The 52,671-nt window shown below is 69.1% G+C and carries 45 protein-coding genes and 3 pseudogenes; 20 read left to right on the forward strand and 28 right to left on the reverse strand.

The annotated features are described in order from the left end of the window. On the reverse strand, positions 1 to 2,038 hold a 2,038-nt coding region (locus tag ACTWQO_RS41595), incomplete at its 3' end, for an AAA family ATPase (protein WP_443242615.1). Positions 2,039 to 2,439: 401 nt separating this feature from the next. On the opposite strand from ACTWQO_RS41595, the pseudogene ACTWQO_RS41600 reads away from it, so the two are divergent. Beyond that, positions 2,440 to 2,589 (forward strand): annotated as a pseudogene (locus ACTWQO_RS41600) (aldehyde dehydrogenase family protein); the annotation flags it as partial. A 581-nt stretch (positions 2,590 to 3,170) separates the two neighbouring features. Here the strand turns inward: ACTWQO_RS41600 and ACTWQO_RS41605 are convergent. The 8 genes from ACTWQO_RS41605 to ACTWQO_RS41640 form a co-directional block, all read right to left on the reverse strand. Continuing rightward, a complete protein-coding gene (locus ACTWQO_RS41605) occupies positions 3,171 to 3,371 on the reverse strand; it encodes a hypothetical protein (protein WP_443242571.1) in 201 nt (66 codons plus the stop codon). A 117-nt stretch (positions 3,372 to 3,488) separates the two neighbouring features. Beyond that, positions 3,489 to 4,517, reverse strand: coding sequence for an alpha/beta fold hydrolase (locus ACTWQO_RS41610; RefSeq protein ID WP_443242572.1), 1,029 nt, complete (start codon positions 4,515 to 4,517; stop codon positions 3,489 to 3,491). A 249-nt stretch (positions 4,518 to 4,766) separates the two neighbouring features. After that, positions 4,767 to 6,011, reverse strand: a complete 1,245-nt coding sequence (locus tag ACTWQO_RS41615; protein WP_443242573.1) for an epoxide hydrolase family protein — start codon at positions 6,009 to 6,011, stop codon at positions 4,767 to 4,769. A gap of 68 nt (positions 6,012 to 6,079) precedes the next feature. Further along, positions 6,080 to 6,538 (reverse strand): nuclear transport factor 2 family protein, encoded by a 459-nt coding sequence (locus ACTWQO_RS41620; protein WP_443242574.1) that lies wholly within the window; start codon positions 6,536 to 6,538, stop codon positions 6,080 to 6,082. 155 nt (positions 6,539 to 6,693) lie between these two features. Next, positions 6,694 to 7,923 carry an epoxide hydrolase family protein gene (locus ACTWQO_RS41625; RefSeq protein WP_443242575.1) on the reverse strand — a complete coding sequence of 410 codons (1,230 nt, stop codon included), beginning with the start codon at positions 7,921 to 7,923 and terminating at the stop codon, positions 6,694 to 6,696. A gap of 48 nt (positions 7,924 to 7,971) precedes the next feature. Then, complete coding sequence (locus ACTWQO_RS41630) at positions 7,972 to 8,415, reverse strand: nuclear transport factor 2 family protein (RefSeq protein ID WP_443242576.1); 444 nt, start codon at positions 8,413 to 8,415, stop codon at positions 7,972 to 7,974. A gap of 62 nt (positions 8,416 to 8,477) precedes the next feature. Further along, positions 8,478 to 9,107, reverse strand: coding sequence for an MFS transporter (locus ACTWQO_RS41635; protein ID WP_443242577.1), 630 nt, complete (start codon positions 9,105 to 9,107; stop codon positions 8,478 to 8,480). A 55-nt stretch (positions 9,108 to 9,162) separates the two neighbouring features. Then, positions 9,163 to 9,759, reverse strand: a complete 597-nt coding sequence (locus ACTWQO_RS41640; RefSeq protein ID WP_443242578.1) for a TetR/AcrR family transcriptional regulator — start codon at positions 9,757 to 9,759, stop codon at positions 9,163 to 9,165. A gap of 181 nt (positions 9,760 to 9,940) precedes the next feature. Between ACTWQO_RS41640 and ACTWQO_RS41645 the strand changes: the two genes are divergently transcribed. After that, positions 9,941 to 11,692, forward strand: a complete 1,752-nt coding sequence (locus tag ACTWQO_RS41645; protein ID WP_443242579.1) for a thiamine pyrophosphate-binding protein — start codon at positions 9,941 to 9,943, stop codon at positions 11,690 to 11,692. Between the two features lie 16 nt (positions 11,693 to 11,708). On the opposite strand, the gene ACTWQO_RS41650 is transcribed toward ACTWQO_RS41645, so the two are convergent. Beyond that, on the reverse strand, positions 11,709 to 12,650 hold the full coding sequence (locus tag ACTWQO_RS41650) for a 2-dehydropantoate 2-reductase (RefSeq protein WP_443242580.1): 942 nt from the start codon (positions 12,648 to 12,650) through the stop codon (positions 11,709 to 11,711). A gap of 186 nt (positions 12,651 to 12,836) precedes the next feature. Between ACTWQO_RS41650 and ACTWQO_RS41655 the strand changes: the two genes are divergently transcribed. Together ACTWQO_RS41655 and ACTWQO_RS41660 are read left to right on the forward strand one after the other, a co-directional pair. Beyond that, on the forward strand, positions 12,837 to 13,286 hold the full coding sequence (locus tag ACTWQO_RS41655) for a MarR family winged helix-turn-helix transcriptional regulator (protein ID WP_443242581.1): 450 nt from the start codon (positions 12,837 to 12,839) through the stop codon (positions 13,284 to 13,286). A 62-nt stretch (positions 13,287 to 13,348) separates the two neighbouring features. Continuing rightward, the gene (locus ACTWQO_RS41660; protein ID WP_443242582.1) at positions 13,349 to 15,070 is read left to right on the forward strand and encodes an MFS transporter; all 1,722 of its coding nucleotides are present in this window, start codon (positions 13,349 to 13,351) and stop codon (positions 15,068 to 15,070) included. A gap of 106 nt (positions 15,071 to 15,176) precedes the next feature. On the opposite strand, the gene ACTWQO_RS41665 is transcribed toward ACTWQO_RS41660, so the two are convergent. Together ACTWQO_RS41665 and ACTWQO_RS41670 are read right to left on the reverse strand one after the other, a co-directional pair. Next, positions 15,177 to 16,121 (reverse strand): NADP-dependent oxidoreductase, encoded by a 945-nt coding sequence (locus tag ACTWQO_RS41665; protein ID WP_443242583.1) that lies wholly within the window; start codon positions 16,119 to 16,121, stop codon positions 15,177 to 15,179. 188 nt (positions 16,122 to 16,309) lie between these two features. Beyond that, positions 16,310 to 17,278, reverse strand: a complete 969-nt coding sequence (locus ACTWQO_RS41670) for an alpha/beta hydrolase (RefSeq protein ID WP_443242584.1) — start codon at positions 17,276 to 17,278, stop codon at positions 16,310 to 16,312. A 241-nt stretch (positions 17,279 to 17,519) separates the two neighbouring features. Between ACTWQO_RS41670 and ACTWQO_RS41675 the strand changes: the two genes are divergently transcribed. Beyond that, positions 17,520 to 18,755 (forward strand): epoxide hydrolase family protein, encoded by a 1,236-nt coding sequence (locus ACTWQO_RS41675; RefSeq protein WP_443242585.1) that lies wholly within the window; start codon positions 17,520 to 17,522, stop codon positions 18,753 to 18,755. 341 nt (positions 18,756 to 19,096) lie between these two features. On the opposite strand, the gene ACTWQO_RS41680 is transcribed toward ACTWQO_RS41675, so the two are convergent. Next, complete coding sequence (locus ACTWQO_RS41680; RefSeq protein WP_443242586.1) at positions 19,097 to 19,708, reverse strand: TetR/AcrR family transcriptional regulator; 612 nt, start codon at positions 19,706 to 19,708, stop codon at positions 19,097 to 19,099. A 295-nt stretch (positions 19,709 to 20,003) separates the two neighbouring features. Here ACTWQO_RS41680 and ACTWQO_RS41685 point away from each other — a divergent pair, with 295 nt between their 5' ends. From ACTWQO_RS41685 to ACTWQO_RS41695, 3 genes are all read left to right on the forward strand, one after another. Beyond that, positions 20,004 to 20,774 carry an SDR family NAD(P)-dependent oxidoreductase gene (locus tag ACTWQO_RS41685; RefSeq protein WP_443242587.1) on the forward strand — a complete coding sequence of 257 codons (771 nt, stop codon included), beginning with the start codon at positions 20,004 to 20,006 and terminating at the stop codon, positions 20,772 to 20,774. A gap of 96 nt (positions 20,775 to 20,870) precedes the next feature. Further along, positions 20,871 to 21,251 carry a nuclear transport factor 2 family protein gene (locus ACTWQO_RS41690; protein WP_443242588.1) on the forward strand — a complete coding sequence of 127 codons (381 nt, stop codon included), beginning with the start codon at positions 20,871 to 20,873 and terminating at the stop codon, positions 21,249 to 21,251. A gap of 34 nt (positions 21,252 to 21,285) precedes the next feature. Further along, positions 21,286 to 22,257: a quinone oxidoreductase family protein gene (locus tag ACTWQO_RS41695; protein ID WP_443242589.1), complete on the forward strand. Its 972-nt coding sequence runs from the start codon at positions 21,286 to 21,288 to the stop codon at positions 22,255 to 22,257. Positions 22,258 to 22,315: 58 nt separating this feature from the next. Here the strand turns inward: ACTWQO_RS41695 and ACTWQO_RS41700 are convergent, their stop codons facing one another. From ACTWQO_RS41700 to ACTWQO_RS41715, 4 genes are read right to left on the reverse strand one after another with little or no spacing between them, the layout of a single operon-like run. Next, on the reverse strand, positions 22,316 to 23,536 hold the full coding sequence (locus ACTWQO_RS41700) for an ABC transporter permease (protein ID WP_443242590.1): 1,221 nt from the start codon (positions 23,534 to 23,536) through the stop codon (positions 22,316 to 22,318). Then, the gene (locus ACTWQO_RS41705) at positions 23,533 to 24,261 is read right to left on the reverse strand and encodes an ABC transporter ATP-binding protein (RefSeq protein ID WP_443242591.1); all 729 of its coding nucleotides are present in this window, start codon (positions 24,259 to 24,261) and stop codon (positions 23,533 to 23,535) included. Before ACTWQO_RS41705 ends, ACTWQO_RS41700 begins: the two co-directional genes overlap by 4 nt. Next, on the reverse strand, positions 24,258 to 25,343 hold the full coding sequence (locus ACTWQO_RS41710; RefSeq protein WP_443242592.1) for a hypothetical protein: 1,086 nt from the start codon (positions 25,341 to 25,343) through the stop codon (positions 24,258 to 24,260). Before ACTWQO_RS41710 ends, ACTWQO_RS41705 begins: the two co-directional genes overlap by 4 nt. Beyond that, positions 25,327 to 25,926, reverse strand: coding sequence for a hypothetical protein (locus ACTWQO_RS41715; RefSeq protein WP_443242593.1), 600 nt, complete (start codon positions 25,924 to 25,926; stop codon positions 25,327 to 25,329). The genes ACTWQO_RS41710 and ACTWQO_RS41715 overlap by 17 nt, the downstream gene beginning before the upstream one ends. A 200-nt stretch (positions 25,927 to 26,126) precedes the next feature. Here ACTWQO_RS41715 and ACTWQO_RS41720 point away from each other — a divergent pair, with 200 nt between their 5' ends. Beyond that, complete coding sequence (locus ACTWQO_RS41720) at positions 26,127 to 27,221, forward strand: trypsin-like serine peptidase (protein ID WP_443242594.1); 1,095 nt, start codon at positions 26,127 to 26,129, stop codon at positions 27,219 to 27,221. A 133-nt stretch (positions 27,222 to 27,354) separates the two neighbouring features. Here ACTWQO_RS41720 and ACTWQO_RS41725 read toward each other — a convergent pair. Then, positions 27,355 to 27,447, reverse strand: a pseudogene (locus tag ACTWQO_RS41725) (transcriptional regulator); the annotation flags it as partial. A 96-nt stretch (positions 27,448 to 27,543) separates the two neighbouring features. Between ACTWQO_RS41725 and ACTWQO_RS41730 the strand changes: the two are divergent. Beyond that, entirely contained in the window at positions 27,544 to 28,314 is a 771-nt protein-coding gene (locus ACTWQO_RS41730) for an SDR family NAD(P)-dependent oxidoreductase (protein WP_443242595.1), read from the forward strand. 202 nt (positions 28,315 to 28,516) lie between these two features. Here the strand turns inward: ACTWQO_RS41730 and ACTWQO_RS41735 are convergent, their stop codons facing one another. From ACTWQO_RS41735 to ACTWQO_RS41750, 4 genes and pseudogenes are all read right to left on the reverse strand, one after another. Continuing rightward, positions 28,517 to 30,316, reverse strand: coding sequence for a sensor histidine kinase (locus ACTWQO_RS41735; RefSeq protein WP_443242596.1), 1,800 nt, complete (start codon positions 30,314 to 30,316; stop codon positions 28,517 to 28,519). Further along, entirely contained in the window at positions 30,306 to 31,058 is a 753-nt protein-coding gene (locus tag ACTWQO_RS41740) for a response regulator transcription factor (protein ID WP_443242597.1), read from the reverse strand. Before ACTWQO_RS41740 ends, ACTWQO_RS41735 begins: the two co-directional genes overlap by 11 nt. Positions 31,059 to 31,310: 252 nt before the next feature. Then, a pseudogene (locus ACTWQO_RS41745) lies at positions 31,311 to 31,566 on the reverse strand (catalase); the annotation flags it as partial. Positions 31,567 to 31,785: 219 nt separating this feature from the next. Further along, positions 31,786 to 32,346, reverse strand: coding sequence for a TetR family transcriptional regulator (locus ACTWQO_RS41750; RefSeq protein WP_443242598.1), 561 nt, complete (start codon positions 32,344 to 32,346; stop codon positions 31,786 to 31,788). 174 nt (positions 32,347 to 32,520) lie between these two features. Here ACTWQO_RS41750 and ACTWQO_RS41755 point away from each other — a divergent pair, with 174 nt between their 5' ends. The 5 genes from ACTWQO_RS41755 (at position 32,521) to ACTWQO_RS41775 (ending at position 39,847) form a co-directional block, all read left to right on the forward strand. Then, the gene (locus ACTWQO_RS41755) at positions 32,521 to 35,277 is read left to right on the forward strand and encodes an AAA family ATPase (RefSeq protein ID WP_443242599.1); all 2,757 of its coding nucleotides are present in this window, start codon (positions 32,521 to 32,523) and stop codon (positions 35,275 to 35,277) included. A gap of 97 nt (positions 35,278 to 35,374) precedes the next feature. After that, complete coding sequence (locus tag ACTWQO_RS41760) at positions 35,375 to 36,868, forward strand: MFS transporter (protein WP_443242600.1); 1,494 nt, start codon at positions 35,375 to 35,377, stop codon at positions 36,866 to 36,868. A 91-nt stretch (positions 36,869 to 36,959) separates the two neighbouring features. Then, entirely contained in the window at positions 36,960 to 37,394 is a 435-nt protein-coding gene (locus tag ACTWQO_RS41765) for a nuclear transport factor 2 family protein (protein ID WP_443242601.1), read from the forward strand. Positions 37,395 to 37,750: 356 nt separating this feature from the next. Then, positions 37,751 to 39,103, forward strand: coding sequence for an epoxide hydrolase family protein (locus tag ACTWQO_RS41770; RefSeq protein WP_443242602.1), 1,353 nt, complete (start codon positions 37,751 to 37,753; stop codon positions 39,101 to 39,103). A 168-nt stretch (positions 39,104 to 39,271) separates the two neighbouring features. After that, positions 39,272 to 39,847 (forward strand): peptide deformylase, encoded by a 576-nt coding sequence (locus ACTWQO_RS41775; protein ID WP_443242603.1) that lies wholly within the window; start codon positions 39,272 to 39,274, stop codon positions 39,845 to 39,847. 42 nt (positions 39,848 to 39,889) lie between these two features. On the opposite strand, the gene ACTWQO_RS41780 is transcribed toward ACTWQO_RS41775, so the two are convergent. Both ACTWQO_RS41780 and ACTWQO_RS41785 read right to left on the reverse strand, forming a co-directional pair. Next, positions 39,890 to 40,891, reverse strand: a complete 1,002-nt coding sequence (locus ACTWQO_RS41780; protein ID WP_443242604.1) for a helix-turn-helix domain-containing protein — start codon at positions 40,889 to 40,891, stop codon at positions 39,890 to 39,892. Between the two features lie 113 nt (positions 40,892 to 41,004). Beyond that, positions 41,005 to 44,757, reverse strand: a complete 3,753-nt coding sequence (locus ACTWQO_RS41785) for a S8 family serine peptidase (protein ID WP_443242605.1) — start codon at positions 44,755 to 44,757, stop codon at positions 41,005 to 41,007. Between the two features lie 274 nt (positions 44,758 to 45,031). On the opposite strand from ACTWQO_RS41785, the gene ACTWQO_RS41790 reads away from it, so the two are divergent. The 4 genes from ACTWQO_RS41790 to ACTWQO_RS41805 all read left to right on the forward strand — a co-directional run bounded on the left by ACTWQO_RS41790 (position 45,032) and on the right by ACTWQO_RS41805 (position 48,648). After that, complete coding sequence (locus ACTWQO_RS41790) at positions 45,032 to 45,460, forward strand: organic hydroperoxide resistance protein (protein ID WP_443242606.1); 429 nt, start codon at positions 45,032 to 45,034, stop codon at positions 45,458 to 45,460. Between the two features lie 583 nt (positions 45,461 to 46,043). Next, positions 46,044 to 46,490 (forward strand): VOC family protein, encoded by a 447-nt coding sequence (locus tag ACTWQO_RS41795; RefSeq protein ID WP_443242607.1) that lies wholly within the window; start codon positions 46,044 to 46,046, stop codon positions 46,488 to 46,490. A 116-nt stretch (positions 46,491 to 46,606) separates the two neighbouring features. Then, positions 46,607 to 48,052: a dihydrolipoyl dehydrogenase family protein gene (locus ACTWQO_RS41800; RefSeq protein ID WP_443242608.1), complete on the forward strand. Its 1,446-nt coding sequence runs from the start codon at positions 46,607 to 46,609 to the stop codon at positions 48,050 to 48,052. Beyond that, positions 48,049 to 48,648, forward strand: coding sequence for a GPP34 family phosphoprotein (locus tag ACTWQO_RS41805; protein WP_443242609.1), 600 nt, complete (start codon positions 48,049 to 48,051; stop codon positions 48,646 to 48,648). The genes ACTWQO_RS41800 and ACTWQO_RS41805 overlap by 4 nt, the downstream gene beginning before the upstream one ends. Before the next feature lie 501 nt (positions 48,649 to 49,149). On the opposite strand, the gene ACTWQO_RS41810 is transcribed toward ACTWQO_RS41805, so the two are convergent. The 4 genes from ACTWQO_RS41810 to ACTWQO_RS41825 all read right to left on the reverse strand — a co-directional run bounded on the left by ACTWQO_RS41810 (position 49,150) and on the right by ACTWQO_RS41825 (position 52,058). Beyond that, positions 49,150 to 49,689, reverse strand: a complete 540-nt coding sequence (locus ACTWQO_RS41810; RefSeq protein ID WP_443242610.1) for a hypothetical protein — start codon at positions 49,687 to 49,689, stop codon at positions 49,150 to 49,152. A 300-nt stretch (positions 49,690 to 49,989) separates the two neighbouring features. Beyond that, entirely contained in the window at positions 49,990 to 50,754 is a 765-nt protein-coding gene (locus tag ACTWQO_RS41815) for an MBL fold metallo-hydrolase (RefSeq protein ID WP_443242611.1), read from the reverse strand. A 164-nt stretch (positions 50,755 to 50,918) separates the two neighbouring features. Continuing rightward, on the reverse strand, positions 50,919 to 51,419 hold the full coding sequence (locus ACTWQO_RS41820) for a cupin domain-containing protein (protein ID WP_443242612.1): 501 nt from the start codon (positions 51,417 to 51,419) through the stop codon (positions 50,919 to 50,921). 138 nt (positions 51,420 to 51,557) lie between these two features. Then, entirely contained in the window at positions 51,558 to 52,058 is a 501-nt protein-coding gene (locus ACTWQO_RS41825) for a YbaB/EbfC family nucleoid-associated protein (RefSeq protein WP_443242613.1), read from the reverse strand. A 188-nt stretch (positions 52,059 to 52,246) separates the two neighbouring features. Here ACTWQO_RS41825 and ACTWQO_RS41830 point away from each other — a divergent pair, with 188 nt between their 5' ends. Further along, the gene (locus ACTWQO_RS41830) at positions 52,247 to 52,645 is read left to right on the forward strand and encodes a 6-pyruvoyl trahydropterin synthase family protein (RefSeq protein WP_443242614.1); all 399 of its coding nucleotides are present in this window, start codon (positions 52,247 to 52,249) and stop codon (positions 52,643 to 52,645) included. Positions 52,646 to 52,671 lie beyond the last annotated feature (26 nt).

Raw genomic sequence — 52,671 nt, forward strand, 5'->3', positions numbered from 1 at the left:
CGATGGCGTCGGTGATCTGGGTGAGGAATCCGACGCCGCGGGGGCGGGCCCAGGCGTCGACGGTGGCCTGCAGTTCCCGGGCGCGGTCCACCTGGCCCCGCAACGCGGCCACCAGACCCAGATACGCCCGGGTGTGATGAGCGAGCAACAGGTATCCGTGCGTTGTCGTCAGATCGAGGCAATTCGACCCGGTGCGCTCGGCCTCGTCCCACTCACCTACCGTCATCTGGTCCAGCATGATCAGGTGCAGCGCGGTCATACTGTTGCGCACGAAGCCCGTCTCCGCCTCGTGGTCCACGGTGCGCTGCAGATGCGGCCGGTACTGGCTGAGCGTGTCCACGTGGTAGGCCGCGACGGACAGCCGGGTGACGTCCCAGGGTTCCATGTCCGCAACGCCTGCGAACTCACGCTCCACCCGCTCCCGTACACCGGCACCGTGCCGGACCACGTCGCCCCACGCGTCGCGGTAGATCAGAGAGCGCGACGGGGCCAGATCGCCCAGTGAGCCGAGCAACGCGCGGGTCTGCTCCCACTGGGCCGGGTCACCGGCGTACTGGTCGATCGCCAGCAGCAGGTTCACGAGCCGAGTGAGTACCTCGGACGGCTTGTGCGGTTCGTGGTCGCGCAGGTTCAGGATGGCTGCCGTCACCTGGCGGTGCGAGTGCCGCACGTCTCCGTCCTCGAACAGCGCCATATACGCCGACGTGACCACAGAGGCCGGAGACTCGTCCGTGCCCGATGTCCGGTCGGACCGGACGAGGTGCTGCGCCTGGTCGGAGAGTCCCGCATGTCCGGCGACAAAGGCCGCGTCGCCGAGCCTGCGGGACCGTTCCTCGCGACTCTCGCTGAGTTCCGCGGCACGGGTCAACCAGGCCACGGCGGCCACCGCGCCGCCCCGCCGGGTAGCGGACTCGGCCGCCGCCTCCAGCGCGGCCGCGACCTGCTCATCGGGGTCGACCGTCGAAGCCGCCAGGTGCGTGGCCCGCCGCTCGACGTCGTCGCGGTGCGTGTGGGCGAGGGCCGCGTGAGCCGCGCGCCGCTGGTTGGGCGTAGCCGTCTGCACCACGGTGGAACGCACCAGGGGGTGTCGGAAGACGAAGTCGCCGCTGAGCGGATCGATGTCCAGCAGACCACAGGCCACCGCCTCGTCGGCGTCGCGCATGCGGTAGCGCCCCAGACCGGGTGCGGGCGCCGTTCCGGGTGTCGCTCCGACACCGTCGAGCGCGCCGCGCAGTAGCTCCTCACGGACGTCGTCGCTGAGCGCTCTGACACGTGTGCCGTATGCGTGTTGGAGGCGCCGGGGCAGCGGCAGTGAGGCATCGTGCAGTCCGAGCACCCCGGCGGTCGCGAGTTCCGCAGGACCGACGCGGATGTGGGCGGGCAGTTCGAGCAGGGCCAGCGGGTTACCCCCAGCCTGGTCCAGCACCAGACGGCGGACAGATGCGTTCAGGTCCGGGTGGCGCCGGTCCAGAAGCTGCCGCGCGGCCCTGTCCGACAGGGCCCTGACCGGCAGCTCCGGCAGGGCGGAGGTGTCGAAGCCTGATGCGATGTCCGAGCGCAGCCCGACCACGAGCTTCACCGAGTTGCCGGCGAGCCGACGCCCCACGAACCCGATCACCGCGATGCTGGAGGCGTCCAGCCACTGACCGTCGTCGATGACCAGGAGCAATGGCTTCGCCGAGGAGGTCAGGGACAGCAGGCCAAGGACGGCGATGCCGAGCGACATCACCGACGGCGGCTTCCCGTCACTCCGACCGAAGGCGGTGGCGAACACGGTGCGGTGCACCTGGTCCAGACCCTCAACGGAGGGCAGCAGGGAGTGGAGCAACTGGTGCAGGCCGGCGAACGGGAGCCCGGACTCCGCCTCGACTCCGGCGGCCCGGATCACCGTGTGCCCTGCCTGCGCCGCCACTTGGGCGACATGGTCGAGCAGGGCGCTCTTGCCCACCCCCGTGTCCCCGTTGAGGACGAGCGCCTGCCCCTCAGCGGCCGTCACGAACGCGGACAGCCGCCCTCGTTCTCCGTCCCGGCCGATCATCGTCACGAGCGACTCCACGGCGTCCCACTCCCCTCACCACAGAACCAGCCACATGTGTGCACTCTCCGAGCCTATGTGTGCGGGGCCCCACTTTCTCGGTGAAGTCGGCTGGGGGCATAAGCTCCGCCAACTCCGGCGTCCCGGCCGCCGCTGGATCGGGGGAAGCACGGAGGCGCCGAATACCGATGGCGTGCAGATATGTTTCGATCACCAAATCGGACGCCTGCCCGGTGCTCAGGTGCGCCAGCCGAAGCGACGCCAGCTTCACGAGTCCGGGCAACAGCGGCCACGACCATCCGCGCGGCTTGTCCCGGCGGAGCAAGTCTTCGTCAGGGGTGCGGCGCAGCAAAGGCGTCGACCTTGTGGACGGAAGCGTCCCGGCGCCGTCCGATCGTGTCGTCGTCCGCATCGCCAACGACTCCGAGTACGGCCTCTCCCGCGGCGTCTGGTCCTCCGACGAGGCCCACGCCCTGGCGGTCGCCCGCCGCATCCGCACCGGCGCCACCACCGTCAACGGCGCATCCGTCGCCTTCGACGGCCCGTTCGGCGGTTCAAGGCCACCCTCTGACTCCCGGCCGGACGAGCACCCCGGTCCTCGCGCAGCACAGAACAACCGCCGACGCGGCAGGTGGCCCGACCACCTGCCGCTGGCGGCGCCATTTCGGCTGCCTACCGACGCCCCCGACCCAGGAGCTCAGAGCACCGCGTCGTCGGCAACCCCCGGAAGTCCGTGCTGAACGCGCTGGCCCCCTGCCACCTCGAACTCGGCCCGCAGCTGGTACAGCTCGACGCCGATGCGCCGCTGCCCGGCACGAGCCGGCTGGCCGACTCCAGGGTGTTGATGGCCTGATGGATCGCCTCGGCGGCGCGCTCCGGTCACCGGGGAACATCTCCGGGGTGGGGTTGCTCATCATGGCGGGCGTGCAGACCGATGGCGACCGCTTCCTGTGCTGGCCATCACCGCCGGCCTCGCCGGTCAGCAGGAAGGCCCCGCGGTGGATCACGGGGCCTTCGAGGTCTGGGACGTATGCCATGCGCCCTTGTGCCGGACGCTGAGTCCGGTCATGTAAACACGTGACTCTGCAGGATGTGCAATCATCCGCGCACAAGGATGTCCATGTGTGCCGGGTGTCTACAGTCCCAGGTCGAGAGCGAGGCACGAGTAGTACTTCCAGCCGCCCTCGGGGTCGTACGACGATGCGTTCACCCCGTCGGCCGGCGCGGCCTCGGCCTCTGTGGTCATGTCCTCGAAGCGTATGCGCTCGGGGAGACTGCCGAATCGCGCGTGTCGTACCGCCGCCTCGGCGGCTTCCGTGGTGAGCCCGTTGTTCATGGCCGTGCCCCACTTCGTCGATCGTGGATGGCGTCCTGGTTGTTGCCTTGGACGACTATCAGCATGCCGCCGCCTGCGTCACCTGTCAAGGCGGTGACGATTGCTGAGTGGGGCCGGTCATCCCATGGCGTCGACTTCCAGGACCGCGGCTGTGAAGGCGTCGGGCCGCTCCTGGGGGAGGTTGTGGCCGGCCCTCGGGACGACGTGGTGGTGCCAGGGCCCCGAGAAGTGGGCGGCGTAGCCGCTCCCGTCGGTCGGCGGGATGACGCCGTCGGCTTGTCCGTCCAGGGTGACGGCAGGAACGGTGATCTTCGGCTGCGCCAGCAACCGCTTCTCCAAGTCCGCGTAACGGGGATCGCCGGCGGCCGCGGTGAGGCGGTGCCGGTACCCGTGGATCACGACGTCGACGTAGTCCGGGTTGGTCCACAGTTCCGCCGCCTGCGCGAACTCGGCCTCGGTGAACTGCCATTCGGGCGAGTTGCGGTGCCAGACAACCCGCGCCAAGTCCTCCCGGTTGCGCTGAAGTCCCTTCCGCCCGCGCTCGGTGAGGAAGTAGAAGAAGTACCAGTAGCCCTCCTCGAGCGCGGGTGCCAGCGGCTCCTGAGCGACGGCGAGGTTCTGGATGAGGTAGCCGTTCACGGAGACCACGCCGGTGCAGCGCTCCGGCCACACTGCCGCGGCGACGTCACCGGCCCGCCCGCCCCAGTCGTATCCGGCGAAGAGGGCCCGGGGTAGACGCAGGGCGTCCATGAAGGCGATCAGGTCCGCGCCGAGCGCCGCCTGCTCGCCGGACCGGGGGGTGTCGTCACGGAGGAACCGGGTCTCTCCGTGGCCGCGCAGGTAGGGGATGTAGCAGCGATAGCCGCGCCGGGCGAGCGCGGGTGCCACCTCAGCGTAGGAGCCTACGGGGCTGAAGGGCCAGCCGTGGAGGAGGATCACCGGTGTGCCGTGGGCCGGTCCGACGTCGTGGTAGGCGATGTCGAGGACGTCGGCGCGGATGTGGCGAACCGGTCCCAGACCACGTGCAGTCCGGCCGGTCGGCGCCGTGTTCGTGCGTGCCGACGCCTGACTTGACCCGGTGAGACCGGCGGCTCCGGTCGCCGCTGCCGCCGTCATGGCCTGGGTCAGTCTCCGTCTGCTGATCATGTGATCTCCTCGTATTCGATTCGGAGTGCGTGAGACACATGTGCACACACTCTCCGCGCGTCACCGCTCTAACTGGTTACGAGGATCCTCATGTCGGGTGTCTCTGTCAAGGAACCGACGACGGAGGCGCTGTCACATGTGTCGACTCGCTGTGCTCTATGTGCTGCGATCGGACGGCACGCGCTGAAGCGGCGCTACGACGACGGGCCCCCGTTCCGGGATCGGAGCGAAGGCCCGTCGCTTGCGGGGTCAGCCGCCGATCCTGCGGAAGGTTTCAACGAGGTCGGCGACGAACGCCTCAGGGTTCTCGTAGTGGACGAAGTGGCCGCCCTTCATGTGGGCGTTGGTGTTGACCACGTTGAAAGAGCTGCGCGTGGGCCCGTTCTCGAAGGCGGCGATGCGCTCTTCGACGGTGTTGATGGCGGGCGGGTAGGCGTCACCGAGCAGGAAGGTGAAGCCGGCCGGCGGTTCGACGACGGGCTGGCGATCGTGGGAGGGCACCCACGGGTGGCGCTCCGCGTTGCGGTACATGCGGATCGAGGTGCCGATGGCCTGTGTCACCCAGAAGATGGTGGCCTGGGTGAGTATGAAGTCGCGGGGAAATGCCTCCTCGAAGTTGCCCCGCTTGTCGCTCCACTTCTTCCACCGCCGCAGCAGCCAGGCGAGCATTCCGATGGGGGAGTCGTTCAGACCATGGGTGAGAGTCGATCCGTCCAGCATGTGGACGGCGACGTGGGAGACATACGTGTTGACGAGGTTCTGCAAGCCCTCCCGCAGCTCCGGCGAGGCGTCCTCGGGGATCTTGTTGCCGTCGGTCAGATCCCAGAACCGCTCGTTGGCGAACTGGCCCGGAGGCATGTCGTGGCCGTAGTGCAGTCCGATGATGCTGTCGGCGTACTTGTGGCCGAGCGCACTCGTCACCAGAGCACCGTAGTCGGAACCCGCCGCCCCGTATCTCTCGTAGCTCAGCACTTCGGTCATGAGCTTGTGCAGGATGTCGGCGATCTTCCAGTAGTTCAGGTCGCCTCTGCCGACCGGGGTGGACCAGGCGAAGCCGGGCAGGTCCGGGATGATGACGTCGAACGAGATGGACGGGTCACCGCCATGGGCGGCCGGGTCCGTCAGCGGGCCGATGAGCGCGTAGCTGAACTCGCCGGGCCACGGCCATCCGGGACTGATGATGAGCGGGATCGGGTTGGGGCCCTTGCCGCGCTCGTACACGAAGTGCACGGGTGCGCCGTCGATTTCGACCTTGTGCTGGTTGTAGGAGTTCAGCCGCTTCTCCTGCGCACGCCAGGCGAAGCCGTCCGCCCAGTACTCCACGAGCGGTTTCAGGTATGCGGTGCTGATGCCGTAGTACTCCTCCTCGTTGTCCAGGTCGTCGAAGTAGCGGGTCTTCTTCAGGCGCTCCTTGAGGTCGTCGAGGACGTCCTGGGGGACGTCGATGTTGTACGGCTCAAGCGCGACGGGCTCGGGCTCGTTGCTGTTGCTCATGGCGATGCCTTCGTGTGTGAATGAAAGGGAGGTTGCTGCACGGAAGTCCGAAAGGGCCGCGGGAGCGGTCAGGCGGTGAAGTCCAGACGGATTCGGGTCTGCTTGAGCTCGGCGATGAGCCAGGAACCATCGACCCTGACGAAACGTGCGTGGTAATGACCGAAGCCGTGCATGCCCCTGAAGGGAATCGTTTCGGACACCCCGGCGTCCTCGGGCCGGTTGACGATGTCCTCCATCGCGAACACGCCGTGGGCGGTGGTCCCCGAGTCGACGTCGATCTCGTCGGAGAACAGGTGGTGGACCAGGGTGACACCGGGGCCGCCGCTGGAGCCGACCGTCTCGGCGATCTCGTCCCGGCCGTGCATACGCAGCCACACCGATCCGTCCGGCTTGTGCGGGGTGAAGGTTCCGTCAGGTGTGAACAGGTCCGCCAGGTCCTCCCAGCGCTGGTGATCCGCGTAACGGACGTAGCGGGCCATCAGACGGCGGAGTTCCTCGGTGATGCTGAGGCGCTCAATGGTTTCCATGATCGATCTTCCTTCTTCGAGTGACGTGTGGATCTCCGCGGCGCCGGCAGTTCCGTCTCCGACGGCATGTGTGTCCGCCGAGGGCCGGCGAGAACGTGCAGGTGATGCGAACATCGCCAAGGTGCCCCGCATCGTGCTCTTGGTCGGTGCGACCGTCAGTCGGTGCGTCCGCGGAAGGTGCGGCGCACGTCGTCGACCCAGGCATCGGGCACTTCCCAGAACACGAAGTGGCCTCCGTCCGGGTGCGCGGTGACGTTGACGTGGTTGAACCAGGGCGCCCGGGGGCTGCCCAGGAAGTCCTGGACCCGGTTCTCGGTGGTCACGCCCGGCGGGTTCTCGTAGCCGACCAAGGTGATGCCGGTGGGTGCCTGAACGGGCGGGGTGAGGTCGTGGGACGGGGTCCACGGGTAGCGGTTGGCGTTGGCGTACATCCGCATCGACGTGCTGATCGAGTTGGTTGCCCAGTAGATCGTCGCGTTGGTGAGGATGTCGTCCTTGCTGAAGACGTTCTCGACGTTGCCGTCGTTGTCGCTCCAGTTCGTCCACCGCTCGAGGATCCAGGCCAGCATGCCGGCCGGGGAATCGCTCAGCGCGTGGCCGAGGGTGCTGGAGTCCAGGACGTGCACGGCGACATGGGCGACGAAGCGTTTGTGGACGGAGAGGATCCCGGCCCGGATGTCCTCGGGCGTGCCCTCGGGAATGGTCCTGCCAGCGGTCAGATCCCAGGCCCGGTCGCCGTTGAACATGTTCAGCGGGATCGGTGAGCCGACGTGGATCGCGTACAGGGATTCGTAGTACTTGTGGCCGAGTTGGGCGGTCACCATGGAGCCGAGGTCGGAGCCGGTGGCCGCATACTTCTCATAGCCGAGGACCTCCGTCATCAGCTTGTGGAACAGGTCGGCGGCCTTCCAGAAGTTCATGTCCGGGTTGTCGGGCAGGGGCGTGGACCAGCCGAAGCCGGGCGTCGAGGGGACGATGACGTCGAACGCCTCGGCCGGGTCGCCGCCGTGGGCACCCGGATCGGCGAGTTTGTCGATGACCTTGGTGGCCATCGCGACCGTCCAGGGCCAGCCATGAAGGAGCAGCATCGGCTTCGGGTTGGGGCCGACACCGGCCCTGCGCATGAAGTGGATGGGCACGCCGTCGACTTCGACCTGGTATTGCTCGTACTGGTTGAGCCCGGCTTCTGCCTTGCGCCAGTCGTATCCGTCGATCCAGTAGTCGATCAGTTCTTTCAGGTACTGGCCGTCCACGCCGTAGTACCAGTCGCGATTGCCGGCGTCCACGGCGTAACGGGTGCGCTGCAGACGCTCCTTGAGGTCGACGAGCACCTCATCGGGGACGTGGATGGTGGTGGGGGCCAGGGGGAAGGGCCTGCTGGACATGTGGGGATCTCTCTCGGGGTGGTGAGGTGTGACCGGGACAGTGACGGGTCAGGGAACGATCTTCAGTCGCAGCCGGGTGAGCTCGCAGTCGGAGATGCGCCACTCGCCGTCGACCTTGCGATACGTGTCGTGGTAGTGGCCGAAGCCGTGCAGGAAGGAGAAAGGGGCCTCGGGATGGGCCTCGCGATCGTGGTAGATCCGGTCCTCCATGGCCCACACACCTTGAGCGGTTGTGTCCGAGGTGAATGTGACCTCGTGCGTGAACAGATGGTGGATGGGCTGGCCCGCCCCGACACGGTCGCCGATGGTCTTCGCGAATTCGCCCGCGGTGACTACGTTGGCGAGTGTGCCGTCGACGTTGCGGAATCGCATGACGGCGTCGTCGGTGAAGACTCCCACCATTTTTTCCCATTGCTTGGTGTCGGCGTACCGGACGTAGCGGGCCCTCAGTTCACGGATCTGGTCGAGGTCGGTATGTGTCGTGGCGAACATGTTCCGCCTTCCTTCGCCGAGATGTGTCTATTGCTAACAGATGTGTCTTGTCCACGTATCGGTCATATGACTGCCGGTGACACATGTGGAGGCAGGTTGAGCTTCGCCCGCTGCCTCAGGAACGGGTACCGGAGCGGCGCTTTGCGCGGTCTGGTCCGCGCCGATGTGCACACGGTGACCGAGATGAGCCCATTGGCGAGGGCAGGAAGCCGGAACAGCCAGGCGACACCCAGCGAGGAGACGATGGGGCCGGCGACCAGTACCCCGAGTGCCCCGCCGACGGAGCTGACGGCGGCGATCGTGCCGACCGCGGTGCCGACCTGGCGTCGGGGCACCAGGTCGAGTACCAGGCCGAAGGCCAGGGGCAGTGTGGCACCGCCGGCGCCCTGAAGGACGCGTGCGAGGACGAGCACGCGGCGCTTGCCGACCTGGTCACCGACTCGTCCCAGCACGGGTGTCAGGACGGCACTCGAGAGCAGGAAGCCGGTGAGCACCCATCCCACTCCGAGCCGGCTCGTGTGGACGTGATCGCGCAGCGCCTCCAGACCGGGATTCACCACGGACTGGACCAGGGCGTACGAGACCGAGGCGACCGACAGCAGCGCCAGCGAGGCCTGCGCCCCTCCCGCGCGGAAGGGGCGCGTCCGGGTCGCGGGGCCGGGGGAGCGCCCCGAGGCAGGATTGGATGACATGGTCCAATCTTGACTCGTCAAAACAGGACCGTCAAGTCCAATCTTGCGTCCAGGCCTACGCTGTGCCCGCGGTCACAGGCCGCAACGGACTGATCGCCGCGGTCAGGGCCGCGTCGAGATAGTCCGTACGCCCCGTCCCCTGAAGCATGACCACACCGCCCTGTACGGCCGCCAGGATGCTCCGCGCCCGTCGCCGCACGGCTTCCTCCTCGTCGGACGTGACTGCCTCCACGCCGCGCACGAGAGCCGCCTCCCATTCGTCGTAGAGGGCGGTGACGATCGAGCGGGCCTGGGGCGAGGACTTGCCCAGTTCGGTGGTGAGGCTACCGAGGGGGCACTTCTGCCCCAGTTCCGTGTAGTGGTCGAGAACTGCCTGCCGCCACCCCTGCCAGGACTCCCACGTGGAGAGATCGCTGAGATACGGCTGCTGCGCCTCGAGGACCTGTCCCGCCTCGTACTCGGCCACGGCCGCGAGGATGTCGGACCTGCCCTCGGGAAAGTAGTGGAACAGCTGACTCTTGCTGGTGGCCGTGGCTGCCCGCAGGTCGTCGAGCGTCGTCTCGGCCGCTCCTTTGTCCCTGGTCAGCATCGCGGCAGCGACGATGATGCGCTGTCGGGTAGCCCTGCCCTTGGCGGTCATTCCCTTGTTCATCTCACCATCATCCCACTTCTTTGGACCTTTCGGTCCATCCCTCCTCGCAGGGGAGTCCACGCGCATACCTCGGTCGCACCTTCCCGTGGCAAACGTGAACTTCTTCCGGCGCTCGACACGTGTTCGGTGTGAAAACAGCTCATGTGAACGGGAAGGTAGCCATGCAGCGTTCCTCAAGGACATGGCAGCCGGCGGCTCCGGAACGCCAACTGACGGCACCGCGGCCACCGCGATCGCGAACCTCTGGCACGACGGGGGCGAGGCGATGACGACGCTGGCCGAAGCGATCGGACAGACACTCGCCGAGGAAGGCGTACGGCATGCCTTCGGCGTCGTGGCCAACGGCAACGTCCTCGCCGTCGCCGGTCTCACCCGCCACGGCGTGCGGTACTTGTCCGCACGTCACGAGGGCGGCGCGATCACCATGGCGGACGCCTACTACCGGACCAGCGGCGAGGTCGCCGTGTGCACCACGGGCAGCGGTCCAGGGCTCACCAACACCGCCACGGGCCTGGCCGACGCGGTCAAACACCGCAGTGGTGTGCTGCTCCTGTGCGGCGACACGCCCTCGACGGGGCCGCGCAGGATCGACATCGACCAGAAGGCCTTCCTGGACTCCCTCGGCGTACCCGTGGTGCGGCTGACCGATCTCGCCACGGCGCGCACCGACACGCTGCGGGCGCTGCGGCTGGCGCGCGGCGAGCAGCGGCCCGTGGCGCTGTGCCTGCCGCACGACCTGATCACGGCCAAGGTCACCGAGGAAGTGCCGGCTGAGCGGCTGCCGGAGCGACCCCGCCGGAAGGCGGCGGACGCCACCGGGACGGCCGCGGTGCTGGACGCACTGGCCACCGCGAAACGGCCCCTCGTCCTGGGTGGGCTGGGCGCCTGGCGCTCGGGAGCCGCCAAGGTCGTCACCGAACTGGGAGACCGGCTCGGCGCGCTCTACGCGACCAGCGCCATGGCCGGCGGCCTCTTCGCCGGCAATCCCTGGTCGCTGGGTGTGTGCGGCGGGTTCGCCTCGCCGCGCGCCGCCGAGTTGATCGGCCAGGCCGACGTGGTGCTCGTCTTCGGGGCGAGCCTCGACCAGTGGACGCTGGCCGATGGCGGGCTGCTCGCCCCCGAGGCGGTGCTCGTGCAGGTGGACACCGCACCTGCCCCGACCACCGACCGCGTCGACCTCCTCGTCACCGGCGACGCCACCGACGCGGCCGCGGCCCTGCTCGACGGTGTCCGGGCGCGCGGCCTTTCCCGGTCCACCTGGCGCGACGACGTCACCTACCGGATCACGAGCCTTGGCTGGGACCAGGAGCGCTTCGAGGAGGCGCGCACGGACGGCCGGATCGATCCGCGTACGCTGACCCTCGGCCTGGCCGGGCTGCTGCCCGAGGCACGCACACTCGTCACCGACGGCGGCCACTTCGTGGGCTGGCCGGCCATGTACTGGTCGGTTCCCGACCCGGCCGGCTACGTCTTCACCGGGGCCGCCTTCCAGAGCATCGGCCTCGGCTTCGCGGGCGCGGTCGGCGCGGCCGTGGGCCGACCGGACCGAACGACCGTGGTCGCCCTGGGCGACGGCGGCGCGCTCATGGGCCTGCCCGAACTGGAGACCCTGGTGCGCACCGGACGCTCGGCGCTCGTGGTGATCTACGACGACGGCGGCTACGGCATGGAGGTCGTCCTGTTCGGCGACCGCGGCGCCGACCCCGGCTCCATGCTCTTCGGCGATACCGACTTCGCCGGGACGGCCTGTGCGCTCGGCGCCCGGAGCGCCACGGTGCGCTCAGCGGACGACCTCGCCGTGGTCCGTGACTGGCAGGCCCAGGGAGCCGAAGGCGTCCTGGTGCTCGACTGCAAGGTCGTACCCGGGGTTGTGGCCGACTGCTTCGCCGGGCTCACCACGCTCATCAGCGGCCGGCCGGTCAACCGTCCGTAACACGGAGAAAGGGCCTTCACGCGGCGGGGTGTACCTGGGTGCCACCGTCGGTCGTCGTGCTCTGGGGGCTCAGGGCGTGGAGCAACGCCGTACTGGCACGGTTCAGGGGGACGTCGATCCCGTGGGCCTCGGCGTTCCTGACCACGGCCCCGTTGAGCGCTTCCCATTCCAGCGCGTTGCCCGCGAGCCGGTCGTACAGCATCGACGTGCCGTTTCCCTCGCTGAACTCACGCATGAACGCCAGCGTATGCTCCACGTCGGCCTCGGTGAGCTCGGCCCCGACCGCGACGGCCACCGCGAGCGTCTCGCGCATGAGGCCCGCGGCGAGCTCGAGAATCATGGAGTCCTGCATCACTTCCATCCGGCGCAGGGTGAGAGCCGTCAGAGGGTTCACCGCGGCGTTGAGCATGAGTTTGCGCCAGGCGGCCGTGGTCAGATCTGTCTGCGGACGTACGTTCATCCCGCTGCCGCGGAACAGCCGCACCAGTCGGTCGGCCTCGGGCCCGGCCGGGACGTCGATGCTGTTGCCGTAGCCGAGACGGATCCGCCCCGGTGCCTGACGCTCGGCCTGGATGTACACCAATGACGGCAGGACAGTCGTTCCGGGAACCAGGCCGGGTACGCCGTCGGCCTGGTCGACGCCGTTCTGCAGTACGACGACGGTGGTGTCCTGGTCGCACAGCGCGGCAAGCCAGCGGGCGGTGCCGACGGTGTCGAAGGACTTCACCGCCAGCAGTACCCACTCCACCGGCTTCACATCGTGGAGATCGGTGACCACGCGTACGGGCACGCGCTCCTCGCCGCCGGAGGTCTGTATCACCAGCTCGTCGAACGGGGTCCTCACACACAGCGAGACGTCGTGTCCGGCCTTGTGCATGGCCCACGCGAACACACCTCCTACCGCTCCCGCGCCGATCACGGCCACGGACTGGCGGGCACGGCTCTCTGCAGACGTCATGGGCTTCTCCAGGTCTCACAACACCGATGCCGGGCCGCATCGGTGTCTGGGTCACGTACCGATAGCAATACGGATCTGTCATCTCAATTGGTTCACCGGATCAAGTCACACTCGAACCAGCCGACGCGTCACACGTGTCGATGGAAGGTATTTGATTCATGCTACATGTATATGCATAATGGGCTTATGCATGAGCGAGTTACGGAGACCGATGCCCCGGTCGAGGACCTGATCATCGCCGTCGAGCGGATGGTCCGCCACATGCGCCACTACTCCGTCGCCGGCGGCCTCAGTACGGCCGCCTCGTCGGCGCTCGGCAGGCTGATCCGGGAGGGGACGTGCCGCCTGACCGACCTCGCACGGTCCGAGGCGGTCTCCCAGCCCAACATGACCCAGCTCGTGACTCGTATGGAGCGCGCGGGCCTGGTGCGCCGCGTCGCCGACCACAACGACGGTCGGGCCGTACTGGTGGAGGTCACCGACACCGGCCTGGAAGTGTTCCGGCAGCGGCGCGCGGAGCGGGCACACGCGCTGCACCTGCTCATCGAGGAGTTGTCCGAGCCCGAACGGCAGGCGGTGCGCATCGCCCTGCCCGCCCTCGCCCGGGCCATCGAGGACCACCAGGCCCCCAGCTGACTCCGCCCCGCGTGCACGCCCCGTCCTCCTCAACCGTCCTGCAACGTTGGAGACAAACGCACATGACTGCACCGCATGGAAGGGCTGCCAGCCCGTTCAGGCAGCCCAAGGCTGTCTGGGCCGTGGCGTTCGCCTGCGTGATCTCGTTCATGGGTATCGGCCTGGTCGACCCGATCCTGCCCGCCCTGGCCGAGAACCTCCACGCCACACCGAGCCAGGTCTCCCTGCTGTTCAGCAGCTACCTGATCGTGACCGCGGTGGCGATGCTGTTCGTCGGCTGGTTCTCCAGCCGCTTCGGCGCCAAGCGCACCCTCGTCATAGGCCTTGCGGTCATCGTCGTGTTCTCGGCCCTGGCCGGCACGTCCGGCTCGATCAACGGCATCGTCGGCTTCCGGGCCGGCTGGGGCCTAGGCAACGCGCTGTTCATCGCGACCTCGCTGGCCGTCATCGTGGCCTCCGCGAGCGGTGGCTTCAGCGGCGCGATCATCCTCTACGAGGCCGCGCTCGGCCTGGGGATCGCCGTCGGCCCGCTGCTCGGCGGCGAGTTGGGCGGCATCAGCTGGCGCGGCCCGTTCTTCGGCGTGGCAGTCCTCATGGCGATCGCCCTGGCCGCCACCGCGCTGTTCGTCCCCAGCCTGCCCAAGCCGAAACAGCGCACCTCACCGCTCGACCCGCTGAAGGCACTGCGCCACCGCGGTCTGCTGACCATGGGCATCATGGCTCTGCTGTACAACTGGGGTTTCTTCACCATGCTCGGATACGCCCCCTACCCCATGGCGCTCAGTGCCCACGAACTCGGCCTGGTCTTCACCGGCTGGGGCCTGCTGGTGGCCGCGTTCAGTGTGTTCTTCGCCCCGCGCCTCCAGGCCCGCTTCGGCACCGCCCCCGTGCTCTACGCCAACCTGCTCGGCATGGGCGTCGTGATGGCGGTGATCGGCGCGGGCGTCGACAGTCCGACGACGGTGATCGTCGCGGTCGTCGTCAGCGGCGTGTTCCTCGGGATCAACAACACCCTCACCACCCAGGCCGTCATGCTCGTGTCCCCCGTCGAGCGCTCGGTCGCCTCGTCCGCGTACGGCTTCGTGCGCTTCATCGGTGGCGGCCTCGCCCCGTACGCTGCCGGGAAAATCGCCGACGCGACCGACCTGAGCGTGCCGTTCTACGTCGGCGCCGCGACGTTCGTCCTCGCCATTCCGGTGCTCGCCAGCAGCCACGGTCTGCTGCGCCATGCCGAGGAGAGCGCAGGTGAGGGCGAGCCGATCGCGCCGTCGTTCGCCCCTGTCGGCGATACGGCCACCGCTGGCACCGCGCCGGTCGTCGTCGCCGTAGGAGCCCACGACAGCGCCTCCGCTGTCGTCGACGCTGCGGCCGCGCTCACCCGTGACACCGGCAGCCCGCTGGAGGTCGTACATGTTCGGCAGATCGCGGTGGTTGAGGAGCAGGCCGTGCGGACCGAGAGCGACGAGCAGGCGCGTGCCGCTGTCGTCGCCCATCTCGACCGGCTCGCCGCGCAGGGCGTCACGGCCACGGGTCAGGTCCTGAACGGCGTCGGCGACCACGCCGCCGCCGGCCGCGCGCTGGCCCGGCACGCCGCGGACGTCCAGGCCCGCCTCGTCGCGGTGGGCCGGTCGCCGCGCGGCCACGTCGCCCAGTTCACGGACGGCAGTTTCACCGCCGCCCTCACCCATGCAGCCACCTGCACGGTCGTTCTCGTCGACCCTGACAGCGAACCGCGGCACCTCACCAAGGACAGCCTCGCGCAACTGCGTGACAGCGCGGCCTGACGCGTCCCGACCGGCACGGACTGTCGGGCGCACCATGCCCTGCGCTCGACAGTCCGCGCCGGTCGGAGGGTCGCGAGAGATGCTCATACCGGTCGGCCGCCGGTGTTCAGAACTCCAGCACCATCCGGCCCCGAATCCCGCGGGTGTCCAGCAGCCGGTGTGCCGTGGCGGCCTCCTCCGCGGGCAGGGTCCGGGCGACCCGCAGGGTAAGTTCCCCCTTCTCGACCTGGGAGCGCAGCCGGTCGAGGTGCGCCACATCGTCGAGATACTGCGTGAATACAGCCGTGTGGCTGCGGATGGAACGCTGCCGCAGGCTCGCGGAATCGACGCCGCCGACGGTGCTGGAGAAGGATCCGCCTTCCCGTACGGCCAGGGCCGCCGCCGCTCCGACGCCGGTGGTGTCCACGAGGCCGTACACGCCGTCGGGCACGGCCTGGAGGATGCTGCGGCCGACGTCGCCGCTCCAGCCCACCACCAGGTCGGCGCCCAGGTCGCGGACGAGTTCCTCGTCGGCCGGCGCGGCGACCGCGATGACGGTGAGGCCCTCGGCCTTGGCCAGCTGCACCACGTATCCGCCGACCGCTCCGGCGCCGCCCGTGACCGCGACTGTCTGTCCCGGCGCGAGGCCGACGAGGTCCAGGGCGAGGCGGGCGGTCAGCCCGTTCATCGGCAGGGTCGCCGCCTGACTGTGGCTGCTGCCCGTGGGCGCGAGGGCGACCCGCTGCGCGGGGAGCGCGAGGTACTGGGCGTAGGCGCCGCCGGTCGACTCATTGGGTACGACCACCGCCATCACCCGGTCTCCGACGCGCAGGCCGGTGACCGTCCCCGGGCCGATCTCGTCGACGACGCCGGCCGCCTCCGCGCCCAGGACGTAAGGGGGCCGCACCGCGCTGACATCGGCGAAGCCGTTGCGCAGGTAACGGTCGCCTGGGTTGACCGTCGCCGCGTGCACACGTACACGCACCTGGCCCGGACCGGCGTGGGGCTCCGGCAGGTCGAACACGGCGAGTGCCTCGGGACCTCCGAACCGGGACACACCTACTGCTTTCATGGTTCCCTCCACGGACAGGGGATAAGGACATGACGTGGGTCTCCTCACATGTGTGAGGGATATCGACTCTGCGGCGGGACTTCACCTACTGAGCGCACGGCCCGCGGAAAGTGCCGAGCCCGCCCTCCCCGCTGATCCCCGCCCGCCGAGGACCACGTGGTCCTCGGCGGACGGACCTGCCCGGCCTGTCAGGCTTGAGCGGTTTCCCCTGCCGGGCGCAGGCCACGACGCAGAACAGCGAGCTGTTCGGCGACCATTCGTCGGCTCACCTCGGCCTGCGGGGCCATCTGACTTGTGCCGTGCCAAATGCCCGGGTAGAAGTGCAGCTCGGTCTGCACACCGTCCGCGATCAGCCGGTGGGCGAAGGCCAGGTCCTCGTCGCGCAGCGGATCGAACTCACCGACGAGGATGAAGGCGGGCGGCAGACCCGCGAGGCTCTCGGCACGCGCCGGCGCCGCGTACGGGCTGACGCCCTCCCCGCCGCGGATGCCCTTGCCGCCGAGGTAGAAGTCCCAGGCCACCTCGGCGTTGGACCGCTTCCATCCGGGAGTGTCCGTGAACTCCCTCATGGAAGGGGTGTCCATACGGTCGTCCAGCGCCGGAATGCTCAGATACTGCATGCGCAGGGCGGGACCGCTGTGATCACGTGCGTACAGCGCGACGCCGGCGGCCAGGCCCGCGCCGGCGCTCTCCCCGGCGATCGCGACGCGTTCCGGATCCACTCCCAGCTCGTCCGCGTGCTCGACCAGCCAGGTCAGGGCGGCGTACGAGTCGTTGAGAGCGGCCGGGAACGGGTGCTCCGGAGCGAGCCGGTAGTTCACCGACAGCACCACGGCGCCGACTTCGGCCGCGATCCGTCTCGTCTCGGTGTCGAAGGCGTCGATGCTGCCGATCACGAATCCGCCGCCGTGCATGTACACGATGCCGGGAAGGAGCCCGTCACGGTCGGCCGGCTTGTAGAGACGTACTTCGACCTCGGGGTCCCCCTGCCTGCCCGGTACGGTGAAGTCACGGGTGTCGACGGCGACTGGGGGCTTGTACGTCCCGAACTCCATGATCGCGGCCTCCGCCTTGCGCAGCGCTGCCACGTCGCTGAAGTCCACATCGGGAAAGTGTGGGACCAAAGGGGCGATCTCGGGATCGTAGCGATAGGTCATCTTGGACCTCCGTGAGAAGTGGTTTTCACCAGTGTGTGCGACTGGCCCAGAAACGTCTTCAGTCATCCGACGGTCATACATGTGGCTAACGTGGACCAGGGCATGAGCACACATGTGGAACATGTCACATGTTCCGTGGGTTGTGATACTCAGCGGCCGGACGCCAGGGTGGGCGATACGGGAATACGTGTGTAAAGCATCGGAAGATGGATAAATGTCATCACGAGAGAGCAGCGGGTCTATGAGTGACAACGGCAACGGCCGTTCCCTGGAGCGGTATTCGATCAACGTTCCGCAGGATGTCCTGGACGACTTGCGGACCCGTCTGAGGGCGACGCGTTTCGACGCGGACCTGGACAACGAGACCGGCTACTACGGTCTGAGCACGGAGTACATCAGGCCGCTGGTGGAGTACTGGGCGGACGGGTTCGACTGGCGTGCCCAGGAACAGCGGATGAACTCCCACAATCAGCACCGGGTCGAGATCGACGGCACGCCCGTGCACTTCATCTATGTGCGGGGCAAGGGATCGAACCGTCTGCCGGTTCTCCTGCACCACGGCTGGCCCTGGACGCCCGACTTCAACAGCAAGCTGATCGGGCCGCTGACGGACCCGGCCGCATATGGCGGTGACCCGGCCGACGCCTTCGACCTCGTCGTGCCGTCGCTGCCCGGCTTCGCGTGGTCCACCCCGGTCGGCAGGGGAGACCTCAACTACTGGAAGATCGCCGACATCATGCACAAGCTCATGACCGAGGTCCTGGGCTTCGAGAAGTACGGCGCCATCGGCTCCGACTACGGCGCGTTGGTCACCAGTCAGCTGGGCCACAAGTACGCCGATCACGTGGTCGGTGTGCATTACGGCGGCGAGCTCGTCCCGGGCTTCTTCCAGTCCGACAAGTACTGGGACGTGACCGAGGGGTTCAAGATCCCCGAGGAGGCCACGGAGCGGTTCCGCGAGGACTGGCTGTACTTCGAGGCGACCCGGGCCGGCCACGTCGCCACCCACATGCTGGAGACGCAGGTCGTCACCCACGCGCTGAACGACTCGCCCGTCGGGATGCTCGCCTGGCTGCTGAAGCGCTGGAAGGAGTGGAGCGACCGCTGGGGTGACTTCGACGAGGTGTTCCCCCGCGACTTCATCCTCACCCAGGCCACCACCTACTGGGTCACCCAGTCGATCGGCTCGTCCATCCGCATGTACAAGAACTCACTGCGCTATCCGTGGAAGCCCGAGCACGACCGGCAGCCGCAGATCGAGCCGCCGGCCGGGCTCACGTATCTGCTGGGCGACGCCTACCCGCCGGACGTCCGCACCGCCGAGGAGCGTATCGCCGCCTTCGAGAACGGTCCCACCAGGGCATGGCTCAATCCGATCAACATCAAGGTGCACGAGAAGGGCGGCCACTTCGTCGCCTGGGAGAACGCCGAGGCCTTCACGGGAGACATTCGGGAGACCTTCCGCAAGGTCCGATGACCCATCCTGGCCCGGCCCACGGCGGGACTCCCGACGCGGGCCGGACCGTGGCTGCCCTCAGGGCTGCCGTGACGTTTTCGCGCCGACGTCCTGCAGATCAGCACCTCGTATGCCGACGCGGCCATCAGGCCGGGACCGCCGTCTGAAAGGCACTGGCGGCCCCGGAAACCATGTCTCCACTATTCATACGTGTTAGCGTAACTCGGTATATGTGTGTCCCCTCCAGCAGCAGGCTCAGCCTGTCGGAGAGAAGTATGTATGCCATCGCGCCGTCCGTGGCTGCCGACTCCCCTCGGCGGCCACGGCTTCACACGCGTCCGGTGCGCACAGGGCCGTGCTCCTCAGCGGCCGGCGTCGAACGGCGGCAGCTCGGCGGCGTTGCCGGCCTGCATGCCGTCGAACGCCAGGCTGAGGTAGCGCCGCCACAGCTGCGGATGAGAGGAGCGCAGGGGAGCGGCGGTCTGATACACGCCGCTGACCAGCAGCATGACGTCCTGACCGGTGATCTCGGGGCGAATGGCACCCTGTCGGCGGGCCCGCTCGGTCAGTGCGTCGGCGATGGCCTGGAGCCGCTCTGTCCCGGCTCGAACGGCCGGCTGGTCGTGCGCGATCCCGGTCGAGACCTCACAGAAGGCCCGGTCGCTGGCCTGGACTTCGAGAATCGCGGTCATGAAGTCACGCAGCGCCTCGCCGGCGTCGGCGGCCAGCTTGAGCCGTTCACCGGTGTCGACGAGTGTGTCGATGTTCTCGCAGACGATGGCGGCGACCAGGTCCTCCTTCGTCGCGTAGTGGCGGAACACGGTGCCTTTGGCAATCCCGGCCCGTTCGGCGATCTGCGCGATGGAGACGTTGGTCCCCTGTTCGGCGAAGGCCGACGCGGCCGCTTCGAGCAGCAGTTTCCGTGAGCGCACGGCATCGCTGCGCAGCGGCCGGTCGGCCATGGGGTTCGTCATCTCGCTCTCCTCTCCGTATGGGAACCGTACACCAAGGTGACCGCGCGGTCAGCTTTGCGTATGCTGAAGATGACCAGCCGGTCATCTTCCCTTCGGGTTACCGGAGTGGCCCGATCCGGATGTCGGAATAACTTGACCGCACGGTCATCTTATGGTCTACAGTGAAAATGACCGGGCGGTCAGGTAAGTCCTCATCGTCTCGGTAACTCATCGGGGCTGCTCATCCGCGGCCCTTCAACCTCGCGCGGCCGACCGTTCCCCGGCAGCCGTACATCAACGTCAGGAGAGACCCGTCATGGGCGATCGTCTGCAGGGCAAGACCGCACTCATCACCGGTTCCACCAGCAACATCGGCCGCGGGGTGGCCGTCGCGTACGGCAGGGAGGGCGCACACGTCGTCGTCTCCGGCCGTGACGCCGAGCGAGGTGCCGAGGTCGTGGAGAAGATCCGTGCCGACGGTGGCCGCGCCGACTTCGTCGCCGCCGCCCTGGATGGCTCGGCCGCCGCTTCCCTGGCCCTCGCCGACGCCGCCCTCACCGCTCTCGGTGGCCGGGTCGACATCCTGGTCAACAACGCCGGCATCTTCCCGGCCAACGGAACGCTGGACACCGACGAGGAGACCTTCGACCGCATCTTCGCCGTCAACGTGAAGGCGCCGTTCTTCCTTACCGCCCAACTCGCACCCCACATGGCGGAGGCGGGCGGCGGTGCGGTGATCAATCTCGGTTCCTGGGCCGTCCGGCAGGGTCTTCCCCTGGGTGTCGCCTACACCGCGTCCAAGGGCGCGTTGGAGGCTCTGACCCGCTCCTGGTCCGCCGAGTTCGCCGACCGCGGGATCCGGGTCAACGCCATCTCTCCCGGCGTCGTCCTCACCCCCGACCCCGACGAGACCGGCCCGAACCCCGCCGAGGCGATGATGAAGGGCACCCCACACGGCAGCACCGGCACCCCGGAGGCCATCGGCCAGGCGGCCGTCTACCTGGGCAGTGACGAGTCCGCGTTCGTGCACGGCACCGTGCTCGACGTGGACGGCGGCAGGACCGCGGTCGCCGTCATCGCAGGCTGACCGGCCCGGCAGCCCCGGCACCCACAGTGCTGGGCAGCGGGCCGACGCCGAGCGACACCCCATCACACGTATCTACCGAACATGGAGATCTTCATCATGTCTGTCACCGACAACGACACACTGGTCCGCGACTTCGTGGACACCTTTAACACACAGAACGCCGATGCGCTCGCCCCGTTCTTGGCCGACGACGTCGTCTTCACCGCCTATGGCGACTCGCCGGTCGAGGGCCGTGACGCGGTCATCGCCCTGTGGAAGGGCGTCTTCGCGAACTTCGCTCAGATCAAGTTCGAGACCGTGCACCAGGCGGTGAACGGTGACGTCGTCATCGCCGAGCAGATCCACGGGCTCGCCCTGCCCGGGGGCAAGCTCGCCCCGGTGATGAACATGGCGGTCTACGAGCTCCGCGACGGCAGGATCACGGCCTGGCGCGACTACACCAACCCCGCCTACGCCTCCACCCTGCTGCAGGCCTGAGCTGACCACTTCACCGAAGAAGGAGGTGTGCACCATGCGCGCTGTAGTAGTGGAAGAGCTGGGTGGACCGGAAGCACTCCGGCTGAAGGAATGGCCCGACCCCGAGCCCGGGCCGGGGGAACTGGTGGTGGAAGTCGACTTCTCCGGTATCAACTTCATGGACACCGGCACTCGTGCCGGATTCTCGGTGCCCGGCAACCCGCCCTTCGTCCCCGGGGTCGAGGGGGCCGGCCGGGTCACCGCCATCGGTGAGGGCGTCAGCGGTTTCGCGATCGGTGATCGGGTGGCCTGGGCGTTCGTTTACGGCAGCTACGCCGAGCGGATCGCGGTCCCCGCCGCCCAGGCCGTCCCGGTCCCGGACGACATCCCCAGCGACGTCGCCGCCGCGACGATGATGCAGGGACTCACCGCGCACCACTTCGTCACCGAGTCGGCACCTCTGACCGACGGTGAGACCGCGCTCGTGCACTCCGCCGCCGGCGGTGTGGGGCGCATCGTCACCCAGTTGCTCAAGCTGCGTGGCGCACGGGTGATCGGTCTGGTCTCGCGCGAGGAGAAGGTCCAGGCCGCGAAGGCGGCGGGCGCGGATGAGGTCCTCGTCTCCTCGGGTGGTGACTTCGTGGACCGGGTCAGGGACCTGACCAACGGCGAGGGCGTGCACGCGGTCTTCGACGGCGGCGGCGCCACCACGTTCTGGCCCTCGATCGGGGTGCTGCGCCGGGTCGGGACCCTGGTCTACTACGGCCCGCTGCTCGGCGACATTCCCACGGTGCGGCTGTTCGACCTGCCCAAGAGCATCAGGGTCACCTACGCCGTCTTCGCGGACCACATCCACAACCGAGAGCTGTTGCTCAGGCACGCCGGAGACCTGTTCGACAAGATCCGAGAGGGCAAGCTGCGCATCGACATCACCGAGCGCTACCCGCTGGGCGCCGCCGAGCAGGCACACACCGACATCGAATCTCGGCGCACCTCCGGCAAGCTCCTGCTCGACCCGCGCCTCTGAACGGGCCACGGACACACCGGGCAGCTCCGCACAACGGAGCGACGATCCCCCGGCCTCCTCAGACGGCGGCCAGCGCCTCGGTCGGCGGCAGTCCGGAGGCCCGTACGGCGGGGTACAGGCCCGCGGCCATGCCGACGGTCACCGCCCCGAGGACGCCAGCGACGAGTGCGAGGGGCGGGAACACCACGGGCCAGGACTGGGACACGGCGTACCCCGCCGTCGCCGCCGCTCCGAGTACCGTTCCGGCGCAGCCGCCCAGCGCGGACAGGGCCACTGACTCCGCCAGGAATTGCCCCCTGATCTGGCCGCGACTGGCACCCAGTGCCCGGCGCAGACCGATCTCGCGGCGTCGTTCCAGCACTGAGACGACCATGGTGTTGGCCACGCCGACGCCGCCGATGAGGAGGGCGACGCCCGCGAGTCCGAGAAGGAGGACCGACAGTGTCTGCTCGGTGGCGCGCTTGGCAGCCAGGGCGTCCGAGGGACGGCTGACCTGGACCAGGCCCGGCAGTTGGGGGTGGACGGTGGCGGGCAGCACGTCGCGCACCGCCTCGATCTGCGACTCGCGGGCCGTGACGTAGACGACGGTGGGGTGGCCGTCGAAGCCGAGCTGGTCGCGGGCCGCGTCCCAGCCGACCAGGACGGCGGTGTCGAGGTCGGGGGCGAGCGGCAGGGGCTCGAGGATGCCGATGACGGTGAACCAGTCGCCGCCGATGTAGACCTGGGCGGACTCCTGGCCGGGGCGCACGCGGTCGAAACCGAGGCGGGAAGCGGCGCGAAAGCCCAGGACCACGGTCGGGAACCGTGCCGTGGTCGGGGAGAGGAACGCCCCTGAGCGGACCGTCCCGTGGACCGCCCCGAGCAGATTGGTGCGAGCGGCCAGGACACTGATACCGGATGCGTCGGCTGGGTCGGCGCGATCGGAACGCAGGACGGTCTTGTGGGTGTTGGCCACGGCGCTCGCGTTGGTCACCGGGCCGATGCGGGCGGCCATGGCGTCCGCGGTGGCGGGGAGGACCACCGGGGGATCGCTGTCCACCTGCGGGGCGACGCGCAGCATGTTGGTGCCGAGCGCGGACAACTCGTTCATCAGGGCTTGCTGGCTGGAGGCGGGTATGGCGGTCACGACGACGAGGGTCGCGATGCCGATGGAGATGCCCAGCGCGGACAGCGCGGCTCGCGGGCCCCGGGTCCGGATGCCGAGCAGACCGAGCCGGAGGATGTCCGTGAACGCCAGCCGGACCGGGCGCGGCCCGTGGTCTCTCGCCGTGCGTGTCATGCGGCGCTCACCTCGCGTACGTCGGTCGTGATGCGGCCGTCGCGCAGTTCCACCCTGCGGGGCAGACGGGTCGCGATGTCGCGGTCGTGGGTGATGACGGCGATGGTCGTGCCCTGTGCGTTGAGTTCGACGAGGAGATCCAGGACGGCCTCCCCGTTGGCAGCGTCCAGCGCACCTGTCGGCTCGTCGGCCAGCACCAGTGCGGGCTGGTTGACCAAGGCCCGGGCGATGGCGACCCGTTGGCGCTCGCCCCCGGACAGTTGCTGGGGAAGGTGCGAGTGGCGGTGTTCCAGGCCCACCCTGGCCAGCGCTTCCCTCGCGAGTGGCCGTCGTCTGCGGCGGGGGACACCCGCGTACAGCAGGCCGGTGGCGACGTTCTCCGTGGCGTCCAGCCCGTCGGTGAGGTGGAAGTGCTGGAAGACGAAGCCCAGTAGCCGCGCCCGCAGTGCCGAGAGGTGGCGGTCGCCCATGGTGTGCACGTCCTGCCCCCCGACGCGGACGGTGCCGGTCGTCGGCCGGTCCAGGGTGCCCATGATGTGCAGCAGGGTCGACTTGCCGGATCCGGACGGGCCGACGATGGCGACGAGTTCGCCCTCGTCGACGCGGAGCGACACCTGGTCCAGCGCGGTGACGCCACCGGGGTGGCGCTTGGTGACGTCGTCGACGACGAGGACGGGGTCCGCGGGGCGGGCGGCGGCAGCCGGAGTCGTGGCAGGAGCGTTCACGAGGCCGTCACCACCTTGCTGCCGTCGGTCAGTCCCTTGCCGCTGACCTCGACCAGACCGCCCGCGAACATACCCGTCGTCACCGCGATGAGAGTGCCGTCCGGGCGTTGCAGGGCGTATCCGCCCTCTCGCAGGGCGACCAACGCGCTCACCGGGACGGCGAGGACACCCTTGCGTGTGGTCGTGTCGAACCTGACCTGCACCGCTGCCGCGTCCAGGTGTCGTACGTCCGCCGCCCGGTCAGGTACGACGGTCACGTCGATGGTGGCTGGTCCGGTCTGTTGCGCGGCGTCCTGTGCGGTGCCGCCCTGGACAGTGCGGCCGAGCGTCGTGACCGTGCCGCGGATCGTTCTGCCGTCGGGCAGGGTGACCTCCGCCTTGTCGCCGGACTTGATGGTCCCCACGGCGGTGGCCTCCACCGGCACGGTGACGGACTTGACGGTCGAGGTGTAAGTGAGCAGCGCGGCGTCGGCCGCGTCGCCGGGTTGTGCCTCGACCGTGTCGACGCGCACCGGGCCGGGCAGGACGACGGCACGGCCGGGAGCGAGGGTGCCGGTGGCGTCCTGCCCGGTGTCGTGCTGCCACCGCTTGAGCGCCGCGGCGAGGGCGGGGGTGAACTCCTCGCCTTCGCCGGGGCCTCCGGCGGTGACGGCGGAGCCGGTGTCGTAGCCGAGTGCCCGGAGGTTGTCCGCGAGCACGCTCACGTCGTTGCCGCGCACGCCTGTCTTGGCCAGGGTGCGGAAGAACGGCGTGTCACCGAAGAAGACGGGGACGGGGCGGTCGTCGATTCGGTACAGGGACTTCTCCCTGGACGCGCGGGCACCCGGCTTCGGCACTTGGGTGACGATGCCCTGGCCCGTGCCCTTCAGGACGTGCGATCTGCCGAAGCCGAGCGTGCCCGGCAGCGTGCGGCTGTCGGCGAGGTCGGTCCTCGTGACCGTGGCCGTCCGCACCCGGAGGGGGGCCGTGGCCTTGCTGTCCCGGCCCGCATGTGTGTGGCTCCACACCACTGTGCCGGCGCCCGTGGCGCTGACGACCAGCAGGGTGCTCAGCGCGACGGCGACCCTACTGCGCCTTGCCACTGAACGCCTCCAAGGTGCAGCTCTTCTCGACCCTGCTCTGCTGCGCGGCGGTCAGCGTGGAGTTGCCGTTGTACGTCCAGCCGGAGTTGTCGGGCAGCGCGATGACCTTGAGCCCTTTACGGTTCAGGCATTTCACGTACGCCCGGTAGTCGTCGTCGTAGTGCGGATTCCTTGTCCGGTCCAACTCGGGTGGCTGCAGCGCCAGTTTGCCGGCGCAAGCCTTTTGGGCGGCCTTGGCCGTGGGGCTCTGGTCCGTGTCGTCGATGGAGTCCGGGCCGCGTACCGGGAGCATCTTGTGCCCGTGGTCCTTCAGACACGTGGCGTAGATGTGCCAGTAGTGGTTCCGCTCCTCCTCCGAGCTGTCGAGACGCAGCTGGGGGCGGCCGTCGTCGGCGGAGGGCGCGGCGCTCGCACTCGCCTTGCCGGCTGGGGCATCGCTCTGCAAGGAGGCCACGTCCCGCTGCGTCGAGCCGTTGCCGTCGGAGCCGCCCGAACCGCCGCAGCCGGTGAGCAGGAGGGCACCTGACAGGAGGACGACCGCGCCGAGCACGCGGCTCCGGCGGGGAATCTCGAGGTAGGTCATGAACGCCATGGTCTGCGCCGTGCGTCGGGAAGCCGTCAGGAACCCTTGCCGGTCCGTTCGGACTTCGACCGGCGCCCGATGTCCGGCCGCCCCACCGGCTGCCGCTCTCACCGGCCGTCCGAGAGGTGGCGGGACGGGGACAACACGACCCGCACCGCTCGCCGACAGGATCCTGACCCTGCCTGCCTACGTTCACACCCATGCCGAAGACTTCCAGCCGCGCAGGCGGCTGCCAGAACTGGACACGCAGGTACACGCGACGCGAAGTCGCCCTGACAGCGGCGGCGTTGGCCGCGGGCATCACACTGTCCGTGCCCGCCGGACCTGCTGCGGCAGCTCCGCGGAGCTCGTCCGCCACGGGTGGCATCGCCACCCACGCGCAGGCGGTCACCGCGGTGCAGCAGCGAGCCGTGCTGGACTACTGGACCGGGGAGCGCATCGCGGCCCTCACCGAGCCGTCCTCCGACAACCCGCCGAAGAGCGGCCCGGACGGTGCGCCGTGGACCGGTTCCGACACCCTGAGCCGGACGGTGGGCAGGCTCTTCTTCACCGACCACGGCGAGGACGCCAGTTGCACCGCCACCGTCGTCACGAGCGCCAACCGCAGCACCGTGGTGACGGCCGGGCATTGCGTGAACAGTGCGGACCTGCTCGGCGAGGACAATCAGTGGACGACGAACGTGATGTTCGTCCCGGGCTATCGTGACGGCCGCGCGCCGTACGGGAAGTTCGTCGGCAGGCTGGGCGTGGCCGATGCCACCTGGCTGCAGTACGACGCGATCGACTCGCTGAGGTTCGACGGCTACGACCAGGCGTTCGTGGTCCTCAACACCGACAGCAAGGGCCGCAAGGTACAGGACGCGGTCGGCGCCGGCCAGCGCATCGGCTTCGACCGGCCGGGCGACCGTACTGTGTACGAGTTCGGCTATCCGCGGTCCGCATCCGACCCGGCGCGGGAGGGTCTGCCCGAGTACACCGGTGCCCGGCTCGCCTTCTGCGCGGGGCCGACCCGCGAGGACCCCGGCACGCCCGACTTCCCCGAACCCAGGGGCGAATGGGGCAGCGCCTGCGTGATGGGCGGTGGCTCCAGCGGTGGTCCCCGCATCGCCGCCTTCGACCCGGCGACCGGCCTCGGCACGGTCGTGGGCGACAATACCCACAGCGCTTTCTTCACCCCCGCGGGCGGAGTCTGCGACGACTCCGACGATCCCGGCTGCAGCCGCTACCTCGTCGGCCCGCAGTTCACCTCCGCGATCACCCGTCCCCTCTACCAGGCCGCCCAGCACGCGAGCTGACCGCACGGCGGCCGCAAGCTCAACGAGCCGACGTCTCCTCCGCGGCCATCGGACGCCGTGCCGGCTGAGGCTGCCCGGTTCTCAGTGATCTGGTTGTGAGGTGGTTCGGCACCACGGCGCTGCGACCTCGTACGTCGCCGACAGCGTCAGACAGGAGCAGGGCGCGGGCGAGTTGGGCCAGCACTTCGCGGGACGGGTGCGGGCCCCGGGCCTGTTCGAGGCGCATGCTGCCCAGGAAGTCCAGTGTGCGCGGGGCCGGACCGTCCAGCCAACTACCGCTGATTCCTGGACAAGGCGTGCGACGAGACGCAGGCTCGTCGGCATGAACAACACATCCAACATGCTCGCCGGCAAGGTCGCTTTCGTCACCGGTGCCGGACGGGGCATCGGCGCCGCCGCGGCCCGGCTGTTCGCCCGGGAGGGCGCTCGCATCCTCCTCGCGTCCCGCACGGAAAGCCAGCTCAAGGCAGTCACCGAGGAGATCCGGGCGGCCGGCGGCACCGCGGACTACGTGACCTGCGATCTGGCCGATCCGCAGAGCATCCAAGCCGCCGTCGACCGGGCCGTCGCGCTGTACGGCCGCCTCGACATCGCCTTCAACAACGGCGCCACGGGCCAGCCGCCCGCGACGATGGACCAGCTGTCGGAGTCCGACTTCGACCAGGTCTGCGCCGTCAACCTCAAGGGCCCGTGGCTGGCCATGAAGGCCGAGATCGCCGCCATTCGCGCCACCGCCGGGACAGGCGCGATCGTCAACAACTCCAGCGTCGGCAGCCTGGTGCCCAACCCCGTGCTGCCCGCCTACGGTGCCACGAAGGCGGCGCTCAACCACATCACCGCCTCGGCCGCCGCCGCATACGGCCCGGAAGGCATCCGCGTCAACGCGATCGCCCCCGGCACGACGCTCACCGAGATGCTGCACGAGTGGGACGAGCGGTCGCCGGGCACCATCGACCGGCTCAACGCCCGGACCGCACTGGGGCGTGCCGCCGACCCCGACGAGATCGCCGAGGCGGCGGCCTGGCTCCTGAGCGACCGCGCCTCCTACGTCACCGGCGCCGTGCTCCGCGTCGACGGCGGCAGGCTCTCCTGAGTCATCCCTGGACCTGTCAGGCGGATCATGCCGGCGTCGCGGGCCCCGGGAGGCAGCTCTCGCCGCAGCCGGTCCTGATCCTGATCCGCCGGGCAGGCCCTGGTGATCTGGTTGCGAGTTGGTTCGGCACCACGTGGGTTGCTTTCCGTACCGCTTCGCTTGAGTGAGACCGAGCGCCAGGTGTTGAAGAACTGGGGCCGGTTCACTGGCCGGGCAGCCTCAGCGAGAAGACCGATCCCTCGCCGGGCACGCTCGACGCGTGTGCGGTACCACCGTGCGCCTCGGCGAGTTTGCGGACGATGGACAGGCCCAGCCCGCTTCCCCCGCCCTGCCGGCTGCGTGACTTCTCCGCCCGCCAGAAACGGTCGAAGATCTTGGGTAGGTCCTCGCCTCTGATGCCGGAACCGGTGTCCTCGACGCGGAACACCACCTCGTCGCCCTCCCTGTGGGTGGACAGGGTGACCGTGCCACCGGCAGGCGTGTGCCGTACGGCGTTGGACACAAGGTTCCCGACCGCCTGACGGAGCCGCACAGGATCGGCGTACAGGCCAGCCACCTGGCCGGCCCGCACCCGCACCTCCACCCCCGCTGAGCCGGCGCTGCCCTGATGAGCGCGGGCGACCTGGGCGAGCAGAGCGGCCGCGTCGACGTCCTCCGGGCGGAGCTCGAGCGCGCCGGCGTCCGCCGCCGAGAGGTCTCGCAGGTCGTCGATGATGTGCTGAAGGAGCATCGCCTCCTCCAGCAGCGAGGAGATGAGCTTCTCGTCCGCGGGTACGACACCGTCCCCGACGGCCTCCAGCCAGCCCCGGACGTTGCTGAGCGGCGTGCGCAGTTCGTGGGCGACGTCGCTCACCAACGCCCTGCGCATTTCTTCCAGTTCCTGGCGCCTGCTCGACATCAGGTTGAAAGCCGCGGCGAGCCTGCCGAACTCGTCGTCGCCGACCACCTCGACGCGCGCGCTCTGATCGCCCTCCGCCATCCGCCGGGCCGCGCCGGTCAGGGCACGCAGCGGCCTGACCATACGAGTGCCGGCGACGAAGGTGACCGTCACGGTGATCAGCAGCACCGCGACCGTGACACCGGTGATTCTCATGCGATTCGCGTCGGAGAGGTCGAAGAAGGTGGTGATCTTCTGATCGGGTGCGGTGGCGAAGAGCAGTGCGGGTGCTGCCACGTAGGGGTCGAGTTGGTCATGCCGGGCGGTGGAGAGACAGGTCGCCACCGAACGGGAGTCGGGAGCGCCGCGGGCGGTGGAGGGGGTCCAGGTCAGGTCGTCGGCGAGCTGTACCGGCGGGGCGTGACGGTCGGTGAGGCAGTCGTTGACGAGCCGGCCCAGCTGAGCGAGCGCCCTGCTCTCCGTGTGGGTGCGCCGGAGAAGGCCATCCAGCCCGCAGCGGTCACTCATCTCTAGGACGTGGCCGTCGACCTCGACCTCCGCCCGCCCGTTCGATGTCCGCGTGACCACGACGTCCTGCGGCGGTCCGGAGGCGCGCAGACAGTTCGCGACCCCGGACGCCGTGGCCTCCACTGCGGCCCTTTCCCGGCCGGTCAATCGGAAAGGGCCGACGGCGCGCGGATCGATGCGGTCGGAGAGCGTGCCGTCGGCGCGGCGGGCGAGTGTGGCGTCCACGGCCAGCGCGTCGACGGTCGCCGACGCCGTCGAGGGCAGCGATCCCGCAGGCCTACGGCTGTCTTCCTCGGAGTCCGCCAGCAGGTGGCGGTCCTCGTCGGTCAGCGTGATGTGGCGGCCGGTCTGTCGCGACAAGGCCCGGATCGTCGGCCCGGCACTGCTCCAGTCCGGGTGCGTGGCCGCGAAGCCGACGAGCGTGTCGTAGATCCGCGCGTCCTCCGCGAGGACCTGGCCGCGCTCACGTCCGATGGCGACGGCAGTGAGGCTGACGACGAGCCAGGCCGTCGCGACGATCGAGCACAGGGAGACCAGCGCGGACAACCCCAGCAGCCGCGACCGTAGGCTTCTGCGCAGCGGTATGTCACCTCGCACGGGAACCGGTCTCGCCCTCGGACGAATCCACGGAACGGACATCGGCGGCTTTGTAGCCGACGCCGTAGACCGTGAGCAGCAGCTCGGGGCGGGTGGGATCGCGCTCGATCTTGCGTCGCAGGTTCATGACGTGCCCGTCGACCGTGCGGGTCGTGACATAGCGGTCGATGCCGTGCAGGTGCTCCAGTATCTGTTTTCTCGTGAACACCCGGCCCGGAGACGATGCCAGCACCTCGAGCACCCGGAACTCGCCGGGAGTGCAGTCGGTCAGCCGGCCGTCCACCCGGACCTCGAAACGGCCGGGATCGACGACGAGCGAGCCCACGACGAGTACGGGCTCAGCCTGCTGAGCGGCCCTGACACCGGCGGTGGCCGTGTGACCGGTACGCCTCAGCAGGGTACGGACGCGGGCGACCAGTTCACGTGGGCTGAAGGGCTTGGTCATGTAGTCGTCCGCGCCGAGATCGAGGGCGAGCAGAAGGTCGTCCTCCTCCGCGCGCGCGGTGAGCATCAGGACCGGCACATCGGATTCCCTTCGCAGCACCCGGCACACGTCCAGTCCGTCCGTGCGCGGCATCATCCAGTCCAGCACCACGAGATCGGGCATCCGCCGCCGGATCGCATCCAAGGCTGCCCGCCCGTCGTGGACGACATCGACCGAATGGCCTTCTCTCTCCAGATAGCGGCGGATGAGATCGGCCTGTTTGGGGTCGTCGTCAGCGACGACAACATACGCACACATGTGGCCATCGTAGAAGGCACGGCAATCCACACCCTGCTACTGCCGCGAACACCGGCAAGAGGGCACCGGACGACGACAGGAACACAACACCTTCCTGACATTCGGCCGCACACCCGAATTCGCCCAGTCCTGTCGGCGCCTAGTGCTGGGGTGTCCGGAGGGTACCGTCAGTTCGCCAACGGCACGCGGCGTCGCACGGTTGCGGCAGCTTCTGGCTGGAGGCGGTCGAGCCGGGTCTGATCCGGTCGCAGGCTTCAATGCGAAGCCGCGCATGTCGCGCTCGGCGTCGGCGCCGCGCTTCATCCGCGACGGTGGAGAACCGGGCGAGCATGGCGGTCTTCTGGCCGATCTCGGAGAAGATCTTCGCTCTCGTGTACCGCGTGATGTCGTGGGTCACCGTGAACGTGCCGAACATGCCCGAGCCCTGGACATGCATCCGGCGCTCCGGAATCACCTCGCGGTCGAAGTGGGCGAGTCTCTCCAGGAACCACACGTCCTGTAGGAGCATCGGGCCACGCGGACCGGAGGTCAGCGAGTTCTGGTTGTCGGGAACCGGTGCCGGCAGCCGTAGCTCACACGTGTCTCGACGTATCCACGGCGCCGAACCGCGGGCTCGTCCGCTCACGACACGATGTCCAACTGCCCGCGGATGCCGTGACCGGGCCGACAACGATCACGGAGTCGGAGCCATGCCGCTCCTATGCCTGTCCAGCGCCGCTCGGCCGGTTCAGTTCACCAGCGCGGCGGTCACCCGCCGAACGATCTCGCGGCGCTCCTCAGGGTCGTCGATGTCCACCACCGCCATCACCTCGGGACTGGCCGCCTCCCACAGCATCGAGATGTGGCCCAGCAGGGCGAGCAGCACCCGGGCCTCGAACCGATTCGAGATCACGCCCTTGGCCTGCGCTGCGGCGATGGCGGCGCACCTGTTGCGGGCGTCCTCCACTCCCTGCTCGTTGGGTGTCTCGTCCCTGCGTTCCATGCGCTGCCAGGTGATCAGCCGGGGAAACTCCGGATACGTGGCGAAGATGTCACTCAGGTGCGCCGCGACCCCGGGGAGGTCCTCCGCATCGTTGGGCAGGTGCGCGATGACGTGCTCGACCAGGCTGTTCCACACCGCGTCAAACAGCCCGGCCTTGTTCTTGAAGTAGTGATAGATCTGCGCCTTGTTGGACTGCGCGGCGGCGGCGATGCGGTCGACGCGGGCACCGTTGAGCCCGTACGCGGCAAATTCGGCTCGACCGGCCGCGATGAGTCGTTGCTTGGTGGCTTCGGCGTCGCGCTGCATGCGCCGAGCGTAGCGCAGCTCCTAACTAACCGTTTACTTGACAGCTCCCTTGTGCCGACGTCTAATCAACTAACCGGGTAGTTGATTACGGCTACGGCAGAACCTCGAGTCCTGCCCACAGCGACAGGGGCCGCAGTACTCATCGGCACGGGGCCCGTGGTGAGGAGCGGGAACGTGGAATCAGTCAGGACGATGGTCGGGCGGGACGGCGAGCAGGCGCAGCTGTCCGCGTTCGTGCAAGCGCGCGGGGGGAAGTGCCTCGTCCTCACAGGCGAGTCGGGTGTCGGCAAGTCGACCCTGCTGAACCATGCGGCTGCACTAGCCGCCCGGGAGGGCCACCTTGTGATCCGGGCCACAGGAGTCGAGACGGAGTCCGAGCTGCCCTTCGCCGGGCTGCGCCAGTTCCTCCACCCGTTGATCTCCGACGCCTCGCACCTGGACACCGGCACCGGCGCGGTGTTCGACGCCGTCTTCGGCCGGACAAAGGGCACACCTCCGTCAGCCGTGAGCCTTGGCCTGGCGGTGCTCCGCCTGCTGTCGTCGGTCGCTTCGAAACGGCCCCTGCTGCTGGTCCTCGACGACGGTCACTGGCTGGACGACGCCAGCGCCGCGGTATGCGGATTCGTGGGCCGTCGACTGGCTGACAGCTCCGTGAAGGTGCTGGTGGCCGTACGCAGCGGCCTCGCTTCGCGCTTCCCCGCGGCTGCGCTGAGCCAGACACCAGTCACCGCACTCGCGGACGACGACGCCGCGCTCCTGCTGGACCGATACCGCCCGGCATTGAGCAAGCGGATCCGCCGACTCGTGCTGAACGAGGCTCAGGGCAACCCGCTGGCGCTACTGGAACTTCCCCCCGACGTCGGTGACCGACTGCCGGACGATCTGCTCGGCCGGCCGGGCGAACCGCCCCGGCGACTGCAACACTTCTACGGTGCCCGCATCGCGGGCTTGAACGACAGTGTCCGCGCGGAGCTGCTGAAAGGCGCTCTCGACGGAACGGGTGCCGGGCCGGGCTACGGCGTGCCCCCGTCCTTGCGATACCGCATGCGCGACGTGGAGGAGGCGGTGGCGTGCGGCCTGCTGCTCGCCGAACCGGCCACGGGCGAGCTCGCCTTCCGGCATCCCCTCGTACGCACGAGCGTCGTGCGGTCGGCCACACCCAACCAGCGCCGCGCCGCCCATCATGCGCTGGCACGGACACACCGGGAAGACCTCGACCGGCACGCCGCGCACTTGGTGGCGGCCACGGTCGACCCTGACGAGGAGGTGGCCGGAATCTTGGAGGCGGCGGCCGAGTCGGCGACCCGGCGCGGTGCTGCCCTCACGGCTGTGAACTGGCTGACCCGTGCCGCCGAGCTGAGCGACAATCACGCCGACCGGTCTCGACGACTGGACGACGCGGCGCTCGCCGCAGGGCATGCGGCCCGCCTCGGTCAGACGCACAGGCTCGTGCAGGCCGGCCTCGCACCCGGGACCGGCCAGTCCCCGGCCGCTGTCCTGGCCTCCGGATACCTGGCGCTGTATCAGGACGGCGAAGTGCGCTCCACGCACCGCCGGATCACAGCTGCGATCGAGAGGCTCCGCGACGGCGGGCCGGACCGGCGTGGCGAAGTGCTCGATCGGCTGGTGGTCCTCCTGCTCACCGTCAGCCAGTACGCCGCGGACCGCACGCTGTGGAAGTGCACACATGAGCTCCTCGCGTCCCTGGGGAGCCTCGTCACCGAGCGGTCGAGGATGTACAGCGGCACCTGGAGCGACGTCATCCGTTACGGAGCGGGCTGGTCCGGACCGGTGGAGCGGGCCGCCGCGAGCCTGCACGGCCAGGAACCCTCGGACGTCACGCGGCTGGCCGTGTCGGCGTACCACCTCGACCTCCTGAGCCAAGTGCGCCCCCATCTCCAGCGCGCCGTGGTCCGGGAGTTGGAGACCGGTGCCAAGTCCAGCGGCATGGTCATGTTGCAGCTGATCATGCTCGACCAGATGGCCGTCGGGGAGTGGGCCGCGGCCGAGCACACAGGAGAGCGCGCGCTGGCCCTGGAAACCGAGCACGCTAACGACCTGTTCGCGCACCAGACCCGGGGATATCTGGCCCAACTGGCGGCGATGCGCGGCCAGGTGCACAAGGCGCGCGAGCTGCAGGCGGTGGTCGATTCCTGGGCCCGCCCGCGCGGAGTCGGATTCCTGACCCAGATCGCCGACGCCGCAGGGGCGACGGCCGCGCTGTGCCACGGTGACTACGAAGCCGCGTACTTCCATGCCACCCGCATCACGGCCCCAGGAACGTTCCAGCAGTACGCACATCAGGCTTCGCGCACCCTGCTCGACCTCGTCGAGGCGGCTCTGCACACCGGGCGGGCCGAGCAGGCCCGGGAGCACGCGTTGGCCGCTCGGGACGCCGGCCTCCCGGGTACCTCACCGCGTCTGGCCGTGCTCACTTACGGAGCGTTGGCGATCACCGCCGACGACGAGGAGGAAGCCGCCGGTATGTACGCGCGCGCCGAGTCCCACCCGGCCGCGTCGCGCTTCCCGTTCGAGCTGGCCCGGGTCCGGGCGGCGTACGGGAGCCGTCTCCGGCTCGCGCATGGAGGTGCGGCGGCCCGGCGGCACCTGGCCCAGGCCGCCGACTCCTTCGACCGGCTGGGCGCGGCTCCCTGGGCCGACCGGGCCCGCGACGAGCTGCGTGCCACCGAGCCCCGGGCCCGGGCGTCGGCGCACGCCCCGCTGCCACTGACGTCGCAAGAGTGGGAGATAGCCGCCCTGGCGGCGAGCGGCATGACGAACGAGGAGATCGGCGCGCGGACGCGGCTGTCTCAACGCACCATCAGCACCTGCCTGTACCGCATTCTCCCCGCACTGGGCGTCACGTCGCGCAGCGCGCTCCATGGCGCTCTGGCCCGACTGGATGAGGTGTCACCAGTTGGAGTCCGGTGACAGCGGTGTACCGGGTCACGGCGGGTCACATTACAGGCACAGCGGCAACTGAAGATTGGACTTGACGTTCCAGTTTTGAAGGCCCCATGATTGGACCATGAAGTCCATTCGTAGTTTTTCCGGTGACCCATCGGCGAGCCTCTTCGCCGCCTCGCCTGGTGCCGGCGCAGTGCTGGTGGTTCTTTCCGTCTGCTCGGTGTCCTACGCGCTGGTGCAGTCGATGGTGAACCCGGCGCTGGAAGCCCTGCGCGACCAAGTCCACACGGACCAGCTCGGGGTCAGCTGGGTGCTCACGGCGTTTCTCCTGGCGAGTGCCGTCCTGACGCCCATCCTCGGCCGACTCGGCGACCAGATGGGCAAACGCCGCATCCTGGTCGCTGTCCTGCTGCTCCTGACGATCGGAAGCGTGGTCGCGGCGCTTGCGACCAGCCTGCCCGTACTGGTCGTCGGGCGCGTGCTGCAAGGAGCGGGCGGCGCCACACTGCCGTTGGCCTTCAGCATTGTCCGTGATCTGCTGCCCCGCGAGCAGGTCGGTGCGAAGATCGGCATGATCGCGGCGGTCAGCGCGGTGGGCGGCGCCATCGGCCTGGTGGTCACCGGCCCGATCATCGACGGACTCGGTGTACCGTGGCTGTTCTGGCTGCCCGCCATCGCCAACGGGGTGATGACCCTCTTCGTGCTCTTCCTCGTTCCGGAGACCGGCGCCTCGGCCGGGGGCCGGATGAACTGGCCGGCCGGCGCCATGCTCTCCGCCACACTCGTCCTGTTGCTGCTGCCGTTGAGCCTCGGGCAGGAGTGGGGCTGGGGTTCGGCCAAAACCCTGGAGCTGTTCGTCGCCGCGGTGGTGGCCGGGGCGGTGTGGGTGGCCATCGAGTCGCGCTCCAGGTTCCCGTTGATCGACATGACCGTGTTCCGGATGCGTCCGGTGTGGACGGCCAACCTCGCGTCGTTCCTCTTCGGAGTCACCCTCTACTCCGCACTCGGATTCATCCCCGTTTTCCTTCAAACACCCGCCGACACCGGCTACGGCCTCGGTGAGTCCGTCACGGTGTCAGGACTGCTTTTCCTTCCGGTTATGGCCTCCCAGTTCGTCGGAGGCCTCGCCTCCGGGCCTCTCGCCAGGAGGATGCCGGCGAAGCTCCTCCTTGTCCTCGGTACCCTGCCGACCATCGTCGGCTTTCTCCTGCTGGCGCTGGTGCACAGCAGCGCCTGGCTCGTCTCCTTGGCGGCCGCGATCGCCGGTCTGGGATTCGGAATCGGTCTCTCGGCCCTGTCCGCGGCCGTCGTCCATGCCGTTCCCGTCGAACACACCGGCGCGGCAACGGGGATGAACGCGAATATCCGCACGATCGGAGGTGCTGTGGGCGCTGCCGCCGTCGCCGCCATCCTCGCGTCGCACACGACCACCGGCGGATCCCCCAGCGAGGACGGGTTCACGACGGCCTTCTTGCTGCTCGCCTTGGCCGGTGTGGTCGGGCTCATCTCCTGCCTGCTCATCCCGACCGGACCTGGGGGCGTGGGCCCCGAGGAGGCGACCGCGGAACGGAGCGGCCCCCAGCCTGTCTCCCAGCCCGAACGCGACCTGGCCTGAGCCGGTCGACGAGGCACGTCAGCGGTTGTCCGACGACATCCGTCTCCGACTACGAACAGACGCACACCGCACACCCAGGGAGTGTTCCTTCATGACCACAGTCGTCGACATCCGGTCCATCGAGAATCTGATCGCCGAGTACGCGGAACTGGTCGATACCGGCGACCTGGCCGGCATGGGCCGACTCTTCGACGAGGGCGTCTTCATCGGGAGCGACGGTGCTCGGTACGAGGGCAGCGAGGCAGTGGAGAAGATGCTGCGGGACCGCACGATCGTCCACGGCGACGGCACGCTGCGCACGCACCATGTCACCACCAACATCCGCATCGATGTCGACGAGGAGACCGGCACGGCAACGGGCCGGTCCTACCTGACGATTTTCCAAGAGGCGGCCGGACTGCCGCTGCAGCCGATCGCGGCCGGCCGGTACCGTGACCGCTTTGTGCGGCGAGACGGCACCTGGCGATTCGCCGAACGCCGTATCCACATCCACCTGGTGGGCGACACCAGCTACCACATGAGCTGACTCGGCTTCGCGCACGACGTGTCCGGTGGCGGAGCCACCGGCCAGCCGCGGAGCGCGGCGCCTCTCCCGGTCTACAGGTCGAGGTCTGGTGTTCGTTCGTAGCGGTCGGAATGTCGCCCGCCCGACGCGGTGGCAGCCGCCCTGTTGGGAAAGGTGTCCCCGTACAGCGACGAGACACATATTCGTCACCTGCTTGACGGGTGACGAAAGGTGCGTAATGATCGCCATGTGTGAACAGATCACTAGCTTAACCGGTGTCGGTGCGTAAGGTGTGTCAGCCAAGGTGTCTCTGCCTTCCCATCCTGACTCGGCCGCCAGTTGCCAACTCTTCACCATGGAGACAAGGAGTCCCACACATGAATCCGACCGGAGATACCAATCCCACCGCCACAGGCCGTCGCCGGTTCCTGGGTCTCGCCGCGGGTGCCGTCGCCGCCACCACTCAACTCGGCATGCCCGGCCAGGCGCATGCGGCGGCAGGCGGGTCGGCGTCGGGGACGGGTGCCTCCTTCGGCTCCGCCCAGCCGATCCCCGGGGTCCGTCCCTTCCGCATCAGGGTTCCGCAGCGGGAGATCAGTGACCTTCGGCGGCGGCTGGGGGCGATACGCTGGCCGGAGCGCGAGACCGTCGGTGACCGATCCCAGGGCGCCCAACTGGCCAAGGTCCGCCCGCTGGTCGAGTACTGGCGGACCGGGTACGACTGGCGCAAGGTCGAGGCGAGGCTCAACGCGCTGCCGCAGTTCATCACCGAGATCGACGGGGTGGACATCCAGTTCGCCCACATCCGCTCGCCGCACCCCGACGCTCTTCCGATGCTCATGACGCATGGCTGGCCGGGCTCGATCATCGAGCTCTTGAAGGTCATCGACCCGCTCACGAACCCGACGGCTCACGGCGGGCGTGCCGAGGACGCCTTCCACCTCGTCCTGCCGACGCTGCCCGGCCACGGCTTCTCCGGCAGGCCGACGTCGACCGGATGGAACCCGGCCCGCATGGCGACCGCGCTCCACCAGCTCATGCTCCGGCTCGGGTATCAGCAGTACGTCTCCCAGGGCGGTGACCACGGCTCGATCATCGCTCAGATCCAGGCCACGCAGCGGCTGAAGGGCCTGCTCGGCATCCACATCAACATGCCGGGCACCGTGCCGCCGGACGTCCTGCGCCACCTGCGCAACTTCGATGCCGCGCCCTCGAATCTGTCCGCTCGCGAGAAGGTCGCCTATGACCGACTGTTGCACTTCTACCGCGACGGCTTCGGCTACGCGGCGATGATGAACGAGAGCCCGCAGACCATCGGTTACGCCCTCGCCGACTCGCCCCTCGCGATGGCGGCGTACTACTACGACAAGATCGCGGAGTGGACCGACTCCGGCGGCGAGCCCGAAAAGGTCCTCACCTACGACGAGATGCTCGACGCCATCTCGCTGTACTGGCTGACCAACACCGGGGCGTCGTCCTCCCGGCTGTACTGGGAAGGCACCCAGGCCGGCGGCGGCCCGTTCAACGCGCGTGACATCCCCGATGTCCCGGTGGCGGTCACGGTGTTCCCGGCCGAGATCTACCCCGCACCGCGGAGCTGGGGCGAGCAGGCCTACGGCAACCTCATCCACTGGAACGAGGTCGACAGGGGAGGCCACTTCGCCGCCTGGGAACAGCCGCAGCTGCTGTCCCAGGAGCTGCGCACGGCCTTCAGGTCACTGCGGGGATGAGACCGGGCGTGTGTGGCTGACATGTCTGCCCGGCGACAGCCCGCATGTGTCCTTCATCACTCCTCGAGCGGTCGTGTGAACCCCGTACCGGTCCGGCTCCGGTTGTCAGGCATGGGAAGCAATGAACTGACCGACAAGGTGGCTCAACTCATAGAGAAGCCAGGGCCGTTGAGCATAGTCCAGGCCGGCGATCCGGTGCTCCGGAAGAAGACCGCTTCCTACGACGGGCAACTCGACGACGACATGCTGCAGCATCTGATTGCCAGGATGCGCGAGACGATGGAGCAGATCCACGGTGCTGTCGGACTGGCTGCGCCGCAGGTCGGGCTTCCGCTGCGGCTCGCGGTGCTGGCGACGCCCGCGGAGTTCTCCGCCCGGTTGATCGAGCGCGGTCAGCGGCCCGTGCCGTTCACCGTGCTGGTCAACCCGTCCTACAAGGCTGTGGGCCGACCACGGGCGGCGAGCTTCGAAGGGTGCCTGAGTGTGGACGGGTGGCAGGCCGTGGTGGCTCGGCCCGAACGGGTCAGGCTGACACGTGAGGACGAGACCGGTCAGCGCCTCGTGGAGGAGTACGCCGGGCTCGGGGCGCGGATCGTGCAGCACGAGACGGACCACCTCGACGGGATGCTCTATCTCGACCGTGCCGAGCTGCGGTCCTTGTCCACGACGGAGCAGGCGGTGATGCGGTGGGGCGCCACCGGACTGGCGGACGCCGCAAAGGAGCTGGGTTTCCCGCTGCCGTAACGGGCCTGCGGAGCAAGGGAGGTGAGTCGTCGGCGGGTCTTCTTACAGCCAGCCGCGGCGGGCGGCTTGCCAGGCGAGCTGCATGCGGGTCCCGGCCCCGGCGCGTTCCATCAGACTCTGGATGCGGCGCTGGACGGTTCTTCGGCTGAGGCCCATCTGCGAGGCGATGGCTTTGTCGGCGACTCCCGCTACCAGCAGGGACAGCAGCTTGCCGTCGGCGGGAGAGAGGGCGGGGTGGGTCACGGCGTCGTCCGTGGTCAGGTCGTCGCCCGCCTCCGAGAGGTGCAGGGGGACGGCGTTCTCCCAGTAGCTCTCGAACAGGGCGACCAGGGCGTCGAGCAGGCTGCTGTCCCTGACCAGCGCGGTGGTCGGTTGGTCGGGGCTGCCCTGAGGGCCGCCGGGCACGAGGGGGAAGATGCCGACGGACCGGTCGGCGATCGCGAGGCGGAGGGGCAGCCACGGAACGGAGCGGGCCGTCTCTCCGGCTCGCATTCCCGCCACGACGTTGTCGACGGCCCCCTCGTCGTCGAAGAAGGCCTTCTCGTACAGCACGCGGTAGCGGACGCCACGGGAGAGGGCCTCGAACTCCTCCGTGTTGCTGCCGGAGGGCATGGCCACGTACTGGGCGCGACAGAACCAGAGCATCTCCTCACGGGCGTTGACCTGGATCTGCTTCAGTCGCTGGCGCAGGGCCTCCGCCCCGGTGATGACCTCCAGCAACTGCCCGGCGTCGTGGCGGCGCGAGGTCTCGCGGTACGCCTCCAGCAGCCGGTCCGATTCCGCCCGTGCCGTGTCCAGCGCGTCGGCGGTGTGTTTGATGCGGGGGATGAGGGCCACGTCAGGGGGGACCGCTCGGAACACTCGAGGTGTGCCGTCGGTGTGGGTGGCCAGCCCTTGGCGTACGAGGGATTCGAGTACACGTGTGCTGTCGGCTCCACTCACGCCGGTCCGCCGGGAGATGTCGTCGGCGGTTGTTCCGCCCGCCGTCACGAGAAGCCGGTAGACAGTTTCCTGTTCGGGCGAGACACCCGCAGCTTCCAGCATCCCGAAGGTCCTCCCCGCTTGCTGTGGCGTAGCAGTCCGAGGACTGTACTCCAGGAGCACGCGACGGCAGGGGCGAGAGGGTACGTGTGCCCTCTCGCCCCCGGCTGTGTTGGTCAGCGAGGCTCCGACCAGGCGCGGTTGACCGTTTGCTGGACGCCGTTGCCCGCCGGGTCCCGGGCCGTGACGCGGAGGGTCACATAGGCGGTACCGCTCCCGTGGCGCGGGCGGTCCACCGTTGCCCGGAATGTGTTGCGGCCACTGCGGACGCTTGTCTGACGCCAGGTACGGCCATCGTCGTACGAGATCTCGACCCGCACCCTCGACCCGTGCGGCGCGGGTGCGCCGTCCTGGGCGCGGACGGCGACGTCCACGGCGTAGGACCCGGCTCGGGTGACGGTGTTGAGGGCGTCGACCGGTACGGCGTAGTCGAGTTGGAGGAGGGGCAGGGCGGTGGGCTTGTCGGTGGTGCCTGAAGGGAAGGTCCAGGTCGTCTTCGTCGCGGTCGCGTAGTCCCAGTCGGGGGAGGTGCGCGAAGTGTTCAACTCCAGCCGGTAGTCGGCGGGGTCGGTTGGCACCTCGACGTCGGTCCAGGCGGTCTCGAGGTCGGTGAGTCTGGTGCCGTTGCGGTAGAGGATGGCTGTCACCCTGTCCCCGGCCGTCTGTCCGCGGCCGGTGCCGACGCCGCCGTCGGCCAGGAAGCGGGACCAGTGGCCTGACTGCGAGTCCGTGAACTCGGGTATGCGCAGGCGCATTACGTTGCCCTGCCGTACGGTCGGCTCGGCGGTGCCTGCGGGGATCGACGGCCGGACGACGGCGCCCTGCCAGGTCTCCTCCGACTCGGTGCCGGCCCGGTAGGTCCGGGGAGCGTCGCGCAGGCCCAGAGCGAGCGGCACGTCGGGGTCGTAGGTGGTGGTGTGGTGGACGAGGTGCTGCCAGACCGTGTCACCGGCGCTGACGTACTCGGCGCGGGTGAAGCCGGTGGGCATGTAGCGGCTGTACTGGAGCCAGGCCGTCTGCTGGTAGGGGCGGCGAGCGAAGCGCTGCTCGGAGGCCCAGCCGCTGCCGCCGTTGTCCGCGTACGTGGTGCGCGCCACGGCGCTGTTGCGGGCGGAGACGGTGTGGATGACGTGTTGCGGGATCCGCTGTTCGGCCACCTGCATGACGTCGTAGAGGTAGGGGCTGCGCGCCGTGCCGCGGAAGGTGACCTCGGTGGTGCGATGCGGGATCCGCTGAAGGATCTCGGCGCCGGTGCTGGCTCCGACGCGGACGACCGGCAGCGGCGAGCGGTCGCCGTTCGGGCTCCAGCGGGTCCAGGGGCTGTCGTCGAAGTGGACCAGCAGGACGCCCTTGGCGCCGGCCGCCGCGATCTGCTTCAGGGCCTCGTCGGCGCCGGTGCCCTGCTCGTCGGTGAGTACCGCGAGCCGGCCGCGGACTGCGCCGAGTGCCGGGGCGGAGGCGTCGCCCGCGTCGACGGCGCGCAGGGTGGCTCCGCGGTCGCTGTAGAGGGGGGAGGTCGGCATGTAATAGGCGTCGAGGGGGTCGGGCAGGCCCGTGGCCCGCGCCTGCAGGAGCGGGGCGACGAGCTGCCAGCGGGAGGCGAACTCGAAAGTTCCGGTGCGCACTTGGGGCGTGGGGCTGACGTAGAGCCGCTTGGCGATGTCGAAGAACATCGTCCCCTGCACCAGGGAGCGGCCGTCGAGTTCGCGGTAGGTCTGGTAGCTGAGAATGCCGCGCTGTTCGGCCGGTCGCGGGGTGCGGATCTGGACCGGGACAGTGCTGCGGGCGTCCACGGTGACGGTCGTGTCCTTGGTGACTCTGACCTCAGGCAGGACGACTTCGCGCAATTCCTGGCCGTGCTTCGCGGTGCCGAGGAAGGTGTGGCTGACCTGGTAGGTGCCCTCCTCCACCTCGGCGACGCCCTGGTCGGGGCCGGTGTAGGTGACGAAGCCGCTGGGGCCCCAGATGATCGGCTGCGCGGGGATGCGGTGGCCCTGTTCGTCGTACGTCCGCACGGTCAGCCGGTGTACGGGGCCCCGCACGATCAGGCTCAGCGTGGTGTGCACGGCCGGGGCCGCGGCGCCGGACGGGGTGCCGGTGACGTAGCCGTAGTAGGTGCCCTGTCCGGCCTTGGCCGGGTCCACGGTGAGGGGGACGATGGCGGTTCCGTGCGCGGGCACACGTACGGATCCTGTGAGGCGGACCGCGCCTGCCGGGGCGGGGCGGCCGGCCCGGTCTGTGAGGCGGGGTGCCAGGTCGAGGGTGACGGCTTGGTCGGAAGTGTTGGTGTACGTCAGGTCGAACGTCCGCGCCGGGTCGCTGAGTTGGAAGGAGCCGGCGGTGAGACTGCCGGTCGCCGTGACTGTGCCGAGGGACGCCGCGGCGGTGTCGACGCGCCCGCCGCCCTGCTCGGTGACCTGCTGGCCGGTGCTGGTGCGGGCAGTGCTGACGAGGGCGTCCTTGATCTCTTGGCCGGTCCAGTCGGGGTGGCGCTGGGCCACCAGGGCGGCGGCGCCCGCGACATGGGGAGTCGCCATGGAGGTGCCCGAGTAACCCACGTAGTACTGGTCGACCACGTCGCCCTCAGTGGTGCCGACGGCGCGGGCCGCCACGATGCCGACGCCGGGGGCGGTCACGTCCGGCTTGACCGCGCCGTCGCCGGCTCGGGGGCCGCGGCTGGAGAAGGCGGCCAGCGAGTCGTCCCGGTCGACCGCGCCCACCGTCAGCGCCGAGTCGGCCGCGCCCGGCGAACCGACGGTGGACGCACCGTCCCGGCCGTTGTTCCCGGCGGCGATCACGAACAAGGCCGGGGTGGTGCGGGAGAGCGCGTCGACGGCCTGGCTCATGGCGTCGGAGCCGTCGCCGGCCTCGTTCGAGCTGAGGTTCATACTGACGACCTTGGCGCCCTGGGCGGCGGCCCACTCCATGCCGTCGATCACCTGGGATTCGGAGCCGGAGCCGTCGTCGCCGAGCACCTTGCCGACGAGGAGGTCCGCGCCGGGGGCAGCGCCCTTGCGTGCGCCGCCGGAGGCCGCGCCGCTGCCGCCGACGATGGAGGCGACGTGCGTGCCGTGACCGTAGGGGTCGCCGGTGGTCGGACTGTCCGAGAAGTTCGCCGTCCTGACGACCCGTCCGGCCAGGTCGGGATGAGTCTGGTCGACTCCTGTGTCGAGGACGGCGACCTTGACTCCCTCGCCGTGCACACCTGTCTGCCAGACGGGCGGGGCGCCGATCTGAGTGGTGCTGCGGTCCAGGACCGCGTGTACCCGGCCGTCGAGCCATACGCGAGGGATGGCGGCTGCCTTCGACTCGGTGTCGCCTGGCGCCAGTTGGTCCCAGAACCGGCTCAGGTCGTCCTGCGGGACGTGCAGCGAGCGGGCGCGGATGCTTGGCAACTCCCTTGTTGGGGAGCCCTGTTCGGCAAATGCGGTGAGCCTGTCCGCCGTGCGAGCGGTCACGGTGCCGGAGGTGCCGACCATCAGCGGCAGCGCGTCCGTGTGCGCATCGTCGTATCCCTGCGCGAGCAGCGTGGTGACGTCGAACAGTGCCCGGTCCAGGCGGCCTTGGGACACCAGAGGTGAGGCGTCCGAGGGGAGCACCGTCAGGTGTCCGTCCTGTTCGAAGGTGTGGAATACGATGCCATCGCGTCTGGGGCCGGGCCGTACAGAGGCCGTCTGCCGGCCGTCCGGGCCCTTCGCCACGGTCACGCTGTCGCCGGTGATCAGGCTGACGGTCGCCTCGCCGGCCGCGGCCCCGGTCGCGACCTTGGTGGGCGGCGGTCCAGCCGTGTCGGCGGACGACGGGGTGACCGCCGTGGCGGCCAGTGCGACGCCCGCTGTGAACGTCGCCAACAAGCGGATGTGTCTCATCGGTTCAGTGCCTCTCCCGGCGCGCTGTGTGCCGTTCATCTGCGCGCCAGAATCCGACGGCCGCCAGGCAGGTGTCACTCGATACCGCTGGCACAGCTGGGACATGTCACAAGAGCGACAGGGGACATGTGCAACCCGCGAAGTTGCCAGTCACCGGCTTGACGGGTGACGGTAGTGGCTGCCATTATTACGTCACCGCCTCAATCGGTGACACGAAAAGTGTCCTGGCCTTCAGGCGCCCGAAGACCTTTCGACCAGATGGGGACCACCAGTCATGGCAGTCAGTTACACCGCCGTTGTCGACGTCGACGGAGAGGGCCGCAACGGCGGTCACGTCCGCTCTTCCGACGGTCTGCTGGAGACCGGCCTCGCCCTCCCCAAGGAGCTCGGAGGCGCCGGCACCGCGACCAACCCCGAGCAGCTCCTGGCCGCAGGCTGGGCCGCCTGTTTCCTCGGCGCCCTGCGCCGCGCCGCCACCCTCCGCAAGATCCGGCTGACCAGCACCACCATCACCGCCGAGATAACCCTCACGCACGGCGACGATGGCGAGTTCTCCCTCTCCGCGGTCCTCAACCCCGTGCTCGGCGGTGTCGACCAGGCCACCGCCGAGGAACTCGCGCAGGCCGCCCACCAGATCTGCCCGTACTCCAAGGCCACGCGCGACAACATCCCGGTCACCATCAACGCCAGCGCCGCCGCCTGATCCGCCCCCTTGGACCGCGGGTCCCGTGTTCCCCCTGCACGGGACCCGCCACCCCCTCCGCCGTATCCACACCGCCGACCGAAGAGCGAGGGAAGGACATGGCCTCCATGGCGCACACATACGTACGGATCGCCCCGCGACCTCGCTCCGATCGCGACTGCGTCTCCGGTGAGCGGCCGTCCCGGGATACCTCAAGCCCCGAGGACCGTGACTGGCCGACGGACACGCAGGTGTGGAACTGGACGGCGAGTGCGGCGCTGTCGGGGTACGGGCCGTCGGCCTCGAGCTTCCTCTGACGGCCTCGACAACGCGCCGCGCAGGGCCTGGCGGACCGGCATGGTATTGAACTCTTCTTGTTGCGGAGCCACACGGCCGTGCGGCGCGCGGCGGTGGATGCACACCAGCGAGGGGTAGTTCTGCACGGCGAGCGCCCAACATTCACACGTATCCCAAGCCCTCAGGTGCTCTGGCTCCGGTAACGAATTGAGTCAGGTGACTGAGGCGACACATGTCGATCGCGGCCGACACTGAGAGCGCAGTGCCCGCCGACGTATGCCGAACCATCGAAAGCGAGATCACAGCCATGGACATGAAGCTCGAAGTCGTCATCCTGCCCGTCTCCGACGTGGACCGGGCCAAGGGCTTCTACGTGGAGCAGCTCGGCTGGCGCCTCGACGCCGACTTCCCGATCAACGACGGCTACCGGATCGTGCAGGTGACGCCGCCCGGCTCCGAGTGCTCGATCATCTTCGGCCAGGGCCTCACCCGGCAGGAGCCGGGCACGCTCCACGGCCTCCAGCTGACCGTCACCGACATCCTCAAGGCCCAGGAGGAGCTGACCTCCCGCGGTGTGGAAGTCTCCGGCCCGTTCCGTGACGAGACCGGCGCGTTCCACCATGCCGGCGACTCCCACCGGGTCCTCGGCCTGCACCCCGAGCGGGCCAGCTACGGCAGCTTCGCCGCCTTCAAGGATCTCGACGGCAACGAGTGGTTCCTGCAGGAGGTCACCGAGCGCGCCCCTGGCCGCTGAGAGCTGGTCCCGGCGCGGCTGACCTCCCCGCCGTGCCGGGACCGCCACCCCGTCAACGGAACACGACACCCATCCCGACCGACGCCATCCCGACCGGCTCCGTCATCGGAGGACACATGCCGACCGAGAACATCCGCACATACGACGTCATAGTGATCGGCGCTGGCCCGGTCGGCGAGAACGTCGCGGACCGTACCATCGCCGCGGGCCTGAGCACCGTCCTCGTGGAGAGCGAACTGGCCGGTGGCGAGTGCTCGTACTGGGCCTGCGAACCAAGCAAGGCCCTGCTGCGCCCCGTCCTGCTCCGCGCCGACGCCGTGCACGTCCCGGGCCTCGACCCCGCCGTCAAGAACCCGCTGGACGTCGAGGCCGTCCTGGCACACCGCAACCGCATGTCGGCCGACTGGAATGACGACGGCCAGGTCGAGTGGATCAAGTCGGTCGGCATCGACCTGCTGCGCGGTCATGGGCGGCTGGCGGGGGAGCGGGAGGTGTCCGTGGAGACCACCGAAGGCGACACCGTGCGCCTGCGGGCCCGGCACGCCGTCGCCATATGCACCGGCAGCCGCGCGGCCCTGCCCTCGCTGCCCGGGATCGAGAACCTGCGGCCCTGGACCAGCCGGGAGGCGACCAGTGCCCAGCGGCCACCGCAGCGCCTCGTGATCGTCGGCGCCGGTGTGGTGGGCGTCGAGATGGCCACCGCATGGCAGGCCCTGGGCAGCCGGGTGACCCTCCTCGCCCGGGAGGACGGGCTGCTGCCGAGGATGGAACCCTTCGCGGGTGAGCTGGTCACCGAACGGCTGCGGGAGGCCGGTGCGGAGGTACTCTTCAACGTCTCCGTCGTCGGTGCGGAGCGGGTGGGCGACGGCGGGGGCGAGATCCGTGTCGCCCTGTCGGACGGCGGTGAGATCACGGCCGACGAGATCCTTTTCGCCACCGGCCGTGCGCCGCGCTCGGAGGACATCGGTCTCGACACCGTGGGACTCAAGCCGGGCGACTGGCTCGCCACAGACGACAGTCTCACCGTCACCGCCGTCCCCGGGAACTGGCTCTACGCCGTCGGCGACGTCAATCGGCGGGCCCTGTTCACACATCAGGGCAAGTACCAGGCGCGCATCGTCGGTTCCGTGATCGCGGGCCGCGCCCAGGGCGATCAGCTGGACACCGGCCGTTGGGCCCCGCACAGCAGTACTGCCGACGTCGAGGCCGTCCCCGGCGTTGTCTTCACCGATCCCGAGGTCGCCACCGTGGGCCTGACGGTCCGTGAGGCCGAGCGCACCGGCCGGGCCGTCGAGGTCGTCGACTACGAGATCGGCCACCTCGCGGGCGCCGTCCAGCACCGCCCCGATTACCGGGGCCGGGCCCGCATCCTCATCGACCGGGACCGTCAGGTCGTCGTCGGCGCCACCTTCGTCGGACCGGGCGTCGCCGAGCTGCTGTATTCGGCCACCGTCGCCATCACCGGGGAGGTGCCGGTCGAGCGGCTCTGGCACGCCGTACCCGCCTTCCCCACCATCAGCGAGGTGTGGCTGCGCCTGCTGGAGACGAGGAGGGACTCATGACCACCGCACACGACCTCGCGCTCGTCGCGCTGGGTATGCCGTCCGACCGGCCCGTGGCCCAGGGAGACCTGTCCCTTGCGCTCGCGGGGGCCGAGGCGATCGATCTCCTGGAGAGCGGAGCGCTGAGCCTGGACGGCACCCGCATGGTGCCCAGACTTCGGGTGGCGACGGATGACCGCCTGCTGGATCAGGCGCACGCCTCGCTCACCCGGTGGGAGCCGTACGAGACGGTGGACGAGTGGCTGTGGCGCCGTGGTGGCGAGCTCGCCGCGGCCTATGTCGACGACCTTGAACGGGCCGGGCTCGTCACACACCCACGGGGTCACTTCCGGCTACGGTCCGCGCGAACCGTGCTGGCAGACTCGCAGGCCCGCCGCAGTGCGGAGGAGCGCAGGGCATCCGGCGAGCCCGTCCTCGCCGCTCTGCTGGCGGCCGCAGGGATCGGGGACGATCCCGCCGAGGCCCGCGAGAGCCTTACCGGAGACGCGGTCACGACAGTGCTGGCCGCCGTCGGTGACGCGGTGACGCAGCTGGAGGTCGTACGACTGCGGCGGGACGTCGAGAACGCCGCGTTCGACAACGTGTGGCGGGGATAGGGCCGCTGAGCGGTGTGGTCACACCCGTGAGCGGGGCTTTCACACCTGCCGCATGGGCGAGGCCCCTCACGGCACCGGTCGGCTGATCGACCGTCGGCTCCGACAGGACGCTGGGCAACCCCAGGTGAACCTTTTCCCCTTCGAAGTACGTGGAGCTAGAAGGGAACAGAGGAAGCCGGAGTCATTCCGCCCGTCGGACCGTCGTGAGGAGAAGGAGGGCTCGTGAGGATCCGTATCGCGCCCCCATCAGATCCGTGCCGGTCACGGCCTTCGGCCGCGCACGTGTGGCCTGGAAGGCTGCGGGACGCGAGGGCACGCGGGACCTCGTCGCTCCTGCATACTTCGCCCTGGGCGACGAGGACCTCGGCGTAGACGCACTCATGCTCGCCCCGGCCGTCGACGAGCCATGGCCGACGGATGTGGCTCCGTATGGAGGCCCCCGTGGTACACGTCCAGAAGTGCCGCACCCGTTCCGCGTGGCGGAATGTGGCGCCTCGCCCGCTACACCAGGGTGTACATGACGGAACGCTGCTGCTTGTGACGCCGGATACGGCCCTTGGCGACCAGAGATTCGAGGGTGTTCCGTACCACCTGCGGTGTGGGGTTGCGGTCCGGGTGCTTCTCGAGCAGTTCGTCCCGCAGCTCCTTCGCCAGACGCGGCTCGTCGTACTGGCCGAGTAGGTCCGCAAGCACGTCACCGAGCAGAGGCTGGTGCGACTTTCCCTTCGCACTGGCCTCCGAAGTCTTGGCGGCCGGAGTGGCCTTGGCCGACGTGGAGCGTCGTGAAGCGGTTCCGGCTGGGGTCTGCTTCGCCGTTTCGACGACCGGCTCCTCCTGCAACTGCTCGGGCAGACGGGACGCGTCCGCGAAACCCTCGTACTGCTCGGCAAGGTTGATGATGTCCGCCAGGAGGGCCTCCTCCTGCTTCAACATCTTGATCTTCTCCGTCAGCTCCTGCTGTCGCCGACGGTTCTCCTCCAGGTCCGACGCGGCTTGTGCTACGTACCGCGATCGGAGCGTGGCGGCTGATTGGCTGGTCACACCGTTCACTCCCTCGATATGGATGATGACGTTGCGCATGGTACCCACGCCGAGGGTCCCGTGCAGATAAGTGTCGACGCCAGATGGTTGGCCTGGCATATCCACTCTTCACGATAGTCGCTGATGTGCCGGCGTACAGAGGAAGGTGTGGACCTTCTTCGACCTCCGGAGGGTTCGAACGACATCACTCGCACGAGGCTCTCCGTCGATACTGCCCGGTAAGTATGTCGTGAAACCGCATCCCTGACGACCCTGGGCGGGTCGTTGTATGTGTGGGACCGCACCTCGGATCCGGGGCCGTCATCCGGCGGCGTACTCGCGGGCCGTCAGGGCCGCCTCTTTGGCCGATCCGTAGTGCACAGGTCCGTGGCCAGGCAGGATGAGCCCCGCCTCCAGGCCTTCGATCAGGGCCAGGGAGTCGAGAGCCCGGGCACGGTCGGTGTGGAACATGTCGGGCAGCAGCTGCGGTCCGCTGATTCGCGACGTGGGATGCGCGGTCACCAGGGCGTCGCCGGTGATCAGGATGCCGCTGTCGGGCAGGTGGTAGGCGCAGTGGCCCTTGGTGTGCCCCGGTGTGTGCACGGGCACTGGGGCACCGGGCAGGTCCAGGGCTCCCGGCGCGGGGAATGCCTGCGGCTCGCAGACCGGAACATGCGTGGTTCCGCCGGCGCGGAGGGCGTGTGCGGCCCACGGGAGCACACCCGGCCGCCATGCCTGCGCGAGCACCTGGCTTATGGACACCTGGTCGAGGAAGTCGCGGCGGGCATGCGGTACCTCCTCCTGGTGCATGAGGACCGGCACGTCGTACGTGGCGCGCAGGTGCTCGGCCGCGCCGATGTGGTCGTTGTGCGCGTGTGTGACCAGGACGGCGGCCACGGAGTGGGCGCTCAGCCCGACCGCCTCCAGTGAGGCCAGCACGGCGTCGCGGTCGCTCGGGTAGCCGGTGTCGACGAGGGTGCAGCTGCCGCCGTCCTTGACGATGACCCAGTTGGTGTTGCTGCCTGACACCGAATAGACGTTGCTCTCGACGCGGACGATGTCGTTCTCATGCAGAAGTTTCGGCATGGTCCTTCTGATCCTCTCGTTGCGGCCGGAACCCTGAGGGGCCCTGGGCGAGGGGCCCTTCCTCCGCGCCGCGCCCCCTCGGCGCGGCGCGGGAAGCGGCTACCTGAGCGCGGTGGGTGACCGGACGGCCGCCGTCGTCACACCTCGCAGTAGGTCCGGTCGTGTCACCTGGTGTCGCTCTGGAGATCGGCAGGAGTGGCTCCGGGCGGGCCGAGGATCACATCGCCGAACTCCTCGGTGACGGCTTGGAACAGTCCCATGTCCCACTCGGTCTCGGTGGTGGCCAGGTGCGCGGGGGTACCGGTGCGACTGATGAGCTCCGCGAACCTGGCGGGCGAGGTGATGGCGAGGGTGCGCGCACCGTCGTCCCCCGCCTTGATGGTGTGCGGCGTGTTCATCTTGATGGCGTAGAAGTCACCGGACCGCAGAGTGAAGGCGTCCGAGCCCGCCCAGACCGTCAGCGAGCCGGAGACGACCCAGATGCGCTCCTCGTAGCCGGTGTGCAGATGCAGCGGTGTCCCGGCGCCCGGGGGCAGGATGACATCGGACATGTCGTGTCGGCCCTCGGTGTCCTCCCCGGAGGCGAGGACCGACAGGCGCAGATGCTGGCCGAGAACGAACTGGCGGTCCTGGGGAACCGGCGGTGGAGAGGGGAAGTTGCTCATATGTGTGACTCCTGCTCGGAGAGTGATAAAGGATCGTGGAAGGCGAAAGCGGACCCACGCCTAGGAGACCCGGGTGTGGACCAGCACATTTCGCCGTGGGATTTCTCGGGTCACAGAGTAACGTGTGAGTGGTCAAACCTATGTGTCTGTCTCGGTCCTGAACATCTCCGAGGAGTCGCTCAGGTCATCGCACACGGAGTCGCGCAGCGCCATGACGGCCTCGCCCAGCTCCGGCGGTACGGGAGAGCCCGGTGAGGACCTACGGCCCCACAGCGGCCCGTGCGGCCGTGACCTCGTCGGCTGGTCTTCGCGCACGGGTTGCGCGGGCAACGCCGGCAGGAGGTTCGCGGCCGTCATCACGGCGGCCGTCCTGGCCGCGACCTCGGTCCGGGCCGTGGTCAGAGCCTCCATGACACTGGCGCCCAGCTGTGCGGCGGCCATTCCGCGGAACCGCTTGTCGACGAAGTGGATCCGCGCCGCGTGGCCGTTGGCGCCCACGGTGACCTCCACGACCCCGTCCCCGGAACGCGCCGTCACCGACAGCGCCCTCATCTGTTCCCGGGCCCTGGACAGAGTTCCGTACCGCTCGGCGAATTCGGCAAGGACCTGCTCCAGACGGCTTCCCGGTGACGTCTCCATCGTCCTCCTTTGCCGGTGAAGCCACCCGCAGGCGGCACGCACACATGAAGGACACGAGAGGACCACACATTTGGTTCACACGCCGGGGAGACGTCCTACGTCGGCCCTGGTGTCAGGCAGCGCAGTCCTGTGTCATGTGTGTGCCGGTTATGCTCCGTGTCGAGCGCACACCCCCACCTGGAGGACTCTTGTTCAGCATCACCGTACGTGACCACATGATGGTCGCCCACAGCTTCCGCGGCGAGGTCTTCGGGCCTTCCCAGCGGCTGCACGGGGCGACGTTCGTCGTGGACGCGACGTTCCGGCGCCCGGAGCTGGACGACGACAACATCGTCGTCGACATAGGGTTGGCCACCGCTGAACTGGACAAGGTGATCGGCGAGTTCAACTACCGCAACCTCGACGACGAGGAGCGGTTTCACCGGATCAACACCTCGACGGAGTACCTGGCCAAGGTGATCGCCGACCGCCTGGCCGAGGCGATCCATGCGGGGATGCTGGGGGAGGGCGCTCGGGGGATCCGCGAGGTGGTCGTGACGCTGCACGAGTCGCACATCGCGTGGGCCAGTTACGAGCGCAGCGTGTGACACACGCACGGGGGTCGGTGCCGCCG

Source organism: Streptomyces sp. 4N124 (assembly GCF_052245395.1).
Taxonomy (GTDB): Bacteria; Actinomycetota; Actinomycetes; order Streptomycetales; family Streptomycetaceae; genus Streptomyces.

Coding starts and splice junctions, on each gene's coding strand:
- ACTWQO_RS41605 (WP_443242571.1), bottom strand. CDS start 3,371: ATGAACAACGGGCTCACCACGGAAGCCGCCGAGGCGGCGGTACGACAC.
- ACTWQO_RS41610 (WP_443242572.1), bottom strand. CDS start 4,517: ATGATCAGCAGACGGAGACTGACCCAGGCCATGACGGCGGCAGCGGCG.
- ACTWQO_RS41615 (WP_443242573.1), bottom strand. CDS start 6,011: ATGAGCAACAGCAACGAGCCCGAGCCCGTCGCGCTTGAGCCGTACAAC.
- ACTWQO_RS41620 (WP_443242574.1), bottom strand. CDS start 6,538: ATGGAAACCATTGAGCGCCTCAGCATCACCGAGGAACTCCGCCGTCTG.
- ACTWQO_RS41625 (WP_443242575.1), bottom strand. CDS start 7,923: ATGTCCAGCAGGCCCTTCCCCCTGGCCCCCACCACCATCCACGTCCCC.
- ACTWQO_RS41630 (WP_443242576.1), bottom strand. CDS start 8,415: ATGTTCGCCACGACACATACCGACCTCGACCAGATCCGTGAACTGAGG.
- ACTWQO_RS41635 (WP_443242577.1), bottom strand. CDS start 9,107: ATGTCATCCAATCCTGCCTCGGGGCGCTCCCCCGGCCCCGCGACCCGG.
- ACTWQO_RS41640 (WP_443242578.1), bottom strand. CDS start 9,759: ATGAACAAGGGAATGACCGCCAAGGGCAGGGCTACCCGACAGCGCATC.
- ACTWQO_RS41645 (WP_443242579.1), top strand. CDS start 9,941: ATGGCAGCCGGCGGCTCCGGAACGCCAACTGACGGCACCGCGGCCACC.
- ACTWQO_RS41650 (WP_443242580.1), bottom strand. CDS start 12,650: ATGACGTCTGCAGAGAGCCGTGCCCGCCAGTCCGTGGCCGTGATCGGC.
- ACTWQO_RS41655 (WP_443242581.1), top strand. CDS start 12,837: ATGCATGAGCGAGTTACGGAGACCGATGCCCCGGTCGAGGACCTGATC.
- ACTWQO_RS41660 (WP_443242582.1), top strand. CDS start 13,349: ATGACTGCACCGCATGGAAGGGCTGCCAGCCCGTTCAGGCAGCCCAAG.
- ACTWQO_RS41665 (WP_443242583.1), bottom strand. CDS start 16,121: ATGAAAGCAGTAGGTGTGTCCCGGTTCGGAGGTCCCGAGGCACTCGCC.
- ACTWQO_RS41670 (WP_443242584.1), bottom strand. CDS start 17,278: ATGACCTATCGCTACGATCCCGAGATCGCCCCTTTGGTCCCACACTTT.
- ACTWQO_RS41675 (WP_443242585.1), top strand. CDS start 17,520: ATGAGTGACAACGGCAACGGCCGTTCCCTGGAGCGGTATTCGATCAAC.
- ACTWQO_RS41680 (WP_443242586.1), bottom strand. CDS start 19,708: ATGACGAACCCCATGGCCGACCGGCCGCTGCGCAGCGATGCCGTGCGC.
- ACTWQO_RS41685 (WP_443242587.1), top strand. CDS start 20,004: ATGGGCGATCGTCTGCAGGGCAAGACCGCACTCATCACCGGTTCCACC.
- ACTWQO_RS41690 (WP_443242588.1), top strand. CDS start 20,871: ATGTCTGTCACCGACAACGACACACTGGTCCGCGACTTCGTGGACACC.
- ACTWQO_RS41695 (WP_443242589.1), top strand. CDS start 21,286: ATGCGCGCTGTAGTAGTGGAAGAGCTGGGTGGACCGGAAGCACTCCGG.
- ACTWQO_RS41700 (WP_443242590.1), bottom strand. CDS start 23,536: ATGACACGCACGGCGAGAGACCACGGGCCGCGCCCGGTCCGGCTGGCG.
- ACTWQO_RS41715 (WP_443242593.1), bottom strand. CDS start 25,926: ATGACCTACCTCGAGATTCCCCGCCGGAGCCGCGTGCTCGGCGCGGTC.
- ACTWQO_RS41720 (WP_443242594.1), top strand. CDS start 26,127: ATGCCGAAGACTTCCAGCCGCGCAGGCGGCTGCCAGAACTGGACACGC.
- ACTWQO_RS41730 (WP_443242595.1), top strand. CDS start 27,544: ATGAACAACACATCCAACATGCTCGCCGGCAAGGTCGCTTTCGTCACC.
- ACTWQO_RS41740 (WP_443242597.1), bottom strand. CDS start 31,058: ATGTGTGCGTATGTTGTCGTCGCTGACGACGACCCCAAACAGGCCGAT.
- ACTWQO_RS41750 (WP_443242598.1), bottom strand. CDS start 32,346: ATGCAGCGCGACGCCGAAGCCACCAAGCAACGACTCATCGCGGCCGGT.
- ACTWQO_RS41760 (WP_443242600.1), top strand. CDS start 35,375: ATGAAGTCCATTCGTAGTTTTTCCGGTGACCCATCGGCGAGCCTCTTC.
- ACTWQO_RS41765 (WP_443242601.1), top strand. CDS start 36,960: ATGACCACAGTCGTCGACATCCGGTCCATCGAGAATCTGATCGCCGAG.
- ACTWQO_RS41770 (WP_443242602.1), top strand. CDS start 37,751: ATGAATCCGACCGGAGATACCAATCCCACCGCCACAGGCCGTCGCCGG.
- ACTWQO_RS41780 (WP_443242604.1), bottom strand. CDS start 40,891: ATGCTGGAAGCTGCGGGTGTCTCGCCCGAACAGGAAACTGTCTACCGG.
- ACTWQO_RS41785 (WP_443242605.1), bottom strand. CDS start 44,757: ATGAGACACATCCGCTTGTTGGCGACGTTCACAGCGGGCGTCGCACTG.
- ACTWQO_RS41790 (WP_443242606.1), top strand. CDS start 45,032: ATGGCAGTCAGTTACACCGCCGTTGTCGACGTCGACGGAGAGGGCCGC.
- ACTWQO_RS41795 (WP_443242607.1), top strand. CDS start 46,044: ATGGACATGAAGCTCGAAGTCGTCATCCTGCCCGTCTCCGACGTGGAC.
- ACTWQO_RS41800 (WP_443242608.1), top strand. CDS start 46,607: ATGCCGACCGAGAACATCCGCACATACGACGTCATAGTGATCGGCGCT.
- ACTWQO_RS41805 (WP_443242609.1), top strand. CDS start 48,049: ATGACCACCGCACACGACCTCGCGCTCGTCGCGCTGGGTATGCCGTCC.
- ACTWQO_RS41815 (WP_443242611.1), bottom strand. CDS start 50,754: ATGCCGAAACTTCTGCATGAGAACGACATCGTCCGCGTCGAGAGCAAC.
- ACTWQO_RS41820 (WP_443242612.1), bottom strand. CDS start 51,419: ATGAGCAACTTCCCCTCTCCACCGCCGGTTCCCCAGGACCGCCAGTTC.
- ACTWQO_RS41825 (WP_443242613.1), bottom strand. CDS start 52,058: ATGGAGACGTCACCGGGAAGCCGTCTGGAGCAGGTCCTTGCCGAATTC.